Source organism: Rhizobium sp. BK379 (assembly GCF_014193955.1).
In the GTDB taxonomy this organism is placed as follows: domain Bacteria; phylum Pseudomonadota; class Alphaproteobacteria; order Rhizobiales; family Rhizobiaceae; genus Rhizobium.
Genome location: NZ_JACIAD010000009.1, coordinates 57,048 through 113,307 on the forward strand (window position 1 = coordinate 57,048; position 56,260 = coordinate 113,307).

The 56,260-nt window shown below is 60.3% G+C and carries 54 protein-coding genes, 2 tRNA genes and 1 riboswitch (1 of these 57 running past the window's edge); of the genes, 22 read left to right on the forward strand and 34 right to left on the reverse strand.

Features of this window, described 5'->3' with window-relative positions; genetic code table 11:
* Nucleotides 1-18: 18 nt before the first annotated feature.
* From nuoI to FHT93_RS30395, 14 genes are all read right to left on the reverse strand, one after another.
* Complete coding sequence (gene nuoI, locus FHT93_RS30330) at nt 19-510, reverse strand: NADH-quinone oxidoreductase subunit NuoI (RefSeq protein WP_037096244.1); 492 nt, start codon at nt 508-510, stop codon at nt 19-21.
* 36 nt (nt 511-546) lie between these two features.
* Nucleotides 547-1,593, reverse strand: a complete 1,047-nt coding sequence (nuoH, locus tag FHT93_RS30335; RefSeq protein WP_112544549.1) for an NADH-quinone oxidoreductase subunit NuoH — start codon at nt 1,591-1,593, stop codon at nt 547-549.
* A 12-nt stretch (nt 1,594-1,605) separates the two neighbouring features.
* Nucleotides 1,606-3,687, reverse strand: a complete 2,082-nt coding sequence (nuoG, locus tag FHT93_RS30340; protein ID WP_183850927.1) for an NADH-quinone oxidoreductase subunit NuoG — start codon at nt 3,685-3,687, stop codon at nt 1,606-1,608.
* 225 nt (nt 3,688-3,912) lie between these two features.
* Nucleotides 3,913-4,569 carry a 5' DNA nuclease gene (locus FHT93_RS30345; RefSeq protein WP_113014051.1) on the reverse strand — a complete coding sequence of 219 codons (657 nt, stop codon included), beginning with the start codon at nt 4,567-4,569 and terminating at the stop codon, nt 3,913-3,915.
* 4 nt (nt 4,570-4,573) lie between these two features.
* Nucleotides 4,574-5,878, reverse strand: a complete 1,305-nt coding sequence (nuoF, locus tag FHT93_RS30350) for an NADH-quinone oxidoreductase subunit NuoF (protein WP_183850929.1) — start codon at nt 5,876-5,878, stop codon at nt 4,574-4,576.
* A 12-nt stretch (nt 5,879-5,890) separates the two neighbouring features.
* The gene (locus FHT93_RS30355) at nt 5,891-7,036 is read right to left on the reverse strand and encodes an NADH-quinone oxidoreductase subunit E (protein WP_183850930.1); all 1,146 of its coding nucleotides are present in this window, start codon (nt 7,034-7,036) and stop codon (nt 5,891-5,893) included.
* Between the two features lie 16 nt (nt 7,037-7,052).
* Nucleotides 7,053-7,325 (reverse strand): hypothetical protein, encoded by a 273-nt coding sequence (locus tag FHT93_RS30360; RefSeq protein ID WP_112544554.1) that lies wholly within the window; start codon nt 7,323-7,325, stop codon nt 7,053-7,055.
* Nucleotides 7,325-8,515, reverse strand: coding sequence for an NADH-quinone oxidoreductase subunit D (locus FHT93_RS30365; protein WP_112544556.1), 1,191 nt, complete (start codon nt 8,513-8,515; stop codon nt 7,325-7,327). The genes FHT93_RS30360 and FHT93_RS30365 overlap by 1 nt, the downstream gene beginning before the upstream one ends.
* Nucleotides 8,516-8,581: 66 nt before the next feature.
* The gene (locus FHT93_RS30370; protein ID WP_112544558.1) at nt 8,582-9,184 is read right to left on the reverse strand and encodes an NADH-quinone oxidoreductase subunit C; all 603 of its coding nucleotides are present in this window, start codon (nt 9,182-9,184) and stop codon (nt 8,582-8,584) included.
* 18 nt (nt 9,185-9,202) lie between these two features.
* Nucleotides 9,203-9,787: an NADH-quinone oxidoreductase subunit B gene (locus FHT93_RS30375; protein ID WP_112544560.1), complete on the reverse strand. Its 585-nt coding sequence runs from the start codon at nt 9,785-9,787 to the stop codon at nt 9,203-9,205.
* Nucleotides 9,778-10,143 carry an NADH-quinone oxidoreductase subunit A gene (locus tag FHT93_RS30380; RefSeq protein ID WP_097611397.1) on the reverse strand — a complete coding sequence of 122 codons (366 nt, stop codon included), beginning with the start codon at nt 10,141-10,143 and terminating at the stop codon, nt 9,778-9,780. The genes FHT93_RS30375 and FHT93_RS30380 overlap by 10 nt, the downstream gene beginning before the upstream one ends.
* A gap of 248 nt (nt 10,144-10,391) precedes the next feature.
* Nucleotides 10,392-10,468: transfer RNA gene (locus tag FHT93_RS30385), tRNA-Asp, on the reverse strand.
* Between the two features lie 71 nt (nt 10,469-10,539).
* Nucleotides 10,540-10,616: transfer RNA gene (locus FHT93_RS30390), tRNA-Asp, on the reverse strand.
* Between the two features lie 358 nt (nt 10,617-10,974).
* Nucleotides 10,975-11,376, reverse strand: a complete 402-nt coding sequence (locus FHT93_RS30395) for a cupin domain-containing protein (RefSeq protein ID WP_113014047.1) — start codon at nt 11,374-11,376, stop codon at nt 10,975-10,977.
* A 149-nt stretch (nt 11,377-11,525) separates the two neighbouring features.
* On the opposite strand from FHT93_RS30395, the gene FHT93_RS30400 reads away from it, so the two are divergent.
* Nucleotides 11,526-12,512, forward strand: coding sequence for an aldo/keto reductase (locus FHT93_RS30400; protein ID WP_183850932.1), 987 nt, complete (start codon nt 11,526-11,528; stop codon nt 12,510-12,512).
* Nucleotides 12,513-12,583: 71 nt separating this feature from the next.
* Here FHT93_RS30400 and FHT93_RS30405 read toward each other — a convergent pair whose 3' ends face one another.
* Nucleotides 12,584-13,573: a zinc-dependent alcohol dehydrogenase family protein gene (locus FHT93_RS30405; RefSeq protein WP_113014043.1), complete on the reverse strand. Its 990-nt coding sequence runs from the start codon at nt 13,571-13,573 to the stop codon at nt 12,584-12,586.
* Nucleotides 13,574-13,677: 104 nt separating this feature from the next.
* Here FHT93_RS30405 and FHT93_RS30410 point away from each other — a divergent pair, with 104 nt between their 5' ends.
* A complete protein-coding gene (locus tag FHT93_RS30410; protein ID WP_113014041.1) occupies nt 13,678-14,577 on the forward strand; it encodes a LysR substrate-binding domain-containing protein in 900 nt (299 codons plus the stop codon).
* Between the two features lie 80 nt (nt 14,578-14,657).
* Here the strand turns inward: FHT93_RS30410 and FHT93_RS30415 are convergent, their stop codons facing one another.
* The 4 genes from FHT93_RS30415 to lon all read right to left on the reverse strand — a co-directional run bounded on the left by FHT93_RS30415 (nt 14,658) and on the right by lon (nt 21,118).
* The gene (locus tag FHT93_RS30415) at nt 14,658-16,859 is read right to left on the reverse strand and encodes an esterase-like activity of phytase family protein (protein WP_246781763.1); all 2,202 of its coding nucleotides are present in this window, start codon (nt 16,857-16,859) and stop codon (nt 14,658-14,660) included.
* A gap of 96 nt (nt 16,860-16,955) precedes the next feature.
* Entirely contained in the window at nt 16,956-17,864 is a 909-nt protein-coding gene (locus tag FHT93_RS30420; protein ID WP_183850935.1) for a DMT family transporter, read from the reverse strand.
* 80 nt (nt 17,865-17,944) lie between these two features.
* A riboswitch (FMN riboswitch) is annotated at nt 17,945-18,097 on the reverse strand.
* A 120-nt stretch (nt 18,098-18,217) separates the two neighbouring features.
* Nucleotides 18,218-18,493: an HU family DNA-binding protein gene (locus FHT93_RS30425; RefSeq protein WP_018114459.1), complete on the reverse strand. Its 276-nt coding sequence runs from the start codon at nt 18,491-18,493 to the stop codon at nt 18,218-18,220.
* Nucleotides 18,494-18,700: 207 nt separating this feature from the next.
* Nucleotides 18,701-21,118: an endopeptidase La gene (gene lon / locus FHT93_RS30430; RefSeq protein ID WP_018114460.1), complete on the reverse strand. Its 2,418-nt coding sequence runs from the start codon at nt 21,116-21,118 to the stop codon at nt 18,701-18,703.
* Between lon and FHT93_RS30435 the strand changes: the two genes are divergently transcribed.
* Nucleotides 21,087-21,455, forward strand: a complete 369-nt coding sequence (locus tag FHT93_RS30435) for a hypothetical protein (protein WP_162710086.1) — start codon at nt 21,087-21,089, stop codon at nt 21,453-21,455. The genes lon and FHT93_RS30435 overlap by 32 nt on opposite strands.
* A 65-nt stretch (nt 21,456-21,520) precedes the next feature.
* Here the strand turns inward: FHT93_RS30435 and clpX are convergent, their stop codons facing one another.
* Nucleotides 21,521-22,798: an ATP-dependent Clp protease ATP-binding subunit ClpX gene (gene clpX / locus FHT93_RS30440; RefSeq protein ID WP_018114461.1), complete on the reverse strand. Its 1,278-nt coding sequence runs from the start codon at nt 22,796-22,798 to the stop codon at nt 21,521-21,523.
* 305 nt (nt 22,799-23,103) lie between these two features.
* Complete coding sequence (clpP, locus tag FHT93_RS30445) at nt 23,104-23,733, reverse strand: ATP-dependent Clp endopeptidase proteolytic subunit ClpP (protein WP_029616352.1); 630 nt, start codon at nt 23,731-23,733, stop codon at nt 23,104-23,106.
* A gap of 382 nt (nt 23,734-24,115) precedes the next feature.
* Here clpP and FHT93_RS30450 point away from each other — a divergent pair, with 382 nt between their 5' ends.
* Together FHT93_RS30450 and FHT93_RS30455 are read left to right on the forward strand one after the other, a co-directional pair.
* Nucleotides 24,116-25,369, forward strand: coding sequence for a GGDEF domain-containing protein (locus FHT93_RS30450; protein ID WP_112968068.1), 1,254 nt, complete (start codon nt 24,116-24,118; stop codon nt 25,367-25,369).
* Between the two features lie 109 nt (nt 25,370-25,478).
* A complete protein-coding gene (locus FHT93_RS30455; protein WP_183850937.1) occupies nt 25,479-26,723 on the forward strand; it encodes a cytochrome P450 in 1,245 nt (414 codons plus the stop codon).
* An 84-nt stretch (nt 26,724-26,807) separates the two neighbouring features.
* On the opposite strand, the gene pstB is transcribed toward FHT93_RS30455, so the two are convergent.
* From pstB to FHT93_RS30495, 8 genes are all read right to left on the reverse strand, one after another.
* Nucleotides 26,808-27,620 (reverse strand): phosphate ABC transporter ATP-binding protein PstB, encoded by an 813-nt coding sequence (gene pstB / locus FHT93_RS30460; RefSeq protein WP_183850939.1) that lies wholly within the window; start codon nt 27,618-27,620, stop codon nt 26,808-26,810.
* Nucleotides 27,617-28,474, reverse strand: a complete 858-nt coding sequence (gene pstA / locus FHT93_RS30465) for a phosphate ABC transporter permease PstA (protein WP_018114589.1) — start codon at nt 28,472-28,474, stop codon at nt 27,617-27,619. The genes pstB and pstA overlap by 4 nt, the downstream gene beginning before the upstream one ends.
* A gap of 2 nt (nt 28,475-28,476) precedes the next feature.
* The gene (gene pstC, locus FHT93_RS30470) at nt 28,477-29,454 is read right to left on the reverse strand and encodes a phosphate ABC transporter permease subunit PstC (RefSeq protein ID WP_018114588.1); all 978 of its coding nucleotides are present in this window, start codon (nt 29,452-29,454) and stop codon (nt 28,477-28,479) included.
* Nucleotides 29,455-29,542: 88 nt separating this feature from the next.
* A complete protein-coding gene (gene pstS, locus FHT93_RS30475; RefSeq protein ID WP_018114587.1) occupies nt 29,543-30,565 on the reverse strand; it encodes a phosphate ABC transporter substrate-binding protein PstS in 1,023 nt (340 codons plus the stop codon).
* A gap of 359 nt (nt 30,566-30,924) precedes the next feature.
* Nucleotides 30,925-33,051 carry a bifunctional diguanylate cyclase/phosphodiesterase gene (locus FHT93_RS30480; protein WP_183850941.1) on the reverse strand — a complete coding sequence of 709 codons (2,127 nt, stop codon included), beginning with the start codon at nt 33,049-33,051 and terminating at the stop codon, nt 30,925-30,927.
* A 149-nt stretch (nt 33,052-33,200) separates the two neighbouring features.
* Nucleotides 33,201-33,545, reverse strand: coding sequence for a cupin domain-containing protein (locus FHT93_RS30485; protein ID WP_029869097.1), 345 nt, complete (start codon nt 33,543-33,545; stop codon nt 33,201-33,203).
* 621 nt (nt 33,546-34,166) lie between these two features.
* The gene (locus FHT93_RS30490; protein WP_018114584.1) at nt 34,167-35,450 is read right to left on the reverse strand and encodes an O-acetylhomoserine aminocarboxypropyltransferase; all 1,284 of its coding nucleotides are present in this window, start codon (nt 35,448-35,450) and stop codon (nt 34,167-34,169) included.
* Between the two features lie 117 nt (nt 35,451-35,567).
* Nucleotides 35,568-35,996, reverse strand: a complete 429-nt coding sequence (locus tag FHT93_RS30495) for a CoA-binding protein (RefSeq protein WP_018114583.1) — start codon at nt 35,994-35,996, stop codon at nt 35,568-35,570.
* Between the two features lie 105 nt (nt 35,997-36,101).
* On the opposite strand from FHT93_RS30495, the gene FHT93_RS30500 reads away from it, so the two are divergent.
* Nucleotides 36,102-36,425, forward strand: coding sequence for a hypothetical protein (locus FHT93_RS30500; RefSeq protein WP_183850943.1), 324 nt, complete (start codon nt 36,102-36,104; stop codon nt 36,423-36,425).
* Between the two features lie 481 nt (nt 36,426-36,906).
* Complete coding sequence (locus FHT93_RS30505; RefSeq protein WP_183850944.1) at nt 36,907-37,743, forward strand: EamA family transporter; 837 nt, start codon at nt 36,907-36,909, stop codon at nt 37,741-37,743.
* Here FHT93_RS30505 and FHT93_RS30510 read toward each other — a convergent pair whose 3' ends face one another.
* A complete protein-coding gene (locus tag FHT93_RS30510) occupies nt 37,744-38,577 on the reverse strand; it encodes an enoyl-CoA hydratase (protein ID WP_183850946.1) in 834 nt (277 codons plus the stop codon).
* Nucleotides 38,578-38,925: 348 nt separating this feature from the next.
* Here FHT93_RS30510 and rplM point away from each other — a divergent pair, with 348 nt between their 5' ends.
* A complete protein-coding gene (gene rplM, locus FHT93_RS30515; RefSeq protein WP_018114579.1) occupies nt 38,926-39,390 on the forward strand; it encodes a 50S ribosomal protein L13 in 465 nt (154 codons plus the stop codon).
* 3 nt (nt 39,391-39,393) lie between these two features.
* Nucleotides 39,394-39,867, forward strand: a complete 474-nt coding sequence (rpsI, locus tag FHT93_RS30520; protein WP_018114578.1) for a 30S ribosomal protein S9 — start codon at nt 39,394-39,396, stop codon at nt 39,865-39,867.
* 53 nt (nt 39,868-39,920) lie between these two features.
* Here the strand turns inward: rpsI and FHT93_RS30525 are convergent, their stop codons facing one another.
* Complete coding sequence (locus FHT93_RS30525; protein WP_018114577.1) at nt 39,921-40,298, reverse strand: VOC family protein; 378 nt, start codon at nt 40,296-40,298, stop codon at nt 39,921-39,923.
* A gap of 272 nt (nt 40,299-40,570) precedes the next feature.
* On the opposite strand from FHT93_RS30525, the gene cml reads away from it, so the two are divergent.
* The 9 genes from cml to ubiA all read left to right on the forward strand — a co-directional run bounded on the left by cml (nt 40,571) and on the right by ubiA (nt 49,417).
* Complete coding sequence (gene cml, locus FHT93_RS30530; protein WP_183851126.1) at nt 40,571-41,764, forward strand: CmlA/FloR family chloramphenicol efflux MFS transporter; 1,194 nt, start codon at nt 40,571-40,573, stop codon at nt 41,762-41,764.
* Between the two features lie 105 nt (nt 41,765-41,869).
* Nucleotides 41,870-42,238, forward strand: coding sequence for an antibiotic biosynthesis monooxygenase (locus tag FHT93_RS30535; RefSeq protein ID WP_112544587.1), 369 nt, complete (start codon nt 41,870-41,872; stop codon nt 42,236-42,238).
* Nucleotides 42,228-43,181, forward strand: coding sequence for an agmatinase (speB, locus tag FHT93_RS30540; protein ID WP_112544589.1), 954 nt, complete (start codon nt 42,228-42,230; stop codon nt 43,179-43,181). Before FHT93_RS30535 ends, speB begins: the two co-directional genes overlap by 11 nt.
* A gap of 80 nt (nt 43,182-43,261) precedes the next feature.
* Nucleotides 43,262-44,185, forward strand: a complete 924-nt coding sequence (gene argC / locus FHT93_RS30545; protein WP_183850960.1) for an N-acetyl-gamma-glutamyl-phosphate reductase — start codon at nt 43,262-43,264, stop codon at nt 44,183-44,185.
* 75 nt (nt 44,186-44,260) lie between these two features.
* Nucleotides 44,261-45,052: a sulfite exporter TauE/SafE family protein gene (locus FHT93_RS30550; protein WP_183850961.1), complete on the forward strand. Its 792-nt coding sequence runs from the start codon at nt 44,261-44,263 to the stop codon at nt 45,050-45,052.
* Between the two features lie 62 nt (nt 45,053-45,114).
* Nucleotides 45,115-45,879, forward strand: a complete 765-nt coding sequence (locus FHT93_RS30555; RefSeq protein WP_112544595.1) for a DUF4239 domain-containing protein — start codon at nt 45,115-45,117, stop codon at nt 45,877-45,879.
* Between the two features lie 223 nt (nt 45,880-46,102).
* A complete protein-coding gene (locus FHT93_RS30560; protein ID WP_183850963.1) occupies nt 46,103-47,923 on the forward strand; it encodes an ABC transporter ATP-binding protein in 1,821 nt (606 codons plus the stop codon).
* Between the two features lie 100 nt (nt 47,924-48,023).
* Complete coding sequence (locus FHT93_RS30565; RefSeq protein WP_113118057.1) at nt 48,024-48,377, forward strand: VOC family protein; 354 nt, start codon at nt 48,024-48,026, stop codon at nt 48,375-48,377.
* Between the two features lie 125 nt (nt 48,378-48,502).
* Complete coding sequence (gene ubiA, locus FHT93_RS30570; RefSeq protein ID WP_183850965.1) at nt 48,503-49,417, forward strand: 4-hydroxybenzoate octaprenyltransferase; 915 nt, start codon at nt 48,503-48,505, stop codon at nt 49,415-49,417.
* A gap of 10 nt (nt 49,418-49,427) precedes the next feature.
* Here the strand turns inward: ubiA and FHT93_RS30575 are convergent, their stop codons facing one another.
* Nucleotides 49,428-49,595 (reverse strand): hypothetical protein, encoded by a 168-nt coding sequence (locus FHT93_RS30575; RefSeq protein ID WP_183850967.1) that lies wholly within the window; start codon nt 49,593-49,595, stop codon nt 49,428-49,430.
* 282 nt (nt 49,596-49,877) lie between these two features.
* Here FHT93_RS30575 and FHT93_RS30580 point away from each other — a divergent pair, with 282 nt between their 5' ends.
* Both FHT93_RS30580 and FHT93_RS30585 read left to right on the forward strand, forming a co-directional pair.
* The gene (locus FHT93_RS30580) at nt 49,878-50,885 is read left to right on the forward strand and encodes a linear amide C-N hydrolase (protein WP_246781768.1); all 1,008 of its coding nucleotides are present in this window, start codon (nt 49,878-49,880) and stop codon (nt 50,883-50,885) included.
* Nucleotides 50,886-50,943: 58 nt separating this feature from the next.
* Complete coding sequence (locus FHT93_RS30585; RefSeq protein WP_246781764.1) at nt 50,944-51,741, forward strand: hypothetical protein; 798 nt, start codon at nt 50,944-50,946, stop codon at nt 51,739-51,741.
* Between the two features lie 15 nt (nt 51,742-51,756).
* Here the strand turns inward: FHT93_RS30585 and FHT93_RS30590 are convergent, their stop codons facing one another.
* Nucleotides 51,757-52,860: a COX15/CtaA family protein gene (locus FHT93_RS30590; RefSeq protein WP_183850971.1), complete on the reverse strand. Its 1,104-nt coding sequence runs from the start codon at nt 52,858-52,860 to the stop codon at nt 51,757-51,759.
* Nucleotides 52,861-52,975: 115 nt separating this feature from the next.
* Between FHT93_RS30590 and FHT93_RS30595 the strand changes: the two genes are divergently transcribed.
* Both FHT93_RS30595 and FHT93_RS30600 read left to right on the forward strand, forming a co-directional pair.
* Nucleotides 52,976-53,185 carry a DUF2842 domain-containing protein gene (locus tag FHT93_RS30595; RefSeq protein ID WP_029616260.1) on the forward strand — a complete coding sequence of 70 codons (210 nt, stop codon included), beginning with the start codon at nt 52,976-52,978 and terminating at the stop codon, nt 53,183-53,185.
* A gap of 121 nt (nt 53,186-53,306) precedes the next feature.
* Nucleotides 53,307-54,542 (forward strand): GNAT family N-acetyltransferase, encoded by a 1,236-nt coding sequence (locus tag FHT93_RS30600; RefSeq protein ID WP_183850973.1) that lies wholly within the window; start codon nt 53,307-53,309, stop codon nt 54,540-54,542.
* Nucleotides 54,543-54,545: 3 nt separating this feature from the next.
* Here the strand turns inward: FHT93_RS30600 and FHT93_RS30605 are convergent, their stop codons facing one another.
* Nucleotides 54,546-56,260, reverse strand: the 3' portion of a protein-coding gene (locus tag FHT93_RS30605) for a Wzz/FepE/Etk N-terminal domain-containing protein (protein WP_183850975.1). 466 nt of this gene lie beyond the right edge of the window; the window shows 1,715 of its 2,181 coding nt (coding positions 467-2,181); the start codon falls outside the window, past its right edge; the stop codon is at nt 54,546-54,548.

The window sequence follows — 56,260 nt, forward strand, 5'->3', positions numbered from 1 at the left end:
CGGCATTTCAAATTTCAATCAACGATAGGGCGCGTCGATCGCCATGTTGCGGGCGATTTCACGCTCCCACCGGTCGCCGTTTTCGAGAAGCCTCTGCTTGTCGAAGTAGAGCTCTTCGCGGGTCTCGGTGGCGAATTCGAAATTCGGGCCTTCGACGATCGCATCGACGGGGCAAGCCTCCTGGCAGAAGCCGCAATAGATGCACTTCACCATGTCGATGTCGTAGCGCACCGTACGGCGTGTGCCGTCATTGCGGCGCGGGCCGGCTTCGATGGTGATCGCCTGAGCGGGACAGATCGCTTCGCACAGCTTGCAGGCGATGCAGCGCTCTTCCCCGTTCGGGTAACGGCGCAGAGCATGTTCGCCGCGGAAGCGCGGGCTGACCGGACCCTTTTCGAAGGGATAGTTGATCGTCGCCTTCTGCTTGAAGAAGTAGCGCATCGACAGGAAGAAAGCGCCGACGAATTCCTTCAGGAAGAGCGAGTTGATGGAGGCGGACAGGCTTCCCATCTTATTCTCCAATTTTGCCTGAAACGAGGTTGGACATCAGCCTGCCCATCCCGTCAGTTTCAGCACGAATGCAACGATGATGACCATGGCGAGCGACAGCGGAAGGAAGACTTTCCAGCCGAGACGCATGAGCTGGTCGTAGCGGTAACGGGGCACGAAAGCCTTGACCATGGCGAACATGAAGAACACCAGGCACGCCTTCAGCATGAACCAGATGATGCCCGGCACCCAGTTGATGAGCCAGAAATCGACCGGCGGCAGCCAGCCCCCAAGGAAGAGGATGGTCGTCAGCGAGCACATCAGGACGACGGCCGCATATTCGCCGAGCATGAACATCATGTACGGAGCCGAGCCGTATTCGACCATGAAGCCGGCGACGAGTTCGGATTCTGCTTCCGGAAGGTCGAAGGGCGGGCGGTTCGTCTCGGCAAGTGCGGAGATGAAGAAGACGACGAACATCGGGAACAGCGCCAGCCAGTGCCAGTCGAGGAACGAGTTCGGCAGGCCGATCATGGTACCGAGACCGGTGCGCTGGGCATTGACGATGTCAGTCAGGTTCAGCGAACCGACGCAGAGAAGGACAGTGACGATGACGAAGCCGATCGAGACTTCGTAGGACACCATCTGCGCTGCGGAGCGCAGCGCACCGAGGAACGGGTACTTCGAGTTCGAAGCCCAGCCACCCATGATGATGCCGTACACTTCGAGCGAAGAGATCGCAAAGATATAGAGGATGCCGACATTGATGTTGGCAATGACCCAGCCATCTGCGAGCGGCACGACCGCCCAGGTCGACAGCGCCAGAAGCACGGTCACGAGCGGCGCAAGAAGGAAGACCGCCTTGTTGGCGCCGGCCGGAATGACCGGTTCCTTGAAGACGAACTTCAAGAGGTCGGCGAAGGACTGGAACAGACCGAAAGGACCGACGACGTTCGGGCCGCGGCGCAGCTGGACGGCAGCCCAGATCTTGCGGTCGGCAAGAAGGACGTAAGCGATGAAGACCAGCAGGCAGACGAGCAGCAGCAGTGACTGACCGATCATGATGATCGCCGGCCAGACATAGGTCGAGAAGAAAGAATCCATGAGTTCCTGCCCTTACTCTGCCGCGACTTTGAAATTGTTGCGGGCCAACGCCGAGCACTCGGCCATGACAGCCGAGGCGCGCGCTATCGGGTTCGTCAAATAGAAGTCTTTGACCGGCGACGCAAACCCGGATTTGTTCATCTTACCGGCTTTTTTCGCCAGTGCGGCAATTTGGGCGCTATCGCCTTCGGCGATCTCGTCGATGGCCGCAAAATGCGGGAATGCCGCATAGAGCTTGCTGCGCAATTCGCTGAGAGAATCAAACGGAAGCTTCTTGCCGAGCATGTCGGAAAGGGCACGAATGATCGCCCAGTCTTCGCGGGCGTCGCCCGGTGCGAAACCGGCGCGGTTGCCCATCTGGACGCGGCCTTCGGTGTTGACCCAGGTGCCGGACTTTTCTGTATAGGCGGCGGCCGGCAGGATGACGTCGGCGCCATGCGCACCGTTGTCGCCATGCGAGCCGATATAGACGGTGAACTTCGCAGCCTTCGCCGAGACATCAAATTCGTCGGCGCCGAGCAGGAAGAGCACGTCCATGGTCTTCAGCATCTCGGCGGCATTGACGCCCTTGGCACCCGGCACGAAGCCGAGATCGAGGCCGCCGACGCGCGATGCTGCGGTGTGCAGCACGGCAAAGCCGTTCCAGCCTTCGGCGATTGCGCCGACATTGACAGCGAGCTTGGCGGCGGTTGCGAGAACGCCAGCACCATCCGTGCGGGTCAGCGCACCCTGGCCGATGATAATCATCGGCTTGGAAGCCTTGGAGAGGACTTCGGCGAAGGCGTGGCCGCCGTCGAGAATGTCCTTCAGCGTATCGGGGCCCGCGCCGAGATAATCATACTTGTAACGCATCTCGCCGCCCTCACCGATCGCGCCGATCGGGAAACCGCCGCGACGGTAACGCTTGCGGATGCGGGCGTTGAGGATAGCCGCTTCGAAGCGCGGATTGGCGCCGATGATAAGCAGCGCGTCAGCCTGTTCGATGCCCGCGATGGTCGGGTTGAAAAGGTAGCTTGCGCGGCCGAGCGACGGATCAAGTGCCGCCCCATCCTGGCGACAGTCGAGGTTCTCGGAACCCAGCGACTTTACCAGTTCGGAGAGCGCATACATTTCTTCGACCGAGGCGAGATCGCCGGCAATCGCGCCGATCTTGTCGCCGGAGGTTGCCGAAACGGCCGACTTGATGGCGCCGAAGGCTTCGCCCCAGCTCGCCGGCTGCAGGCGACCGTCCTTGCGGACGTAGGGCCGGTCGAGGCGCTGCGTCTTCAGGCCGTCCCAGACATGACGGGTCTTGTCGGAGATCCACTCTTCATTCACCGCCTCATTGATTCGCGGCAGGATGCGCATTACTTCGCGGCCGCGGGTATCAACGCGGATCGCCGAGCCAACGGCGTCCATGACGTCGATCGATTCGGTCTTGTTCAGTTCCCACGGACGGGCCGTGAAGGCGAAGGGCTTGGAGGTCAGAGCGCCGACCGGGCAAAGATCAACGACGTTGCCCTGCAGCTCGGAGGTCATGGCCTGCTCGAGATAGGTGGTGATCTCGGCGTCCTCGCCGCGGCCGATCAGGCCAAGCTCGGAAATGCCGGCCACTTCCGTCGTGAAGCGGACGCAACGCGTGCAGTGAATGCAGCGGTTCATGACCGTCTTGACGAGCGGGCCAATGTACTTGTCTTCGACGGCGCGCTTGTCTTCCTGATAGCGCGAGGTGTCGATACCGAAGGCCATGGCCTGGTCCTGCAGGTCACATTCGCCGCCCTGGTCGCAGATCGGGCAATCGAGTGGATGATTGATCAGCAGGAATTCCATCACACCTTCACGGGCCTTCTTGACCATCGGCGTGTTGGTGAAGACTTCAGGCAGTTCGCCGTTCGGGCCGCCGCGGATATCGCGCACGCCCATGGCGCAGGAAGCCTGCGGCTTCGGCGGACCGCCCTTGACCTCGACGAGGCACATGCGGCAATTGCCGGCAACCGACAGACGCTCATGGAAGCAGAAGCGCGGAACTTCAGCGCCGGCTTCTTCGCACGCCTGAATCAGCGTGTAATGATCCGGAACTTCGATCTCGTTGCCGTCAATCTTCAGTTTTGCCATCGTCACTCAGTCCTGTTTCCCATTCGCCGGATACCGGCAAACAAACCTATTTTTGCAACATCCATATTGCCAAGGCAGACATTTCGTCCGTCCTGGCGCTGGTATTGCCCAAATTCTCTTTTCGCCGGCTCCGAGACCCGAAACCCGCCATCGGCAATGCGACCCGAGGCCCCTGCCCCGCCGATCGATATGCCATTCCGCCGGCCATTGCCCGGGGCCGGAAACCTACTTCTTCCTGCGGCCCCGTGTCGCCAGCACCTTGGCCTGGCCAACCCAGTCGTCACGCAGGATACGGCCGTCGACGCCGAGTTCGGCGTCCAGGCTCGCAACGTCCTGATCGTTCCATGCCGCGACATCGGCAAAGGTGCGGATGCCTCTCTTGTTCAGCACCTGCTCCAGTTTCGGGCCGATCCCGGCGATCAGTTTCAGATCGTCAGCCTTCCTGGACCTTGCGGCGGGCTTCGCCTTGGCAACCGTCGGCTTCGCCGCTTCCGTTGCCGGGGCCTTGCTGGAAACCACCGTCAGCTTCGGCTTTGCAGCCTTGCGAACCGGTGCAGCCGTTTCTGCCGGGCGAATATTTTCCGGACGGATATCCATCTCGGGTGTTTCTTCGTCCGGCGGCGTTTCATCGAGCGCTGCGGCCGCGAGGTTCGCCGTCTCAAGCGCGCCCTTCAGCGCACCGAAGAAAACGCCGGCCATCTGCGTGGAAATACCGAAGCCGATCGCCGTGGCAGCGGCAAATGCGGCAGCCGGATGCGCCATCAACGGATGAACGGGGAAAGCACGCGCATTTTCCAGCATGCCGGCAGCAAGACGGCCGAAGTCAGCCGCAAAATCGGCTGCCCCTTCATTCATCTTGCCGTCGGATGCCTCTGATGTCATGCGTTTACTCAGCCGCCTCCAGAACCGCACCGTGATCGAGAGCATTGGACGTATACTGGTCGATGCGGGCTTCGATTTCCGGACGGAAGTTACGGATCAGACCCTGCACCGGCCATGCGGCGGCGTCGCCGAGCGCGCAGATGGTGTGGCCTTCGATCTGCTTGGTGACCTGGAACAGCATGTCGATTTCGCGCTTCTGGGCGTTGCCACGCGCCATGCGCTCCATCACGCGCCACATCCAGCCCGTGCCTTCGCGGCACGGCGTGCACTGGCCGCAGCTCTCATGCTTGAAGAAGGCCGAGATACGGGCGATCGCCTTGATGACGTCGGTGGACTTGTCCATGACGATCGAGGCGGCCGTACCGAAGGAGGAACCGACGGCGCGCAGGCCGTCGAAGTCCATCGGGCAGTCGATAATGTCCTTGGCCGGAACGATCGGGCACGAAGCGCCGCCCGGGATGACGGCAAGCAGGTTGTCCCAGCCGCCGCGGATGCCGCCGGCATGCTTGTCGACCAGTTCGCGGAAGGTGATGCCCATGCTCTCCTCGACGGTGCACGGCTTGTTGACGTGACCGGAGAGCATGAAGAGCTTGGTGCCGACATTGTTGGGACGGCCGATCGCCGAGAACCAGCCGGCACCACGGCGCAGGATGGTCGGGGCGACGGCGATCGATTCGACGTTGTTGACCGTCGTCGGGCAGCCGTAGAGACCCATGTTTGCCGGGAATGGCGGCTTAAGACGCGGCTGGCCCTTCTTGCCTTCAAGGCTTTCGAGCAGCGCGGTTTCCTCACCGCAGATATAAGCACCAGCGCCATGATGGACATAGATGTCCATGTCCCAGCCGAGCTTGTTGTTCTTGCCGAGAAGGCCGGCATCGTAGCATTCGTCGATTGCCGCCTGCAGGGCTTCGCGCTCGCGGATATATTCGCCGCGAACATAGATATAGGCGGCATTGGCGCCCATGGCGAAGCTCGCGACCACACAGCCTTCGATCAGCGTATGCGGATCGTTGCGCATGATATCGCGGTCCTTGCAGGTGCCGGGCTCCGATTCGTCGGCATTGACGACGAGGTAATGCGGACGGCCGTCGCTCTGCTTCGGCATGAAGGACCACTTGAGTCCGGTCGGGAAGCCTGCGCCACCACGGCCGCGAAGGCCGGAAGCCTTCATCTCCTCGATGATCCAGTCGCGGCCCTTTTCGAGGATCTGCTTGGTGCCATCCCAATGGCCGCGGCTCATCGCGCCTTTCAGGGATTTGTCCTTGAGGCCGTAGATGTTGGTAAAGATGCGGTCTTTATCTTCTAACATGTCTCACACCTCTTACCGCGGCTTCTTGCCGAAGACCTTGATATATTCCGCTTCACCGCCCTTGGCGAGCGCCTTGGCCTGCTTGACCCAGTCGTCACGCTCGATGCGGCCGCGGAAATTCAGGAAACCATCGACCCATTCACGTTCTGCTTTCTTCCAGCCCGCGATCTGCGCGAAGGTGAAGATGCCGATTTCATGCAACGTTGCCTCGATCTTCGGACCGACGCCCGAGATCATCTTGAGATCGTCCGGCGCTGCCGGCTTTTCGATGCCGGCCGGACGATTCTTGTCGGTCAGCGAAGGCTTTACAACAGCTTCAGCAGCAGGTTTCAGCGCCGGCTCGGAAGCGGCTGTGCCGGAAAGCGGCTGAACTTCGGCAGCCTTGGCATTCTTGGCGGATGCCTTCGGTGCCGTTGCCGGCGTCTTCAGCGCCGCATTGGTCTCGGCATCGGTGCTCTTCGGACGCGCAGCCTCGGAGGGCGGAACGGTGGCGCCATCTGCCGGTGCGGTCGTTGCGGCCTTGTCAACCCAGGTGCGGGTGACGGTACCATCACTCAGCAGGGTCGTCGGGCCACCTTCGGGCGAGGACAGGTGACGGTCGATCTGCGGGCCAACCTTGACGCTCGCGCCATTGCCGGCCGCGAACGTATCAATGATCTCTTCGAGGCGCTCGGGCGTCAGGTCCTCATAGGTATCCTTGCCGATCATCACCATCGGTGCGTTGACGCAGGCCCCGAGACATTCGACCTCTTCCCACGAGAGCGTGCCTTCAGCATTGCGCTCGAACGGGTGCTGGTGGATCTTGCTGCGGCAGACGCCCATCAGCTTTTCCGAGCCGCGCAGCATGCAGGGCGTCGTGCCACAGACCTGCACGTGAGCACGCGTGCCGACCGGATGAAGCTGGAACTGGGTGTAGAAGGTCGCGACTTCGAGAACACGGATATAGGCCATGTCCAGCATGTCGGCGATCTTTTCGATCGCCGGGCGGGTGACCCAACCATCCTGTTCCTGTGCCCGCATCAACAGGGGAATGACCGCGGACTGCTGACGGCCTGCGGGATATTTCTGAATCGTCTTTTCCGCCCAGACCGCATTGTCATCGCTGAAAGCGAATGCGGACGGCTGGAATTGATCTTCGGCTAATCGACGAACGGACATTCTTCCTCACGCCTTGTCAGTTTAGCGTTCCACACCGCGAAGCAGTCAAAGACTGCATTTCACAGGCGTAGGCCGACTGGTCTTTTTGCATAAATACCACGAACTTGCCGCCGTTCGGCACGGCGGCCTTGATTTGATAGCCCTTGGACAAAAGCTCGCCCATGGACGACTGCTCTGCCGGCGACTGCGCCTCCTCATGGCCCAGCGGTGTGCCGAGCTTTCCGGCATCCTGCGCAAAGGCAGCGGAGGCCGAAAGAAGAAATGCTGCTGCGAGCGGCAGAGCCTGCATTAGCGGTCTACCTCACCGAACACGATGTCGAGCGAGCCGAGAACAGCCGCGACGTCGGCAAGCTGGTGGCCACGGCACATGAAGTCCATCGCCTGCAGATGCGCATAACCCGGGGCGCGGATCTTGCAGCGATAGGGCTTGTTGGTGCCGTCGGAGACGAGATAGACGCCGAATTCGCCCTTCGGCGCTTCGACGGCAGCGTAAACCTCGCCGGCCGGCACGTGATAGCCTTCGGTATAGAGCTTGAAGTGGTGGATGAGCGCTTCCATCGAACGCTTCATTTCGCCGCGCTTCGGCGGAACGACCTTGCCGTCGATCGAGGAGAAGGGTCCCGCCTTGGCATCACCGAGCAGGCGATTGACGCACTGCTTCATGATCTTCACCGATTCGCGCATCTCGATCATGCGGATCAGGTAACGATCGTAGTTGTCGCCGTTCTTGCCGACCGGGATGTCGAATTCGAGATCCGAATAGCATTCGTAGGGCTGCGCACGACGCAGATCCCAGGCAGCGCCCGAACCGCGCACCATGACGCCCGAGAAGCCCCAGGCCCAGCAATCTTCCAGCGAGACGACGCCGATATCGACGTTACGCTGCTTGAAGATGCGGTTGCCGGTGAGAAGATCGTCGATATCGTCGAGCTTGCCCGGGAACTCGTCGCACCACTTGCCGATATCCTGCACGAGCTGTTCCGGCAGGTCCTGGTGAACGCCGCCCGGACGGAAATAAGCGGCATGCATACGGGAGCCGCTGGCGCGCTCATAGAACACCATCAGCTTTTCGCGCTCTTCGAAACCCCAGAGCGGCGGCGTCAGCGCACCGACGTCCATGGCCTGAGTCGTAACGTTCAGGAGATGCGACAGGATACGGCCGATTTCCGAGTAGAGGACGCGGATGAGCTGGCCGCGAATCGGGATCTCGATGCCGAGCAGCCTTTCGACCGCCAGTGCATAGGCATGTTCCTGGTTCATCGGCGCCACGTAATCGAGGCGATCAAAGTAGGGAACGGCCTGCAGGTAGGTCTTGGTTTCGATCAGCTTTTCGGTGCCGCGATGGAGAAGACCGATATGCGGGTCGACGCGCTCCACAATTTCGCCGTCAAGCTCCAGGACAAGACGAAGCACGCCGTGCGCCGCCGGATGCTGCGGTCCGAAATTGATGTTGAAGTTGCGGACATTATGTTCTGTCATGGCGATCAGGCTCGCGTTCTCAGATAGTTGGTGAATGGCGGGAACAGGCCCACCAGCCGCCTTGAATTATTGCTTCGCTTTTTCATCGCCGGGCAGCACGTATTCGGTGCCTTCCCAGGGCGACAGAAAGTCAAAGTTTCGGAACTCCTGCTTCAGTTCCACCGGCTCGTAAACGACGCGCTTTGCCGCATCGTCGTAGCGAACTTCGACGAAACCTGTCGTCGGGAAGTCCTTGCGCAGCGGATGGCCTTCGAAACCGTAATCGGTCAGGATACGGCGCAGGTCCGGATGGCCGGTGAAGAGCACGCCGTACATGTCCCAGGTCTCGCGCTCGAACCAGTCGGCGCCCGGATAGACGGCGCAGGCGGACGGAACCGGCGTATCTTCGTCTGTTGCCACCTTCACGCGGATGCGCAGGTTCTTCTTCGGCGACAGAATATGATAGACGACATCGAAGCGCAGTTCGCGCTGCGGCCAGTCCACACCGCAGATGTCCGTCAGGTTGACGAAGCCGCACTTGGCATCGTCGCGCAGGAAGGTCAGCAGCGGAATCAGATTGTCGCCGGTCGTCGTCAGCGTCAGCTCACCATACTTGAGCTGCGAGGCGGCAATCAGGTTGCCGCGCGCTTCCGAAAGGTACGACGAAAGCTCAGTGAGGGCTTCGCTCATAATGTCCTGTCCTTGCCCTTAGCGTTCGATCGTGCCGGTGCGGCGGATCTTCTTCTGCAGCAGAAGCACGCCGTAAAGCAGCGCTTCGGCTGTGGGGGGACAGCCCGGCACATAGATGTCGATCGGCACGACGCGGTCGCAACCACGAACAACCGAATAGGAATAGTGATAGTAGCCGCCGCCGTTGGCGCAGGAGCCCATCGAGATGACGTAGCGCGGCTCAGGCATCTGGTCATAGACCTTGCGAAGCGCAGGCGCCATCTTGTTGGTCAGCGTGCCGGCAACGATCATGACGTCCGACTGGCGCGGCGAAGCACGCGGTGCAAAGCCGAAGCGCTCGACGTCGTAACGCGGCATGGAGAGCTGCATCATCTCGACGGCGCAGCAGGCGAGACCGAAGGTCATCCACATCAGCGAGCCGGTACGAGCCCAGTTGATCAGCTCGTCGGTCGACGTGACGAGGAAACCCTTGTCGGCGAGCTCATTGTTGATCTCGCCAAAAAACGCGTCGTTGCTGCCGATCGGCTTGCCGGTCGAGGGATCGATGATCCCCTTCGGCTGCGGCGCTACGAGCGTCTGATTGCCAGCGGGGGCTACTCCCATTCCAGGGCTCCCTTCTTCCATTCATAGATAAAGCCAATGGTCAGCACGAAGAGGAAGACCATCATGGACCAGAAGCCGAACCAGCCGATGGCACCGAAGGAAACGGCCCACGGGAAGAGGAAGGCGACTTCAAGATCGAAGATGATGAAGAGAATCGACACGAGGTAGAAGCGGATGTCGAACTTCATGCGAGCGTCATCGAATGCGTTGAAGCCGCATTCGTAGGCCGAAAGCTTTTCCGAATCGGGCGCCTTGAATGCAACGGCAAACGGCGCAATGAGCAGCGCCAGGCCGATAACGAGCGCGATACCGATGAAAATAGCGATCGGAATATAGGAACTGAGCAGTTCAGTCATCATGTTCATCCCTGCTTGCGGGCGGCGCCGGGCGGCGCAACTGGGCAAATGCCCGGCAAGCGAACGTGCGTTGCAACAAGCCGTGGTTAGCGCAGCCGGAGCCCCGGCGCAAGACTTTTACAGAAGCTATTCGAACAGCGTGAGACGGACATTATCAAGCAGATGCAACGATGTCGCGACAAATCCGCAAATGTCGCGGAAGGCCGCATGGCTGACCCTCGGAAACTGCATGGCTTTTTGAAGATAAATGGCGCGAGTGACGGGGCTCGAACCCGCGACCTCCGGCGTGACAGGCCGGCACTCTAACCGACTGAGCTACACCCGCGCATTGGACCTTTCGGACCGTGAGGATATCACGAACCGGACAGATAGCGTCAATTTGACGCCTGCTTGAAATGGCGCGAGTGACGGGGCTCGAACCCGCGACCTCCGGCGTGACAGGCCGGCACTCTAACCGACTGAGCTACACCCGCATTCTTTCAAGCAATCCGGTGCCTGAGCACCCTCTCCGAACGGGCTGGCCGTTGGGATGAGCGGCTAACTAAGGGGTTCGCCTTTTAGTGTCAAGCAGGTTTGGAGACAAAACCATGACAGTGCTGAAATTGTTTCGGAACCGCTTCGCCAATCTCCCGCAGAACCGGCAAATTCGCGTTCGTGACGCGGGCGCTCCCTGCCCCGCCTGCAGGCCATTGCATCGCCTTCGCGACCACTTACGCCTGTCGAGGAACTTTTCCACAGGCTGAGAAGCCTAGGCGTGTCGTGAGCTGTTGCCGGTCACAGGCGACGGCACCCGCCCAGTCTCCGAATCATGCTGCACGGCCACCACTACCCTCAGGCCTTGCCAGCATACTGCTCGTCACTGACCTGCTCCAGCCAGTCTGCCACGCTGCCGTTCAACGCTTCCTGGATGGCAATATGGCTCATGCCAGTCTCCGCACTGGCCCCATGCCAGTGCTTCTCGCCCGGCGCGAACCAGACCACATCGCCGGCACGGATTTCCCTGATGTCTCCACCCCAGGTCTGCGCAAGCCCCCTGCCTGACGTAACGATCAGCGTCTGCCCTAAGGGATGCGTGTGCCAGGTCGTGCGCGCGCCGGGTTCGAAGGTCACGTGCGTTGCCTGCACGCGGGCGGGATCCGGCGCATCGACAAGCGGATCCAGCCGTACGGAACCGGTAAAATAGTCGGCCCGGCCTTTGGTGGAGGGGCGTGCGCCCGCGGTCTTGATATCCATGTTCTTTCCGTTCTTCCGTCGTGCGCAGTTGAAGCCGTCGTGGGCAAGGGTATTTCATCGCAGCAGGCGATCCAAGCGGTATCGGCGATTGCCGCTCTATCCGGCAGCTGCTACTGCGAGGGCCTTTCATCACGAACGGAGGATTTTTCATGAAACATCATGCTTTCGGCCGCCTGCCCTTCACCGTTACCGATGTCGGCTTCGGCGCCTGGCAGATCGGCGGTTCCTGGGGCGATGTCAGCGAAGCGGACGGCCGCGCTGCGCTGAATACCGCACTCGATGCCGGCATGACATTCATCGATACCGCTGACGTCTACGGTGATGGCCGCTCCGAGAAGATCATCGCCGACGTGCTGAAGGCGCGTGGCGGCGAGCGCCCGATGGTTGCGACCAAGGCCGGCCGCCGTCTCAACCCGCATGTCGCTGAGGGCTACACCAAGGCCAATCTCGAAGGCTTCATCGACCGCAGCCTGAAGAATCTGCAGGTGGACAGCCTCGACCTCGTGCAGCTCCACTGCCCTCCGACGGAAGTGCTCTATCGCCCCGAGGTTTTCGCGGCCCTCGACGACCTGCAGAAGGCAGGCAAGATCAAGGGCTATGGCGTCAGCGTCGAAAAGGTCGAGGAAGCTTTGAAGGCGATCGAATATCCTGGCGTCGTCAGCATCCAGATCATCTACAATATCTTCCGCCAGCGTCCCGACCACCTGTTCTTCGGTGAGGCCCGCCGCAAGAACGTGGCAATCATCGCCCGTGTGCCGCTCGCAAGCGGCCTCCTCTCCGGCAAGATCACCCGCGACACCAAGTTCGCCAGCGACGATCACCGCAACTTCAACCGCAACGGCGAGGCCTTCGATGTCGGCGAAACCTTTGCGGGCGTGCCCTTCGAGGTCGGCCTGCAGGCGGTCGAAGAAGTGCGCAAGCTCGTTCCAGCAGGCGCCGGCATGGCAGCCTTTGCGCTGCGCTGGATCCTGATGACAGAGGCTGTCACCGTCGTCATTCCCGGCGCGCGCAATGCCGAGCAGGCCAGGGCGAACGCTGCCGCCGCCGATCTGGCGCCGTTGTCGGCTGATGTCATGGCCGCGACCCGGGAGATTTACGGGCGGCTGATCGCTCCGCATGTGCATCAGCGCTGGTAGGCCCTGCAGACCATCAATCCCGGCCAGCAACTTGCAGGCCGGGATTGAGACATGTTCCCAGCAGGACCGCATCAGACCGTCACGACGATCTTGCCGAACTGCTCATTCGTTTCCAGGAACCGATGCGCTTCGACGATCTGCTCGAAGGGGAACGTCTTTGCTATGAGAGGCTTCAGCGCGCCGGACGCGAGCCCATCGAAAATAAAGGTCTTTGCGGCCTGAAGCCGTATCGGATCGCGAATGATCTCATGGACGAGATAGCCGCGCAGCAGCAGGCATTTGCCGAGCACGGCAGGCAAAGGAAACGGTGTTGGCTGCGGGCTTAGTCCACCATATTCGATAAGAATGCCGCCCGAGGACATCGCCGCCGTCAACGGCTCGAAGATAGGTCCGGCCACGGCGTCGAGGACGACCCGAACACCTCCTTCTCCGGCGATCTCCCTTAGCCGCGCTTGCAATTCCTCCTCCTGCGAGGCGATCACATGCGCGGCACCGGCCTCCTCCAATGCCCGACGCTTTGAAGCGGTTCTCGTAATCGCAATCGGCGTGGCGCCGACCACGTTGGCGATCTGGATTGCGGCAAGACCTACGCTGCTCGATGCCGCGGTAATAGCGACGAACTCCCCCCTTGATAGCCGGGCGATATCGATGAGGGCACCGTAAGCAGTCAGATACGGCATCCAGAGAGCGGCAGCCTCTTCGCAGGAAAGTGTCGGCGGGTGCCTGACGACAGATGCGGCGGGAAATGTGACCAGTTCACCGTAAGCCGGCGAGCGCACCATCGAGATCGGCGGGATGATGCTGACAGCGTCGCCGGGCACTAAGCCGTCCACGCCCTCCCCTACCGCCTCGATGATGCCTGCCGCCTCGAGGCCAAGCCCCGACGGCAGCGGCGCGGTTTCGATATAGGTACCGGATCTCAGCAGGGCCTCAGCCCGGTTGATCCCAAGAGCCTTGACGCGGATCTGAACCTGCCCCGGTCCAGGGGCTGGAATATCCATATCCTCAATGCGGAGAACATCAGGACCACCAAATTCATGAAAGCGGATTATGCGTGCCATTTCCCATCAACTCCAAAACAATCGGACTGAATGATCTATGCCAATTGGATTGGGGAAGATAAATTGGGCTCTGGGAAAGACAGAAGAAACTACGAGTTTGCAATATGGATCGCCTTACCAGCATGACCGTCTTCGTAAAGGCCGTTGATCTGGGCTCGTTTGCGGCAGCGGCAGCAGCACTCGGCCTCTCCGGTCCGATGGTCGGCAAGCATATCCGCTTTCTTGAGGAGCGATTGGGAGTCAGCCTTATCACCCGGACAACGCGCCGCCAGAGCCTTACGGATTTTGGACGCGCCTATTACGAGCGCTGCCGGGTGATCCTTGCCGAGACCGAAGCCGCGGATGCGCTCGCGTTCGACCATCTTTCCGAACCGTGCGGAAAGCTGCGCGTCACCATGCCCGCGCATTTCGGCCGGCATTGCGTGCTTCCGGTTCTGCTCGAGCTTGCAAGGCGGTATCCGAGCCTCGAACTCGATCTATCGCTCAGCGACCCCATTACCGATCTCGCCGATGACGGCTACGATCTCGCGATCCGTACCGGGGAACTCGCTGACAGGTCAGGGATTATCGCGCGGCGGGTCGCGCGCCAGCGCATGGTGGTCTGCGCCTCGGCGAGCTATCTCGATGCTCATGGCAGACCGGAGACGGTCGAAGATATCGGCAAGCACGATGCAATCATCTACGCGCGCTCCGCGCGCTTCAGCCCATGGCTCTTCCCGGATGGAGACCAGGCTCCAATAGAAGTTCGGCCGAGCGGCCGATTGCGGCTCGATGACCTCGATGCAATTGCAGATGCGGCGACAGCCGGCATAGGGCTTGCCTGGCTACCCTATTGGCTCATCCGCGAGCGCGTGCAGGCCGGGACGCTCGAAGTGCTGCTGCCAGATCAGCCGGAATTTCTCTATGACTGCCATGCGCTGTGGCTGCAGACGCCGCACCTGCCGCTCAGGATCCGTCTTGCGGTCGACGCATTGGCCGCCGCACTGCCCAAATTCATGGCCTAACCCGGTCACGCCGTCAGCGTTGTCGGGCCAAGGAAAAAGGCCGGGCAAAGCCCGGCCTCTCCATTTCGCGGAATGTGAACTCAGTTCGTTGCGGACAGGTTGACCGGGAAGAACAGGGTTTCGCCCGAAGAATCGCTGACACCGTCATTGTCGGTCACCGCATAGGCCTTGCCCGACGCGTCGAAGGCGAAACCTTCCAGCTTGTCGAGAACGTAGCCGTTGGTGGCCGACTTCAGGTCGCCGATGAAGTCATGGGCTTCCGTCTTCTTGACGACAGGCAGTTCGCCGCCGAGCTTGCCCGGCTTCAGGTCGGAGATTGCGACCTTGTAGAGCTTCTTCAGCTTGGCCGCGTCACCGACGAGATTGTCACGCTCGATGATGTAGACGCTGTCTCCCTGAGCCGTGATTTCGGAAAGACCGACCCAGCCACTCTCGCTCTTGTCCAGCGGGTAGCGTACGCCGCCCCATTCCTTCTTCTTCGGGTTATAGGAAACGAGCTTCACAAAACCCTTCTCGTCATCGTTCCATTCGCGCTGAACGGCCATCCACAGCGTTGCGTCATCGCCGGTGCCGATGATCGTGATACCTTCGAAGCCATAGCGGATTTCGTTGGCGAGCAGTTCCTTCGGAAGGGCGATCTCGGCTTTGATGTCGCCCTTGGCGGTGACGTTATAGAGCGCGTGCGGCACCAGGCGCTCGGTATAACCTTCCGAAGCGAGCCAGAAAGAACCATCGGCAGCAACGGCGATGCCTTCGATGTCGAGTTTCTGGGCCGGAGCGCCGTCACGCTTGACGATGAGGGCATCGGTGATAACGGCCGGCTTCTTGGTGGCGTCGATCGTGTAAATCGTCGGCTGCGAACCGAGGACGCTGTCGCTGACGGCGTAGAGCATGCCCGGCTTGCCCGGAACGGCGGCGAGGCCCGAAAGCGCGGCAAAACCGATCGGATTGCCGTCCTTCTCTGCGGAGACGATATGCGGATAGGCCTTCTCGCCTTCGCCGCGCTCGTAGATCATGACGTGCGAACGCGCACCGCCGTCCTTGCCGAGGTCAAGCTCGTTGGCAGTAGCGAACAGGTTACGCTGGGGAATGGCGATTGCGCCTTCCGGAGAAATGCCCGACGGCAGGATCTGCAGCAGTTCCGGATCGGCACCCGTGTCCTTGTAGACACCGACGACGGAAGCGCGTTCGGCAAGAAGGAAGAACAGGTTGTCATCACCGAACTTGGCCGCTTCAAGACCTTCCGGCTCGACGCCCTTCGACGAAGAGCGGCTTTCCGGATAGTGGCCGAGAGCGGCAACGGCGCGTTCGAAAGAGGCGCCGGATTCGAAGAGAACCTTGCCGGTCTTGTCGAAGATGGTGAAGCCGCGCGAGCCGCCTTCGTAGTCGCCTTCGTTGGCAACGACGATACGGTTGTCGTCCAGCCACTTGACCGCGTCGGGCTCACGCGGGACGCCCTTCTTCTCGCCGGTGAATTTCAGGGCGCCGTCGCGCTTGGTGTCGATGCCGGTGAGGTCGACGCTGCCGGCGGTGAAATGCGTCTTCACCGTGCCGGTCGTACCGTCAAGGATAATGATCTCGTTATTTTCCTGCAGCGTCAGTGCGATCTCGTTCTGGCTGTTGAAGGCAACGAATTCAGGTTCCGGATCTTCAGGGGCGACACCAGCGAGGCCGGTGAGCGCAACGTGCTTGATCGTGCCGCAATCGACGGTGCCGTCGGTCTTGACCTGGAAGACGACGAGGTCGCCTGCCGGCATCTGCGGGATCTTGCCGTCGTTGACCTCTTCATCGCGTTCGTTTTCGATCGCGATTGTCCCGAGCGTCCTGTCCTTGTTGAGGGCGATCGAATCGGGCTGGCCGCCGAGGTCACAGGTCGCGTCGATCTTCTTCGAAGCGATATCGACAATTGCCAGACGGCCCGACGGCTTCTGCTTGCTTTCGCCGGTGTTGACGGCGACGAGCGCCTTGCCGGCTGCCGTCGTAACCGAGGTCGGCTCACCGTCCATCATCAGCGCGCCACCGGCCTTGGGTGCCTTGGCATCGATGATGTCGATGAAGCCGATCGCGCCGAGCGGGCTGTCGCTGTAGATCAGCGTGTTGCCATCCTGCGAAGCGGTGATGATTTCGGCCGAGGTGGCCGAAAGCTTGTCCTTGTCGGCCGGCAGATTTGTTGCGACCGGGAAAGAGGCGATGCGGTTGAAAACCGGTTCCGCTGCTGCCGGGACCGCAACGGATGCAAGAAGCACGGCAGCGAGCGCTGCCTTGCGCGAAGACGATGTCATTAAAAAATCCCCCAATGCCGAAAAATCGAACAGAGGGTTTTTGCGGGACTGCCATGACAGAGACATGACAGGCTGCGACATTTTGTACAGTTTGCGTCAGGCTGCCTGCCGCTCGCGACGCATCTCGCTACGCATGATGAAGAGCGAGGCGGCGAGAATGAGCGCGGCGCCCAGCCACAGATAACCAGCCGGCGCATAGCCGAAGAAAAGCCAGCCGGCGAGTACGTTCAGCGGCAGTTTCAGGTCATCGAAGGGCTGCACATAGGCGGCATCTGCGCTGGCGTAGGCGAGCGTCAGCAGATATTGCGCCACGACTGTCAGAAGGCCGGCCAGGAGGAAGAGCGCAAGCGTTGCGCCTGTCGGCACGGCGAGGCCCGACGCAAGTGCCAGGCTGCCATTGATCGGCGTGAGCAGCACCAGCAGCCAGACGGTAATCGTCTCCGGTTTCTCGATGCCCGTCAGGCTCTTTGTGATGAGCGACGAAGCACCCCAGAGAAGCGCCGAGAGGACAGGCAGGAGGGCGGCCCAGGTGAAGCTGTCCGACCATGGCTGGAGGATGATCATCGCGCCGACAAAGCCGACACCCGTTGCCATCCAGCGAGCAGGCCCGACGCGCTCACCGAGGAACAGGCGCGCGCCGAGAATGATGAAGAAGGGCGAGGTCATTACAAGCGCGATCGCCTGCCAGATCGGCACCGAGGCGAGACCGGAGACCCAGGCTTCGACGCCAAGCGCGGCAAAGGCAACGCGCACGACATGCCGCCAGGGATAGCTGGTGCGCATCGCCGATAGGCCGGCCTTGCGCAGGAAGGGCAAGGAGAAGAGAAAGGCGAAGCCATATTGCCAGAAGGCTGCAGAAGCCGCCGGGAAGGCAAGCGTCATGGTCAGCCATTGGGTGACGACATTGAGAAGCGAGAAGGCAACGCCTCCGGCTACCATGAAGGCAGCGCCGGCGAAGGCGCGGGAATGCCCGACGGCAAGGGAATTCTGATTCATGTCTTCCATCCAGTACAGGGACCAAACATAAATCAGGACGCATGAGGCGACGGCACGCAGACGCGACAGTCTCCTGCCCGCACGGCCACGCTCATTCTCTTTCATCCGGACTTTAACCGTCGGCTCCGGAATCGCACCGGATCTGCTGACCCTTCCTTGACCGAAGCTTCGAAAGGCGCTCGCGGGCTCGGGCCGAAACCCCTACCGCCGGTGGGGACTTTCACCCCGCCCTGAGAACACAGGTGTCGTAAGACAAAGCGCGGCGTGCGGCAAGCGCCGAAAACAAAAAGGGGTCCGGCAATACCGAACCCCTCAAAATCCTGCGCGGCCGTTCTCGTTTACGGCCGGCGGACTATCTCGTATCAGCCGTTGACGGCGTCCTTCAGGCCCTTGCCGGGCGTGAACTTCGGCACGTTGCGTGCCGGGATGTCGACTTCGGCGCCGGTCGAAGGGTTACGGCCCTTCGTGGCAGCGCGATGGGAAACGGTGAAGCTGCCGAAGCCAGCGAGGCGAACGTCGCCCTTGCTCTTCAGTTCAGCCTGTACAACGTCGAAAACTGCGTCGACGGCAGATGCTGCATCAGACTTCGTCAGTCCAGCCTTTTCGGCTACTGCGGACACGAGTTCATTCTTGTTCATGTTTCCACCCCTTTCTAAATGGTTTGAAACAACTCAATCTGTAAGCTAGGCGCAGAAATCGCTTTCATCAGGCCCGCCGAGAACCCAAAAACCCTGCAAATCAAGGAAAAGCAAGCGTCTACATGACGTTTTCACAAAAAAGGCCGGCGTTTCCGCCGGCCTTTTTCACGATTTGCAACAATTGGGCTTAAATGTGGCCGCCAAAGCTCAATGAGCGATGGCTGCACCTGCATCATCGAGCCCTTCGACAGTCGCGATGACGGGCGTTTCAACCGTGCCATCCCATTCGATCGGCTCGGGACGACGGACCAGCGCGTGCTTGATCACCTCGCCCATACGGGAGACCGGAATGATCTCCATGCTGTTCTTCACGTTGTCAGGAATTTCGGCCAAGTCCTTGGCGTTCTCTTCCGGAATCAGCACTTTCTTGATGCCGCCGCGCAGAGCCGCAAGCAGCTTTTCCTTCAGGCCACCGATCGGCAGGACGCGGCCGCGCAGGGTGATCTCACCCGTCATTGCCACATCCTTGTTGACCGGAATGCCCGTCATGATCGAGACGATCGCGGTTGCCATCGCGACACCGGCAGACGGACCATCCTTCGGCGTTGCACCTTCCGGCACGTGCACGTGGATGTCGCTCTTGTCGAAGCGCGGTGGTTCGATGCCGAAATCGACGGCGCGCGAGCGGACGTAGGACGCCGCTGCCGAAATCGATTCCTTCATGACTTCCTTCAGGTTGCCGGTGACGGTCATGCGGCCCTTACCGGGCATCATGACGCCTTCGATCGTCAGCAACTCACCGCCGACTTCCGTCCAGGCAAGACCCGTGACAACACCGACCTGATCTTCGCGTTCAGCTTCGCCGTGGCGGAAGCGCGGAACGCCGAGATAATCGTCGATATTCGCTGCCGTGACGTGAACCGACTTCGTCTTGCCCTTGATGATCTCGGTGACCGCCTTGCGGGCGAGTTTCATCAATTCGCGTTCGAAGTTACGCACGCCGGCTTCGCGGGTGTACTGCTGGCTGATCGCCATCAGGGCATCGTCGCTGACCGAGAATTCGTTCGGCTGCAGCGCATGTTCCTTGATGGCCTTCGGCAGCAGGTGCCGCTTGGCGATCTCGCGCTTTTCGTCTTCGGTATAGCCGGCGATACGGATGATCTCCATGCGGTCCATCAGCGGAGCCGGGATGTTCAGCGTATTTGCCGTCGTGATGAACATCACGTCCGACAGGTCGTATTCGACTTCCAGGTAGTGATCCATGAAGGTCGAGTTCTGCGCCGGGTCGAGCACTTCCAGCAGAGCCGAAGACGGATCACCGCGATAGTCCTGGCCGAGCTTGTCGATTTCGTCGAGCAGGAACAGCGGGTTGGACTTCTTCGCCTTCTTCATCGACTGGATGACCTTGCCGGGCATCGAGCCGATATAGGTGCGGCGGTGACCGCGGATTTCAGCTTCGTCACGAACGCCGCCAAGAGCCATACGGACATATTCACGGCCGGTTGCCTTGGCGATCGACTGGGCGAGCGAGGTCTTGCCGACGCCCGGAGGGCCGACGAGGCACAGGATCGGACCCTTGATCTTGGTGGCGCGGGCCTGAACAGCCAGATACTCGACGATGCGCTCCTTGACCTTCTCAAGACCGAAATGATCGGCTTCGAGGATCTTCTCGGCATTGTTGAGATCGGCCTTGATCTTAGACTTCTTGCCCCAGGGGATCCCGAGCAGCCAGTCCAGATAATTGCGCACGACGGTGGCTTCAGCCGACATCGGGCTCATCTGGCGCAGCTTCTTCAGTTCCGCATCGGCCTTTTCACGGGCTTCCTTGGACAGCTTCGTCTTGGCAATGCGCTCTTCCAGTTCGCTCATCTCGTCGCGGCCTTCCTCGCCGTCGCCGAGTTCCTTCTGGATCGCCTTCATCTGCTCATTCAGGTAGTATTCGCGCTGGGTCTTCTCCATCTGGCGCTTGACGCGCGAACGGATGCGCTTTTCGACCTGCAGGACCGAGATCTCGCCTTCCATGAAGCCGAGCGCCTTTTCGAGGCGGGCCTTGACGCTGGTGGTCTCCAGCATCTCCTGCTTCTCGGTGATCTTGATCGAGAGGTGCGAGGCGACCGTATCGGCGAGCTTTGAATAGTCGTCGATCTGGCTTGCCGCACCGACAACCTCAGGCGAAATCTTCTTGTTGAGCTTTACGTAGCTCTCGAATTCCGACACGACCGAACGCGACAGAGCTTCCAGCTCGACGGGATCGTCATGCGGCTCTTCGAGCACATGGCCGAGCGCTTCGTAGAAATCTTCGCGGCTCGTATAGGTATCGATCTCGGCGCGTGCGCGGCCTTCGACCAGAACCTTCACGGTGCCGTCGGGAAGCTTCAGGAGCTGCAGCACGTTGGCAACCGTACCGACGCGGTGGATCGCAGACGGATCCGGATCGTCATCGCTGGCGTTGATCTGGGTGACCAGCATGATCTGCTTGTCGGAACCCATGACCTCTTCGAGCGCGCGGATCGACTTTTCCCGCCCGACGAACAGCGGCACGATCATATGGGGGAAAACCACGATGTCGCGCAGGGGGAGAACAGGATAAGCGGTGCTGCTCGCTACAGACGTTTTCTTCGTCATTTTTATTCCTTTCCATCGTCCCGTTACCGGGCTCTTTGGCGCGGCCGCTTGGGACCGGCCGGCACTCTCACTTGCTGTTACAAGTGGAGGTTCTGACTACGCTTTTCAAGCCACGTTAACGCCCGCGTTCCACGGTTGTGACAGCTTTATTACATGGAACGCCAACACAATGAAGCGCCTATCTGGAGCGACGCTGACCATTTCCGAACGGCCTAAAATAACAACACCAGCAACACGCTACGGAATCACAGCATCATTGCCAAGGGTCATCCTTTGCGCAATATCGGCCAAGGCTGTTTTCAACCTTGCCCGCAACTATTATCAGCGCCTGGCATAGGTTTTCAAATAGAAAGGGGCCTGCACAAGGCAAGCCCCTTAAAATAGCGGTTTTTAACCCAAGCTTCAGGCCGAGACGTTTGCCTTCTCGTCCTGGCGGTCGGCGTAGATATACAGCGGACGGGCCGAGCCGCGGGCGACCTCTTCCGAGATGACGACCTCGCGCACGCCTTCCAGCGCCGGCAGTTCGAACATCGTATCGAGCAGGATCTTTTCCATGATCGAACGCAGGCCGCGAGCGCCGGTCTTGCGGATGATCGCCTTGCGGGCGATTTCACGCAATGCGTCCTCGTGGAAGGTGAGTTCGACATCTTCCATCTCGAACAGGCGCTGGTACTGCTTGATCAGCGCGTTCTTCGGCTCGGACAGGATCTGGATCAGCGCGTCCTCATCGAGGTCCTCAAGCGTTGCCAGAACCGGCAGACGGCCGATGAATTCCGGGATGAGGCCGAACTTGACCAGATCTTCCGGCTCCAGTTCGCGCAGCACTTCGCCGACGCGACGGTCGTCCGGTGCCTTGACAGTTGCACCAAAGCCGATCGAAGTCTTCTCGCCACGGGCAGAGATGATCTTGTCGAGACCGGCGAAAGCGCCGCCGCAGATGAACAGGATGTTCGTCGTGTCGACCTGCAGGAATTCCTGCTGAGGATGCTTACGGCCGCCCTGCGGCGGTACCGAGGCAACCGTGCCTTCCATGATCTTCAGAAGCGCCTGCTGCACACCCTCGCCCGATACGTCACGGGTGATCGAGGGGTTGTCGGACTTGCGGGAGATCTTGTCGACTTCGTCGATGTAGACGATACCGCGCTGGGCGCGCTCGACGTTATAGTCCGCAGCCTGCAGAAGCTTCAGGATGATGTTTTCGACGTCTTCGCCGACATAGCCGGCTTCCGTCAGCGTGGTCGCGTCGGCCATCGTGAAGGGAACGTCGATGATGCGGGCGAGCGTCTGGGCAAGATAGGTCTTGCCGCAGCCGGTCGGGCCGACCAGCATGATGTTCGACTTCGCCAGCTCGACATCGCCATTCTTCGAGGCGTGTGCGAGACGTTTGTAGTGGTTGTGAACGGCGACCGACAGGATCTTCTTCGCCTGACGCTGGCCGATGACATATTCGTCGAGGACCTTGATGATGTCCTGGGGCGTGGGAACGCCGTCACGGGACTTGACCATCGAGGACTTGTTCTCCTCGCGGATGATGTCCATGCACAATTCGACGCATTCATCGCAGATAAACACGGTCGGTCCGGCAATAAGCTTCCGGACTTCATGCTGGCTCTTTCCGCAGAAAGAACAATAGAGGGTGTTCTTACTGTCGCCGCCGTTGCTGCCGCTGACCTTGCTCATATCACTTTCCTTCCAGCACGCCGCATTTCGAACGCGAAATCGCGGTCCACTCAATCAGCTCCCTGACGGCGCTCCCTACCCGGAGTTTCTGCCGACAAGGGCTTCAGGGGGTACGAACCGGGCCCAATCAATCATGTCCGGGTACCGGCGGCAACGAATTCCCCTTCGAATGCCGAATGCTATGTCACAAAAATTCAACATAGCATTAATAGTTACTATTAGCGTCTCCGCCGCCAGATGAAACCCCTTGTTCAATCACAAATGGGATAGAACTGTGGCGGCGAAAATACCATCCCTATTAATTACTAGGCCTGATCGCCTTCCATTTCGATGCGCGAGGTCAGAACCTTGTCGATGACGCCCCAGGTCTGGGCCTCGTCAGCATCCATGAAATGGTCGCGATCGAGGGTCTTCTCGACCTCCTCATACGTCCGGCCCGTGTGCTTCACATAGACCTCGTTGAGGCGGCGCTTCATCTTGATGATGTCGCGGGCATGACGCTCGATATCCGATGCCTGACCCTGGAAACCACCCGAGGGCTGGTGAACCATGATGCGGGAATTCGGCGTCGCGAAACGCATGTCCTTGTGACCGGCAGCCAGAAGCAGCGAGCCCATGGAAGCGGCCTGGCCGACGCAGAGCGTCGATACGGCCGGCTTGATGAACTGCATCGTGTCATAGATCGCCATACCGGCAGTGACGACACCACCCGGCGAATTGATGTAGAGCGCGATTTCCTTCTTCGGATTTTCGGCCTCGAGGAAGAGAAGCTGGGCGCAGACGAGTGTCGCCATATGATCCTCGACAGGACCCGTCAGGAAGATGATGCGTTCCTTGAGCAGGCGGGAATAGATGTCGTAGGAGCGTTCACCGCGATTGGTCTGTTCCACAACCATCGGCACGAGTGCCATAGCGGTATCGACTGGGTTTCTCATGTGCGTCCTTTTAACGTCTTTCCGGCGAAGGCCGGGAATCAAAGAAAAATGCCTTATCCCTACATAGAGTGTCCCCGCCCCCCTCTTCAAGACACGCATAAGGATAACGTTAAGAAGGGCGCGCGAGATATGGCTTTGACATTTCCCTATCCGGTTTCTCCCAAACGCCTGTTAACGGCGAGGCCAGCCCTTTCGCTCTCACAGCTTTTCTCTATGACAGGATGAAGGAAGGCTTACCGCGCTCGAGGAAAGTCGCCGCCATTTACCGGGCGGAAAGCTTACCGGCAGATATCGGCCAGATTGCCGACTCTAGCCTCCCGTCATTAATCAAACAGCGAGCTTCTTCGGCAAGGATGCGGCCACTATTCAAGGGGTTGCTGCCGTGTTCAATGTCACTACAGGTCTGTCCATCTGGTGTTCCGAAGCCCTTACGCTGGCTCTGGTTCTGTTCGTGGCCTGGCGCCACAACCGGAAAAGCGCCGCCTACCTTTTTTGGGGGCTCGGCTTCCTGTTCAGCGGCATCGGTTTTGCACTCGTTGCAGCCCGCGGCGAAATCCCCAACCTGCTTTCCATCGAAATCGGCAATGCCATCGCCTTGCTCGGACAGAGCGCCTGGGTTGCCGGCTTCCTGGCCCTCGACCGCAAGAAAATGGAATGGTGGGCGCTGCTGCCGCCGGCAATCTGGCTCGCGGGCGTCTTCCTGCCCTGGATCAACGAAGATTATTCCAACCGGGTCATTCTTTACAATCTCGCTTCGGCGACCGGCGCCACTGCGCTCGGCATGGCGGTTGCCGCCGGTGATATCCGCCGTGAACGCACGCGCGTCTTCCTGATGGCCGTCTTCGTGCTGCAAGCCTTCCTCTGCTTCGGCGTGGCCATCGCAATGGCGCTGATCCTGCCTTCGGATGCTCAGGCAACGAATTTCAGCGGTGCGGCCGCCATGGCGAGCGCCTTCCTGCTCACCATCGCCTTTGCGCTTACCTGCCGCCTCATCATGGAACGGTCGGAACGCCATTTGCGCGTGCTGACGCTGACGGACGCGCTGACCGGCGTGCTGAACCGCCGCGGCCTGCTCGGCTATTTCGACAAGATCCAGGAAAAGGCACATGACGAGCAGCATCAGGTCGGTGTCATCCTTTTCGACCTCGACCATTTCAAGCGCGTCAACGACCGCTTCGGCCATCAATCCGGCGATGCCGTCCTGACCGCCTTTGCCCGCCTTGCCCGCCAGTATATCCCGAACAATATCTTCGGCCGCATGGGCGGCGAAGAATTCGCAGCCTTCGTAACCGTGCGCGACCAAACCGAGGCCGAAGCGCTGGCGGAATCGATCCGCGCCGAATTCTGCCGCTTACCCGTCAGCACGGGCGAGGCACTGATCCCGGCCACCGTCAGCGTCGGCATCGCACTTTCCTCGGCGATCGAGGCCAATATCGACCGGCTGGTCTCGGCTGCCGACCGAGCGCTCTATGCTGCAAAGGCCGCCGGCCGCAACTGCACGGTCGTCTTTGGCGAGGAAGAAACGGCAGCGCCCGCGCCAGGCGAGCCCAACTCCCATGCCGGCGAACTCGTGCCGACCGTCGACGATCAGGTGGAAGCGCTGCGCCGCATGGGCGTTCTCTCCCGCGCAGGCTAGAGCATTTGTTTTTACGCAATTCCGGGCGCAAAACCACTGCACTACATTACTGGAATAGCTCCAAGCGCCCATCTTTCCGAGGCACGGCAAATCCGCTAAGCCTCTGCTCATGATAATACCGCCCTTTCTCAAGATCGATCCCGCAACCCGCCATGTCTCGCTCGACGGCAGCGACCCGGCCTTCTACGGCAACCCGAACGCGGTCTATGCCGCGCTCCATGCCCATTGTCCCACCTTCTACTGGGAACAGCAGAAGCAGTGGTTCGTCACCGGCTATGATCATGTAAACGGGCTGCTGCGCGACCGCCGTTTCGGCCGGCAGATCCTGCATATTGCCAGCCGCGAGGAGCTCGGCCTTCCCGAGCCCGAACCGCATATCGCCGCCTTCGATCTCGCGGAGCGCTATTCTCTGCTGGAGCTGGAACCGCCGGAACACACGCGGCTGCGTACACTCGTCAACCGCGCCTTCGTCTCGCGCCATGTCGAGAAGATGAAGCCGGAGCTGGAAGAACTCGCCAACCGGCTGATCGACGGCTTTGCCGACAAGGGCGAGGTGGAGCTTCTTGCGACCTTTGCCGATATCATCCCGGTGACGATGATCGCCCGCATGATCGGCATTCCCGAAGACATGGGGCCGCAGCTCCTCAAGTGGTCGCATTCCTATGTGCGCATGTACATGTTCGGGCGCACCCGCGCGGACGAAGATGCCGCCGAGCAAGCAGCACGGGAATTTTCCGACTATGTGAAGATCGTCATTGCCGAGCGCCGGGCCGAACCGCGCGACGACCTGCTGACACATATGATCCATACCGAGCACAAGGGCCAGTACCTGACGGAAGACGAACTCGTTTCGACGACCATCGTGCTGCTCAACGCCGGCCATGAGGCAACGGTCCATCAGATCGGCAATTCGGTGCGCGTCATTCTGGACAGCGACTACGATCCGGCCGAGCTTTTCCGTGATGAAACCGCCACCGAGCGTACCGTCGAGGAATCGCTGCGCATTGGCGCGCCGGTCCACATCTTCCAGCGATGGGCGCTGGAACCCGCCGAGATCGACGGCATAGAGTTCAAGCGCGGCGACAAGGTGAGCATGATCCTGGCCGCCGCCAATCTCGATCCGGCGAAATTCAGCGATCCCCTCGCCTTCAAGCCCGACCGCAACGAGGCGCCCAATCTTTCTTTCGGCGCCGGCATCCACTTCTGCATCGGCGCGCCGCTGGCGCGGCTGGAGCTCAATGTCGTGCTGCCGATCCTGTTCAAGCGCCTGCCGGGGCTCAAGCTTGCGAAGACGCCCGTCGTCAAGGACGTCTATCATTTCCACGGCCTCGACCGCCTGGATCTCGCCTGGTAAGCCATTTTTCCGATATCACGAAAGAAACGGCCGGCATGCTCATCGCATGCCGGCCGTTTTCGTTTCCGCAGAGGGAATGTCGTATCAGCCATAGCGGCCGGTGATATAATCTTCCGTACGCTTGATCTTCGGCGACTGGAAGATCTGCGTGGTCGGGCCATATTCGATCAGCTCGCCGAGATACATGAAGGCGGTGTTGTCGGAGATGCGGCTTGCCTGCTGCATGTTGTGGGTAACGATGACGATCGTGAATTCGCCCTTCAACTGCGCGACCAGCTCTTCCACCTTGGCAGTCGAGATCGGGTCAAGGGCCGAGGTCGGCTCGTCGAGCAGCAGAACTTCCGGACGCAGTGCTACCCCGCGGGCAATGCAAAGACGCTGCTGCTGGCCGCCGGAAAGGCCGAGACCGCTGCCCTTCAGCTTGTCCTTCACCTCATCCCAGAGGGCGGCCTGACGCAACGCCTGTTCGACGCGGACATCCATGTCGGCCTTGTTGAGGCGCTCGTGATGGCGAATGCCATAGGCGATGTTGTCATAGATCGACATCGGGAACGGCACAGGCTTCTGGAAGACCATGCCGACGCGGGCGCGCAGCTCGTTCATCGAGAAGCTCGGGTCGAGGATGTTCTTGCCATCGAGCTTGATCGAGCCGGTGGCGCGCATCTTCGGATACAGCATGTAGATACGGTTCAGGATGCGCAGCAGCGTGGACTTGCCGCATCCCGACGGACCGATCAGGGCCGAAACCTGGCGCTCAGGGAAGCTCAGGCTCACATCCTTGATGGCGTGGGCATCGCCGTAATAGAAATTGACTTTCTCGAGAGCGATCTTGTCTTTGGCCATCGGCTTTTCCGACTTGCTGGCGGCGTCGAAAGTGTCTTGGGACTGAAGCATCATTTCCCACCTTTTCGGTTCAGGACGGAGCGCGATACGACGCTCAGGATTAGAACGACGGCCGTCATCACGAAGGCACCGGCCCACGCAAGATTCTGCCATTGCTCATAGGGGCTCATGGCGAACTGGAAGATTACGACGGGGATGTTCGCCATCGGCTGCGACATATCGAGGCTCCAGTACTGATTGTTCAGAGCCGTGAACAGCAACGGCGCGGTCTCACCGGAAATGCGGGCGATCGCCAGAAGGATACCGGTGAGGATGCCGGTCGACGCGGCGCGATAGAGGACGTTGACCGTGACCTTCCAGCGCGGGATGCCGAGCGACAGGGCTGCCTCGCGCATCACGTCAGGAACCAGCCGCAGCATCTCGTCGGTCGTGCGCACCACGACCGGCAGAAAGATGAAAGCCAGCGCGATGCCGCCGGCAAAGCCGGAGAAACGTGCCGTTGGGCGGACAACCAGCTCATAGACGAACAGGCCGATGATGATCGAGGGCGCCGAGAGCAGGATGTCGTTGACGAAGCGAATGACCTCGCCGAGCTTCTTGCCGCGGGCGAATTCCGACAGGTAGGTGCCGGCGAGCACACCAATCGGAGTGCCGATGACAACAGCAAGCACGACCATCAGCAGGCTGCCCATGAAGGCGTTGGCGAGACCGCCGCCATCTTCACCAGGCGGCGGCGTCATTTCCGTCAAAAGCGTGGGGCTCAGGGCGGACAGGCCGTGGATCAGCGTTGTCCAAAGGATCCAGACGAGGAAGACGAGGCCAAGCACGGTGGCGATGCCGCAGAGCGTCAGAGCGATGGCGCTGCTGAGCTGGCGCCGACGGTAGAGCGAACCGGAATAGGTAGCCATGATTACTCTCCCCTCTGCTTTGCCATACGCACCAGCATCAGCTTGGCAGCAGCCAGGACAATGAAGGTGACAACGAAGAGGATCAGGCCGAGTGCGGCGAGTGACGACCGGTAGAGGTCATCCGACGCCTCTGCAAATTCGTTGGCAAGCGTTGCGGCAATCGAGGTGCCAGGCTCCATCAGCGACACCGCGATATTGTGAGTGTTGCCGAGAACGAAAGTGACCGCCATGGTCTCGCCGAGCGCACGGCCGAGGCCGAGGAATATGCCGCCGACAACGGCTGTGCGGGTATGCGGGATGACGATGTCGCGCACCACTTCCCACTTAGTCGAGCCCAGCGCATAGGCCGATTCCTTCAGCTGTGCGGGGACGACGAGGAAGACGTCGCGCATGACGGAGGAGATGAAGGGGATGATCATGATCGCCAGCACGATGCCCGAGGTCAGCATGCCGATACCGAGCGGAGCCCCCGAAAACAGCGCGCCGATCAGCGGGATCGGGCCGAGCCAGTCGATCAGCACCGGCTGGATGTAATCCGACATGAAGGGCGCGAAGGTGAAGAGACCCCACATGCCGTAGATGATCGAGGGGATGCCGGCGAGAAGCTCGACAGCGCCGCCGATCGGGCCGCGAACGGAGCGTGGCGCAACTTCGGTGATGAACACCGCAATACCGAGACTGACGGGAACACCTATGATCATGGCGAGTGCCGAGGTCACCAGCGTGCCGTAGATCGGCACGAGACCCGCGAACCGCTCGGCAACCGGGTCCCATTCAGTGCCGGTCAGAAAGCCGAAGCCGAACGTGCGGAAGGCGAGAAGCCCGCCCATGGCCATGGAGACCGCCGCTGCCAGCAGGGCGAAGAGAACAAACAGGCCGCAGCCCAAAACTATCCAAAAGAAAATACGATCGCCTGCGGCGCCGTCGCGGCGCTTCACGCCCGCGATGTCGGCGGGCAGCGATGCCAATGCTTCGCTCATATCCGTACGCTCTGCTGCTTTGAGGGGGTGTCAAAGGCATTTGGGGCGGAAAGCAAAGCTTCCCGCCCCAACCGCAGTTTCGTCAGGATCAGCTCTTGAAAGAGGCCGTCCAGTAGTCTTCGATCTGCTTCACGAGCGTGTCCGGAAGCGGAACGTAGTCGAGCGAGGACGCTTCCTTCTGGCCCTTTTCGAGAGCCCACTTGAAGAAGGAGAAAGCAGCCTTGGAGCGCTCGGCGTCCTTCGGCTCCTTGTACATGATGGCCCAGGTGGTTGCCGTGATCGGCCAAGCCTTTTCGCCCGGAGCGTTGGTCATGATCAGGTAGAAGTCCTGGGCCTTGCCCCATTCTGCGCTTGCAGCGGCGGCCGAGAAGCTCTCGGCATTCGGCTTCGGATACTGGCCGGCAGCGTTCTGAACGAGAACGAAGGGCAACTTGTTCTGCAGAGCATAGGCGTATTCGACGTAGCCGATGGAGTCCTTGACGCGGGTGACGTATGCGGCAACGCCTTCGTTGCCCTTGCCGCCGATACCGACCGGCCAGTTGACCGCGGTGCCTTCACCAACCTTCGACTTCCAGTCCGGGTTTACCTTCGAGAAGAAGTTCGTCCAGTTGAAGGACGTGCCCGAGCCGTCCGAACGGTGAACAACAGCGATCTGGCTGTCGGGCAGCTTCAGGCCCGGGTTCAGGTCGGCGATTGCCTTGTCGTTCCACTTGGTGACGTTGCCGAGGTAGATGTCGGCGAGAACCTTGCCCGAAAGCTTCAATTCGCCTGATTTGATGCCCTTGACGTTGATGACGGGAACGATACCGCCGACAACCAGCGGGAACTGGCCGAAGCCGCCAGCGGTCAGGTCTTCCGGCTTGAGCGGAGCATCGGAAGCGCCGAAGTCAACCGTGGCAGCCTTGATCTGGGCAATACCGCCGCCCGAACCGATCGACTGGTAGTTCAGCTTGTCGCCGGTTTCCTTGTTGTAGTCCGCGGACCACTTCGAAAGGACCGGATAGACGAAGGTGGAGCCAGCGCCGGTAATGTCAGCGGCGGAGGCCGAGACTGCCAGAGCGGCAACCAGGCCAGCGCCGAGGCAGGCCGAAAGAAGTTTCTTGGTGAGCATTTGCAACTCTTCCCTGATGGAACTAGAGGACGACGAGGTCCGGCGCCATGGAGGGGGTGTCCATTGTCGAGAGCGCTGAATTTCCTCGTCACGGGAAGGCGGGCTAGGCGTCTATTATTACAGTTTGATGACAGCCGGAGGCAGGCGCCGCGACATGCAAAGCTGTGCATAAGCCGCTGAAGGCACTGACTTTCAGAATGAATCGCGCGTTAACAGGGCCTTACCGAAGGAGGTGCGGCCCTATTGCCGCAGGGCTGCGGTCGATTGCCGCAGCAATGCCTGAAAATGTCGCTTTCAGACGTCGAAATGTTTCAGGGACCAGACGACAGCAAGGGTGTGCTAGCGCGATCTGCCTGGCATCACGCTGCATGCTCCCGGAGCTTGCTGGATATGTCGAGTGCCGACATCGGTTTTCCGATCAGATAGCCTTGCAATTGATCGCAGCCCGCCTCCCGCAGGATCTCAGCCTGGTGCGCATTTTCGATGCCTTCCGCGGTGACAGGAATCTGTAGCGCGGTCGCCAGGGAGATGGTTGCCCGAAGTACATCGGCACCATTCGAGCTTTGGTCGAGGGCGGATACGAGCGAACGGTCGATCTTCATTCGATCAAACCCGAACTGCCGCAACGCGCCGATGCTCGCATAGCCGCAGCCAAAGTCATCAAGCGCGAATTTTATGCCAACCTGTTTGAGATGATCTATCGACCGGCGGGCCTGGTCCGGATTTGTCATGAGAACGCCTTCGGTGATCTCCAATGTCAGGCGCTTCGGATCGAAATCGAGGCCCTGCAGGAGCGAGATCACTTCGGCGGCGAATTCCGGATTGCAGAGCTGAACCGGTGAAACGTTGACCGACAATGCCAGGCCTGGCCAGTTCTTGGCATGCTCGATCGATGTTTTCAGCATAAGGGCGCCAAGCGCATCGATGAGGCCGCACCTTTCGGCGAGCGGAATGAAAATCTCCGGGCTTATGTTTCCTGTCGGAGTTCGCCAACGCGCCAGTGCTTCAAGGCCCGTGACAGCGCCTGTCGCAGCAGAGACGAGAGGCTGGAAAAACGCCTCGATCACACCATCGCTGATGGCGCTCTTCAACAGAGCTTCCATTTCGGCGACCTTCTGGCGCTCCCGATCGAGCTCCGGGTCGTATTCGATCGCTCGGCCCCTGCCATTTTCCTTGGCGCGGTAAAGCGCCATATCCGCCCTGCGGAGAAGCTCCAAGGGCGGTAGGTCTCCGTCAAGCGCGGCAGCGCCGATGCTTGCGCCAACTTCGATCGTCCGCCCATCGATTTTAAAGGGCTCGGCGAACAGCGCCAGAATAGTCGCTTCTATCTCTCCAGGCGCGGCAGACCCAATCTGCACCAGCGCAAACTCGTCGCCTCCCAACCGGGCTGCAGCGACGACTTCAGGGTGGCAGGCGACCAGGGCGTTCGAAACGATCCGGATAAGGTCATCGCCGACCGCATGCCCCCATGCGTCGTTGATAGCCTTGAACCCATCGAGATCGACCAGATAGAGCCGGGGCTGCGCAAGATCAGTGCCCTGCACTTCTTCCAGCAGTGAGAGAAGCCCTTGCCTGTTCAACAGGCCGCTCAGGCTATCGTGGTTCGCTTCGAAAATCGCTGCTTGTGCCAATTGGCGCAGGCGCCGCGCCTCGGAAGCGCCCACCAGAAGAACACCCCCCAGGAACATCACAAGGATAATGATGGCGGCCGATATGTAAGGATAGACCTGGTGAAACACGGCGCTGCCGGGCGCTTTGCTCGGCCAAACAAGATGACCGATGACACCGCCCTGCATGTCCGTGATGGGGGTGTTCAGCAGGCCCGGCTCCGGCGCGGTCGCAAGGTGCAATCCGTCGAGTTCGTGTTCGTCCGAAAGAATGTCCAGAACTTCCGGCGTGAGATCCTTGTAGAGGCTCAGCACACTCAGCTTCGGAAGTTCGCCTTCTGCGGTGAAAGGCTGGATTGCCTGCGATACGACTAGCGCGATGCCCGTTTCGGTCCGGATGAAATTGACCACCGGCGCCTGTCCGGCATCGGCAGCCTTGTTGATCTGCTGGAAAAAGCCCTCGCCGAAAAAGGCGCTCGGCTGGAAAGGCTTACCTTTGGCATATGCGGAGACGATCGAAGATTGATCGGGGCCGATTACGACCGCGCCGTCATAGAGCGGGTAATCCGCGGTAGTTTTACCCCAGTTTTCATAGGCCCAGTCTGCCGCGCCTGGAGACGAGATCGCCTTATAGGCATCATCCCATACGGCGTTGTCCGTGGTTGTCGCACTCAAGCGATTGACAAGAGCTGCGATCGCCGCGCTGGCGGCGCGCGTGGCCCTCGCATCGTCGATCTCGTTTGCAGATCGTGTCATCGCGACGACGACATGGGCCATGAGGCCTGTCAGCGCGAGAGCGACGACAAGGAAGCATACGGTTGTCGCAATGATGGAAGACGTCTGAGACCGACCGCGTCTACGCGCAAGATTCGACGACATGCAAATCCCGAAAAGATGAATTGCAAGGGCATGTCTTTGGTGACGGCAGAAGACATCATGTCCGCAATGCGCTGCAGATGAGCTTTAGCACTTGATGATGTAGGCACTCTTAATAAGAAGGATCAAAAACCTTCTACCCGACCCGGCGCTCAGACCTTGATCACATAATCCTTACGAGTCGTTTCAACGACTTCCCAGGTTCCTTTAAAGCCCGGCCTCAGGATAAGGCGGTCGCCGGCCCTGAGATGGACCGGCTCGCCGCCATCCTCGGTCACGACCGAATAGCCGGAAAGCAGGCTGAAATATTCCCACTCCTCGTAGACGATCCGCCACTTGCCGGGTGTTGCCTCCCAGATGCCGGCGTAGAGGCCGCCCTCGGCCTCCTCGAGATTCCAGGTGCGAAATTGCGGATTACCCGAAATGATGCGTTCGGCCGCGGGAGCGCCGACTTCCGGTTCGACGCCGCCGATATCGAAGGAGATCGCGTTTGCCATGGTCAGCCTTTCCTTCAGTGTCCTTCGCGGCAAGGATTAAGCACAAAAAGAGCACATCGGCAGAGCCAAAACTCGCCGCCCATCGCCCCGACTCTATTCGAATCGCACGCTGATCCTATGGCTGTATCCCAGCAAACGCAGGTCGCAAAATTACAAACCTTGCTGCGGAGGACACTCCGTGTTCTTCGCCTGGCGGGTCGCCCAGCCGCAGTATTAGCACAAATTGATATATGTCCGGGAGCGTTGCTCTATGTGAAAATGCGTCCCCTAATCCCACAAGGGAGGCATCCATGAAGCCTTTTTGTGTCGCACTGACGATTTGCCTGTTGTTCGGGACGTCGGCAAGTCACTACGTCTCCCTTCCAGGTTATGCGTTCAGGACAGACCCGACTTGCCACCGCACCGTCTCTAAACTCCAGTTCGACAGGAAATGCGATTGGCCGAGAGTCGGAATAAAAGACTTTTCGCAGCCGAACCAGTTTGGCCTGGGGCTCTGAATGGTCCGAGATTTTCGTCCGATCGGACGAAAGCCGCGTCCGAGTCTATTCCACCCGGACGCTGATCCCATGGTTGTATCCCGACAAACGTAGTCTGCAAAAATACAAGCGTTGCGAGGGACGCTCAGATCTTCGACAGCGACTGCTCGAGGTCGGCGATGATGTCCTTCACGTCCTCGATGCCAACGGAGAGGCGCACCACGTCCGGTCCGGCGCCTGCGGCGACCCTCTGCTCGTCGGTCAGCTGCCGGTGCGTGGTGGAGGCCGGATGGATCACGAGGGAACGCGTATCGCCGATATTGGCGAGATGCGAGAAGAGTTCCAACCCCTCGACCAGCGCCTTGCCAGCCTCGTAGCCGCCCTTGACGCCGAAGGTGAAGACCGAGCCGGCGCCCTTGGGTGAATAGCGCTGCTGCAGGGCGTGGTTCGGGTCATCTTCGAGGCCGGAATAATTCACCCAGGCGATCTTGGAATGCGCCTTCAGCCATTTGGCAACATCAATCGCATTGTCGCTATGACGCTGCATGCGCAGCGGCAGCGTCTCGATGCCGGTCAGGATCAGGAAAGCGTTGAAAGGCGAGATGGCCGGGCCGAGGTCGCGCAGGCCGAGCACACGGCAGGCGATCGCGAAGGCAAAATTGCCGAAAGTCTGGTGCAGCACGACGCCGTTATATTCCGGCCGCGGGCTGGAGAGCATCGGGTAATTGCCGGTCTTCGACCAGTCGAAGGTGCCGCCATCGACGATGATGCCGCCCATGGAATTGCCATGGCCGCCGAGGAACTTGGTCAGGGAATGCACGACAATATCCGCACCGTGCTCGATGGGCCGGATGAGATAGGGTGTCGCCATGGTGTTGTCGACGATCAGCGGCAGGTCGTGACGATGGGCGATTTCGGCGATCGCGGCAATATCGACGAAGGTGCCGCCCGGATTGGCAAGGCTTTCAATGAAGATCGCCCGCGTCTTGTCGTCGATCCTGCTCTCGAAATCACTGGGATTCTCAGGGTCGGCCCAGCGTACCTGCCAGCCGAAATTCTCGAAGGCATGGCCGAACTGATTGATCGATCCGCCATAGAGGCGGCGGGCGGCGACGAAATTTTCGCCGGGGCGCATCAGCGTGTGGAAAACGACCATCTGCGCTGCATGACCGGAGGCAACTGCGAGCGCTGCCGTGCCGCCTTCAAGGGCTGCGACGCGTTCTTCCAGGACCGCCTGCGTCGGGTTCATGATGCGGGTGTAGATATTGCCGAATTGCTGCAGGCCGAAAAGGGCTGCGGCGTGGTCGGAATCGTTGAAGACGAAGGCCGTGGTCTGGTAGATCGGTGTAATCCGCGCGCCGGTCGCCGGATCGGGTTGCGCGCCCGCATGGATCGCCAGCGTGTTGAATCCCGGATCGTTTTTGGCCATGTCGTCCTCCCGTACAATTGTTGACGGGCGCGATCATAGCCGCTCGAACATGAAAGTTAACCGCGATCTTTTTCAACCGCGGCGCGTTCCGGAGAAAATCCGTTCTGCCTGACAGCGTCAGCCGAAAAGACGCGGATACTCGATTGCCGGGCAGCGGTTCATGACGACCTTGATACCACCGGCTTCGGCCTTTGCGGCGGCTGCATCGTCGCTCACGCCAAGCTGTGCCCACACGACCTGCGGGCGGGGATCAAGTGCCAATGCCTCGTCCACCACCCCGTCAAGATATTCGGATGCGCGGAAGACCTCGACCATGTCGACCGGTTCGGGGATGTCGGCAAGACGTGCGTAAACGGTCTGCCCGTGGATCTGCTTGCCCGCCTGCCCCGGATTAACGGGAATAACCTTGTAGCCGCGCGACAAGAGATAGCCCATGACACCATTGCTCGGCCGGGCCGGATTGGGCGAAGCTCCCGTCAGCGCGATGGTTTTGACGGATTTCAGAATACCGGAGAGATAGTCGTCGGCGTAGGCATCATGGTTCATATCTGCTGTCTCCTGGAACTGGATCTCACAGTCGCGATTCATTGAAACCGGCGGCCCGTTTGCGCGTATATATAGGTGCCGGAAATCTAAGGGAGAAATTGTGCCATGAAAAAAATCGCCGTTACCCTCGCGCTTGTGCTCGCCGCCTCGCCGGCGCTTGCGATCTCGCGCTACAATCCGCTCACCATGAGCTGCCAGAGCGTGCGCGCAGCGATCCATAATCAAGGCGCAGTCATCTTTCGCTACACTTCACCCCGCGGCCTTCCTCTCTACGACCGCTATGTCCGAAACAGCAATTACTGTGATGCGACCGACTATGCGGAATGGACGAGCATTCCCTCAAAGGACAACCCCAAGTGCCGGGTGCTGAACTGCCAGAACATAGACAACCTGGACGGGATGTTCTTCATTCCACACTATAATCTCTAAGCGAGCGTTCATTCGGAATTTTGAATATTATCGATCCTTTCGCATCTGCGAAAGGACTCGTCGTTCAATCTGTAGATACAAAATATCTCAAGAAACTCGCTTTGATTGTAAATTTATAACCATTTCAAAGTTATAGAATAATGTCTACATTTCAGCAGCATAGGATTGTCGACATTCTCTCGCCATGGCTGAACTTCACCTTTCATACATAATTTGATCACGATATGTTCATGTGTCCATTAGTAACATCTCATAGTTGTGTGAGATAAGCGGAATTGAACGTATTTCGAGCGCACGCAGAAATTGCCACATCAATGGGCAATTGTTCGCTTCATCGATCCATGCTATTGAATTTGGACCGTGTGGAGTACACCTTGCAGATCAAATCGCGCAAACACAGGTTGTTATTTCAAGGCGGGCTCAAACGGGAAAGCTGTGATGGTTTCCCATATTTTGCTGCAGTGCTCCCGGATCATTCACCTTGCCCCTCGACGTTATTCTTCTTGTCCTTTTCGGTGCGCTTCTGCACGCGACATGGAATGCCATCATCAAAGCCGGCAAGGACAAGTCACTTGATGCTGCGCTGATCTCTGCAGGCGGCGCTGTTGCCTCGCTGCCATTCCTGCCGTTGCTTCCCCTGCCGCAGCCCCAGGCCTGGCCGTTCATCGGCGCTTCCGCGATCCTGCAATTTGCCTATTTCCAGCTGGTGGCCGCCGCCTACAGGGCGGGCGATATCGGCCTCGTCTATCCGCTGATGCGCGGCGCAGCGCCCCTGCTCATCGTCGCCACCAGCGGCTTCATCCTCGGAGAGCATCTGACGGGTGGAGCGCTTGCCGGAACCATGACGATCTGCGCCGGCATCCTCACCCTCGCCTTCGAAGCCCGCCACGGCAGCCGTCACGCGATTATGCTGGCGCTGATCAACGCCTGCGTCATCGCCACCTATACCTATGTGGACGGCATCGGCGCCCGGCTTTCCGGCAATGCGATTTCCTACACGCTGTGGATGTCGCTTCTGCCGCCGGTTCTCCTCTTTGCCTGGGCGATTTCGCAGCGCGGCCTCGTAACTGTCGCCACTCACGTCAGGCGAAACTGGTGGCGCGGGCTGATCGGCGGCACGGGCTCGATCGCCTCCTATGGCCTGGCACTCTGGGCAATGACGAAGGCCCCGGTCGCGACGGTGGCGGCGCTGCGGGAAACCGCCATCCTGTTCGCACTTGTCATCTCGGTTCTGGTGCTGAAGGAAAAGGCCAGCGTCTGGCGCTACCTCGCCGGCATCATCATCGCGCTCGGCGGTCTGATCCTGAAGCTCGCCTGATCATTCGCCCTTCCATTCGGGCGTGCGCTTTGCAAGAAAGGCACCGATGCCTTCCTGCGCATCGCCGGTCAGCATGCTGTCGACCATCACGCTTGCGGTGTAGTCGTAGGCTTCCGCGATGGGCATTTCGAGCTGTCTGTAAAAGGCTTCCTTGCCGATCCTCAACGCCTCCGGCGACTTCGAGGCAATGACGGATGCGTATTTGCTGACCACCTGGGTGAGGTACTGCTTCGGTACAATGCGGTTGACCAGACCGAAATCCTTTGCCGTCGAGGCGTCGATCGTCTCGCCCGTCAGCAGCATCTCCATCGCCTGCTTGCGGTGGGCGGCGCGCGAAACGGCGACAGCCGGCGTCGAGCAGAAAAGCCCGATATTGACGCCCGGCGTGCAGAAGGTGGACGTATCCGTGCAGATCGCAAGATCGCAGCTTGCGACGAGCTGGCAGCCTGCTGCCGTCGCGAGCCCATCGATCTCGGCGATGACCGGCTTCGGCAAACGACTGATCTCGAGCATCAGATCGGCGGCTAGTGCAAAGGTTTCTTCGAAGAAGGCGACCCCATCGTCCTCGTCGGCGCGGTGCGCAGTCAATTCCTTCAGGTCATGACCGGCGGAAAAGACATTTCCGTTCGAGGCGATGACGACGATGCGTACGTCCTGGTCATCTGCCGCACCCTGCAGCTCGCCCATCAGCGTTTCCATGACTGATATAGAGAGAGCATTGGCCGGTGGATTGTTGAGCGTCAGGCGCAATATGCCGCCGGAAAGCTGGCGAAGCACGAGGGCGCCCTCGCCCGAATTGTTGTTGTCCTTGCGGAAGGATACGATCTCGGCCATGGCATGTTCCTGTGCTGTCTGTATCCGTCCTTGTGCCACAAGGGTGGGGCGATTTCGAGCCGAATACGACAGTGCGGGACTTTGCGGATGCGAAACTTCCTGTTTTCGGGCGCACTAAAGTGAGGTATCACTATACCTCATGTTTAACCCGTTGTTTTTTCTATACTATTTTTCCAGTCGCCAGAATGGCTTGTATTGACCGGCTTATCGATTGCCGCTATAAGCCGCGCCGGAAATGCAGCCTTTGCGGGCTGCTTTCTTTTTTGGTCTGTCTTACGACCGACCAACCAAGCAACAAGAAACGCCCCATCGCCTTCGGGCACGGGGATCCAAGAGAGAGTAACAACTATGGCAACCTTCTCCCAGAAGCCTGCAGAGGTGGAGAAGAAGTGGGTCGTCATCGACGCCGAAGGGCTCGTCGTTGGCCGTCTCGCTTCCGTTATCGCTATGCGTCTGCGTGGCAAGCACAAGGCAACTTTCACGCCTCACGTTGACGACGGCGACAATGTTATCGTCATCAACGCTGACAAGGTCGTTTTCACCGGCAAGAAGTATTCCGACAAGGTTTACTACTGGCACACCGGTTATGCCGGCGGCATCAAGGAGCGTACTGCTCGCCAGATCATCGAAGGCCGCTTCCCGGAGCGCGTCCTCGAGAAGGCTGTTGAGCGCATGGTTCCCCGCGGCCCGCTCGGCCGTCGCCAGATGAAGAACCTGCGTGTATACGCCGGCCCGAACCATCCCCACGAAGCACAGCAGCCGTCCGTCCTCGACGTCGCCTCGCTGAACAAGAAGAACGTAAGGAGCGCCTGATAAATGGCTGACCTTTCCTCCCTGAAGGATCTCGGCACGTCGACTGAAGTAGCAGCTGCTGCTCCGGCTCACGTCCGCAAGGTCGACTCGCTTGGCCGTTCCTACGCGACCGGTAAGCGCAAGAACGCCGTTGCCCGCGTATGGGTCAAGCCGGGCTCCGGCAAGATCATCGTCAACGGCAAGGAATTCGCGGAATATTTCGCACGTCCGGTTCTGCAGATGATCCTGCGCCAGCCGATCGTTGCTGCTGCCCGTGACGGCCAGTTCGACATCATTGCAACCGTCGCAGGCGGCGGTCTCTCCGGCCAGGCCGGTGCTGTTCGCCACGGTCTGTCCAAGGCCCTCACCTACTTCGAACCGGGCCTGCGCTCGGTCCTGAAGAAGGGTGGCTTCCTGACCCGCGACAGCCGCGTCGTCGAACGTAAGAAGTACGGTAAGGCCAAGGCCCGCCGTTCGTTCCAGTTCTCGAAGCGCTAATCGCTTTCGGACATGCTTTCATGGAAAGGCCGGGTTTTCGCCCGGCCTTTTCTTTATTCCGGCTTGTTGAAGAAGGCTTCCAGCCGATATCCATCAGGATCGATGATGAAGGCGGCATAATAGAACTGGCTATAGTCCAGGCGGATGCCCGGTGCGCCATTGTCCTCGCCACCATTGGCAAGTGCTGCGGCATAGAAGGCGTTGACGGCCTCCTCACTCGTGGCGACGAAGCAGAAATGCAGCCCCGAGCCGCGATCGGCCGGCACCGGGCGCTCCACTTCACTCACCCAGAAGGCAGGCCTCTCGGTGCCGTATCCCATCGTTCCGTCGAAATTCGACAGCCGTTCATAGCCGAGCGCCGCCAGTGCCGCATCGTAAAACTGGCGCGATCTATCGAGGCTTTTTACCCCGATTGAAATGTGGTCGAACATTGCTCGTGGCTCCTTCCTGGTTTAGTCGGCGCAGCTTCTTGGAAGCGGTTTGCGAAGTCAACGCGCCACTCGCCTATTGTCGCCGGTACTGCCGGCTGTTAAAGCGACGTCAGATTTCAGACCGGACAAGACAGGACCTGACATGGGAGCCACCCCGTCCGCAGACAGATGGGCCGCAGCAACCTTTTGAAGTTGTTGCGGCATCTGTCCAATCAATCCAGACTGCGATGAGAAGGCAGATCGCCGCCGGATGAACTCATTCGAGCGGATGAATAGCTATGCCTTCCCAAAACAGGAACTGGACTTGCTCCCTGCCGGCAGCGCTGCTGCTTCTGGCGCCCTTCGATATCCTGGCCTCGCTTGCCATGGACATCTACCTCCCCGTCGTTCCGACGATGCCCGAAGCACTCGGCACATCGGCGACAGTCGTTCAACTGACCCTCAGTCTCTACATGCTCATTCTCGGCGCCGGACAAATGCTCTTCGGACCCCTGTCGGACCGGATCGGCCGGCGTCCGGTGCTGCTTGGCGGCGCGCTGCTGTTTGCGATCTCTTCGCTGTTGCTCGCAGCCACTTCGTCGGCCGCACTGTTCGTCGTGCTGCGCCTGCTTCAGGCCGCCGGCGCGTCGGCGGCGCTTGTAGCGACCTTCGCAACAGTGCGCGATGTCTACGCAGCGAGGCCGGAAGGCGCCATCATCTACAGCCTGCTTGGCGCGATCCTCTCCTTCGTGCCGGCGCTCGGACCGATCGCCGGCGCCGTGATTGCCGACCATGCCGGCTGGCGCGCCATCTTCCTGTTGCTCGGGGGACTGATGCTTGCGTCGGTCCTCAACGCTCTGAGAGGTTGGCACGAAACAAGGCCTGCGGCATCAGCCGCGACAACGATCAGCATGCGTTCAATCCTGACGAATGCGCATTTCTGGACCTACACGACAGGCTTCAGCGCGGCGATGGGCGCCTTCTTCGTGTTCTTTTCCATCGCACCTCGGGTGTTGATCGATCATGCCGGCTTTTCGGGTCTCGCCTTCAGCCTTTCCTTCGCCACGGCGGCAGCGGTGATGATCCTATCCGCACGCTTTGCCGGCCGCTTCGTCGCGCGATGGGGAATGGCCGGCAGCCTTGCCCGCGGCATGGGCCTGCTTCTTGTCGGCGCATTGCTCCTCGGCCTCGGCGAGGTGCTGCTTGCCCCCTCGTTCGCCAGCTTCGTCCTGCCGATGTGGGTGATCGCCGTCGGCATCGTGCTGACGACCGCGGTTACGGCAAACGGGGCGCTGGCGGCCTTTGGCCAAACAGCAGGAACGGCGGTTGCACTCTACTTCTGTGTCGAGAGCCTGATCGTCGGCTGCATCGGCACGCTCTTTGTGCTGCTGTTGGACGGCAATACGGCATGGCCACTCGCCGGCTATTGCACGGTGTTGGGTATTATCACCCTGTTTGCACTGTGGCGCATCCGCGCTCGCAGCTGATGCCAAAGGGCGGCGGAAAAGATCCGCCGCCTGGCTTGAAATGTGATTCCTTGAAATCTGGAGGAAGCTCGCCTACCCCTTCCTTCAGAGACAAGGAATCCGATCATGCCCTCTGCCAAACCCTCACCCTTCGCCACCACGCCCGAACCGCCCTATTACGTCGTGACCTTCTCGTCCGTTCGCACCGAGGGCGACAATGGCTATGGCGCCATGGCAGACCGGATGGCAGAGCTCGCGCTGCAGCAGCCGGGCTGTCTTGGGGCCGAAAGCGCGCGGGATGCCGATGGCTTCGGCATAACCAATTCCTACTGGGCCGACGAGGAAAGCCTGAAGGCCTGGAAGCAGGTCGCAAACCATCTCGCCGCCCAGCGCCTCGGCCGTGAGCGCTGGTACAAGCAATATAAGGTTCGCATTGCGCGGGTAGAACGCGCCTATGACTTTACCGCAGAGGAGCAAGCTTCCCATGGCGAATAAGACCATCGACCATGCCTTCACGGCGCAGAGCCTGACATCGGCCGCCTCCGATCCGACCTTTGCCGGCGCGCTCTCCTTCATGCGCCGCCGTTTCACCAAGGATCTGACAGGAGCTGATGCCGTCGTCTGGGGCATTCCCTTCGATGCCGCGACCTCCAACCGGCCGGGCACGCGTTTCGGGCCGCAGGCGATCCGCCGTGCGTCGGCGATCTTCGACAACGATCCGCAATATCCGTTTCAGCGCGACCTCTTCGCCGAGATGGCCGTCATCGACTACGGCGACTGCCTGCTCGACTACGGCAATCATCAGGATACGCCTGCAGCCATAGAGCGGCAAGCGAGCGCCATTCTCGACAGCGGCGCCTTCCTGCTCACCCTCGGCGGCGATCATTACGTCACCTGGCCGCTGCTGAAGGCGCATGTCGATCGCCACGGCCCGCTGGCGCTCGTGCAGTTCGACGCGCATCAGGACACGTGGCTGGACGACGAGCGCCGTATCGATCACGGCTCCTTCGTGGCCCGTGCAGTCCGCGCCGGCCTCATCGATCCTGACCGCTCGATCCAGATCGGCATCCGTACGCATGCGCCAGAGGATTTCGGCATCCACCTGGTCTACGGCCATCAGGTCGAAGAGATGAGCGCATCGGATATCGCTTCGACGATCATCTCGCATACGAAGGGCTCGCCTGCCTATCTGACCTTCGATATCGACTGCCTGGACCCGGCCTTTGCACCCGGCACCGGCACGCCGGTTGCCGGCGGTCCTTCCAGTGCAAAGATCCTTTCTGTGCTGCAGCGGCTGAAACAGCTCGATATCCGCGGTGCCGACGTCGTCGAAGTCTCTCCGCCCTATGACCATGCCGACATCACCGCCATTGCGGGGGCGACGGTCGCAATGTATATGCTGGGCCTCCACGCCGAACGGCGCGCGACGGCAGGATGACTGCTGTTATCAAATTGATTCAACTTCATGGCAAACTGATTCCGGAAACAATCCGAACTCACTGAAAGTGCAGGATAATCATGGCAGCAAAGATCTTCATCGATGGCGAAGCTGGAACGACGGGTCTGCAGATCCGCGAGCGTCTGGCGGAGCGCCGCGATCTTGAGCTGCTGTCGATCCCGGCCGAAAGCCGCAAGGACAAGGCGGTGCGCGCCGCGCTGCTCAACGAGGCCGATATTGCCATCCTCTGCCTGCCTGACGATGCCGCCAAGGAAAGCGTCAGTCTGATCGAGAACGATCGCACAAAGGTGATCGACGCCTCGACGGCGCATCGCGTCGCCGAAGGCTGGGCCTATGGCTTTCCGGAAATGAGCAAGGAGCAGGCGGGCGTCATCGCCTCGGCCAAGCGCGTCGCCAATCCCGGTTGCTGGCCGCAGGGGCCGATCGCCACGCTGCGCCCGCTGATCGAAGCCGGGCTCGTGCCTGCCGACTTCCCGGTCACGGTCAACGGCATTTCCGGTTATACCGGCGGCGGCCGTACGATGATCGAGGATTACGTCGCCAAGGGCGAAGATGCGCCCGAATACATGCCCTATGGCCTGAGCTTCAAGCACAAGCACCTTCCGGAGCTGCAGCGCTATGCCAAACTCGGACGCGTGCCGTTCTTCCAGCCGGTTGTCGGCAATTTCGCGCAGGGCATGGTGGTCACCGTTCCGCTACAGCTGTCGCATCTGCCCAAGGTGCCGAAGGGTGGTGAGCTGCATGCAGCGATCGCCGACTATTATGCCGGCATCGGGGGCTTCGTGGAGGTTGCCCCCTTGGAGACGTCAGAGCGCACCCCGGAACTCAACCCGGAAATCTACAACAACACCAACCGCATGCGCCTGCACGTCTTTGCCAATGACGATCTTGCGCAGGCGCTGCTCGTCGCGGTCTATGACAATCTCGGCAAGGGCGCTTCGGGCGCCGCAGTGCAGAACATGGACCTGATGCTGGGCGCCTGATATCGGGCATATCAGGCAGTTGCGTTAGACAGGGCCTCCTGCCCTGTCTCTCCCCCGAAATACGGAGCCTCATCGATGACGCTGGAAGCGCTGATGGCTGGCCTGCGCGCCTGGTTTGACGCCGCGCTGCCCGACCATGGCATCCCCGGGTTGATCATCTTCGCATTCGTTGCCGGCCTTGCGCGCGGGTTTTCCGGTTTCGGCGCCGCACTCATCTTCATTCCGCTTGCCGGTGCCGTCATCGGGCCCAAGCTCACCTCCCCTGTGCTGCTCGTCATCGACGGGCTTGCGACGCTTGGCATGATCCCGGGCGCATGGCGCGGCGCGGACAGGCGCGAGGTCTTCACGATGGCAGCAGGCGCCGCTCTCGGTGTTCCCACGGGAACGGCAGTTTTGGCGCTCATGGACCCGCTTTTGCTGCGCTGGATCATCTCGGCGATCGCCATCTGCCTGCTCGCGCTGCTTGTCTCCGGCTGGCGCTATCATGGCAAGCCGATCGCTCCGCTCAGCGCAGCAATCGGCCTTGTTGCCGGTCTCTTCAGCGGCGCGGCACAGCTCGGCGGCCCGCCTGTCGTCGCCTACTGGCTTGGTGGTAAAAGCAACTTCACGCGTGTGCGCTCAAACGTCATCCTCTACTTTTCGATCTCCACGGTCTTCAGCTTCGTCAGCTATTATTTCGGCGGGCTGTTCGTCTCCACGGTTTTTGCGCTTACGATCGTCACGCTGCCTGCCTATGCCGCCGGCCTCTGGGGCGGTTCGAAGCTGTTCGGGTTCGCCAAGGAGAGCACCTTCCGCGTGACCTGCTACATTCTGATCGCAGCCTCGGCGATCGGCGGCATGCCTGTGTTCGACAGTCTGCTTCGGTAGCCCCCGACATGATTGCCCGTCTGATATGAAAGCCTTACACTCTCCCATATGAGGGGAGCTAAATGGCGTCGGTTCTGATCGGCATTGCCATCATTGGAGGCACGACCGCAACGGTGCTTGCGGCCTATTACATCATGCATCTGGTTATGGGCGGTGACCCAGGCGGACGGGACAGGGAACTGGCCAGTTCGGTCATCACCCGCATCGCCAGCTTGCATGCACTCATCCTCGCCCTCGTTTTTGCGCAGGAAATGATCGAATACCAGGCCCTGCGAACAGAAAGTACGGTGGAAAGCAACGCGGTCGGCGATGTCTTCTATGATGCCGAGCGTTTTGGGCCGGAGGCGCAGGGACCAATCCAGAAGGCGCTGAAGGATTATGTCCGCATCGTCATCGAGCAGGAATGGCGTGAACTCGGGCGCACCGGCGAACTCTCTTCGGCCGCCTGGGACCAATGGAACAACGCTTATCTGAGGATTCTCGAACTGGTACCTGCCAATGCCAAGCAGGAGAGCCTGCGCAGCCACATGCTCGCGGAAATACATATGATCTCGGAATCCCGCGACCGAAGGGAAAACAGCGGCACCGACTCCATCAGCCTGATCTTCTGGTTTGCCGCGGTTTCGGGCGTGATCTTCACCGCGATCGGCTACTACCCCTACGCGCCCGATGGCCGCAACCTGCTGCTGCTATCGATCTTCGGCATCTTTACCGGCATCATCCTTTTCTTCATATACGCCTTCTCCAATCCGTACAGCCCACCCGCGACGCTGTTTCCAACGGCTTTCGAGCGCTTGCAGGAGGAAATCAGCGGGCCCGATCCGTGAGCGGAAATGGCCCGAAGATCTGGCCCAAGCCTGCCGCTGTCACGCGTCAGAACAAAAAGACTGTCGCCTTTCGCAGCGTTTTGCGGTAAAAGCGGCACGCTGTCAGCAAGGCCGTGCCGCTTGAAAGGCGCACAGCCCCTGGTTTCACGCCGATGGGAGGCACTGATGAAAACGATCCTGAGCAACCAGAAAAACAAGATCAACACTCAGGATATCCGTCTTCATGTCCAGTTTGCTTTCACGCGCGAGGAAAAACCCGCGGCGTCATAACCACAACCTCTCATCAGCATCGCAAACCCACAACGGGCGCCAGTTGCGCCTGCGCAAATTCCTGTCCTATTTCCGGCCGCATCTTCCGCTGCTCATGGCCGATATTGCCTGTGCCGTCGTGGTTGCTGCTGCCGCAGTAGCCTTGCCGCTCTGCGCCAATATCGTCATGAGCCATCTCATCGTGCTCACCGATACCGCTTCGGCCTATTGGCAGATCCTCGGCATGGGTGGCGTCATGCTGGCCATCGTCGCGATCGAGACAGGCGCGATCTTCTTCGTCGACTATCGCGGCCACATGATGGGTGCGCATATCGAGGCGAATATCCGGCAGGAACTATTCGACCACTGCCAGAAACTATCCTTCGGCTTCTACGACCGGCACCGCACCGGCCAATTGATGAGCCGCATCGTCGGCGACTCCTTCTGGTTGGGTGAGCTCTTTCATCACGGGCCGGAAGACCTGCTGATCGCCTTCCTGAAATATAGCGGGGCCATGACGGTCCTGTTCTTCATCGATCCGCAGCTTGCCTTTTTGATCCTTCTGCTGACGCCATTTGCAGTGGCCTATGCGCTGCACTTCAACAGGCGCATGAACCGCGCTCTCGAAGCGAGCAAGCAGGAGATCGCCGCCGTCAACGAAAGGGTCGAGGATGCACTGGCCGGCATCCGCGTCGTCCAGTCCTTCGCCAATGAGGACCTGGAACGGAGACGCTTTGCCGTCCTGAACCGGCGCTTCCTCGAAAGCCGCGCCGATGGCTACCGCAGCGAAGCCTGGTTTTCCGCCGGCGCCGAGACCTTCGCCCAGATCATCACGCTTCTGGTCGTCATCCTCGGCGGATTGCGCATCCTTGCGGCGGAACTCACCATTGCCGATCTCCTCACCTTCCTGCTCTGCGTCGGCGTCCTCGTCGATCCGGTCAAGCGGATGGCCAACCTCGCCCGGCTCTGGCAGGAGGGTTACACCGGCTTCGTGCGGGCGATGGAGATCCTGGAGATCGATCCAGACGTGGTGGATCGTCCTTCGGCGCGCGCGTTGCATACGCCGAAGGGAGAGATCAGGCTGTCGAATGTCGATTTCAGCTATGATGACGGGGCGCAGGTGCTTAGCAACCTGTCGCTGACCATCCGGCCGGGCGAATTCGTTGCGCTCGTCGGCCCGTCCGGTGTGGGGAAAAGCACGCTCTGCGCGCTGCTTCCCCGCTTTTATGATGTCACCGACGGCTCGATCGAAATCGACGGCACCGATATTCGCGATGTGACGCTCGCCTCACTGCGCCGGCACCTCGGCGTGGTGCAGCAGGATGTCTATCTCTTCGCCGGAACTGTGGCGGACAACCTCCGCTACGGTCGCCCGGATGCCACAGACGAAGAGGTGGAAGCTGCGGCCCGCGCGGCTCACGCACATGAATTCATCATGGCGTTGCCGCAGGGCTATCAGACCGATATCGGCCAGCGCGGCGTAAAGCTGTCTGGCGGGCAGCGCCAGCGGCTGACCATCGCTCGCGCCTTCCTCAAGAACCCTGCCATCCTCATCTTCGACGAGGCGACGAGCGCGCTCGACAATGAAAGCGAGCGCGCTGTCCAACAGGCGTTCCTGACGCTCGCCAAAGGGCGCACCACACTCGTGATCGCCCATCGGCTTTCGACGATCCGCCATGCCGACCGTATCCTGGTGCTTACCGGCGACGGTATCGCCGAAGAAGGCAATCATGACAGACTGATGGAGAGCGGCGGCATTTATGCCAATCTCTATGGGCTGCAGGCGAGCATTTGAGGCCTCTGAATATGACATGCGGAATGGTTCGGCGGATAGGCCCGAACTGTTCCGCAGATCGACCAGGTGCTATTTCTCTTCACGCAGAGGGAGGAACAACATGACAGTGCTGCGCATCGTTCCGAATATCGCCGCCGCTTCCATCGAAGAAGTGCGCAACTTTTATTCCGAGCTGTTCGATCTCGACGTCGTGATGGATCATGGCTGGATCGTCACCCTTGCGTCTGAGAGGCGCGCAATCACCCAGATCGGCATCGCGACGGAGGGTGGATCGGGAACCGCAGTGCCCGACATTTCGATCGAGGTCGATGATCTTGACGAAGTCCATCGGCGCGCGGTCACAGGCGGGCATCAGATCGTCTACGGGCCGGCCGACGAGCCCTGGGGCGTACGGCGCTTCTATATTCGCGACCCCAGCGGCAAGCTTTTGAATATCCTTTCTCACGCAGGCTGAATGGGTCGGTCTGACGCAGGGCCGATCATTGCAACGCCTGCGAAAACCTCTAGTCTGCAAAGGCCAGTCCAAGGCAGGAAATACCTGCTTTCATTGAGAATTTTCGAAAATAACCGGATCACGCCATGAACACGTCAAACCGCCCGGACTTGAGTGATATTCATCAGGGCGACTGGGTGGACCGGCTGTTGCCGGGCACATGGCGACCTTACACGAGGCTCGCGCGGCTCGATCGCCCGGTTGGAATCTGGCTGACGCTGTTTCCATGCTGGGCGGCTCTGTTTCAGGCTGCTCATGGCCTGCCCGATGTCCGGCAGCTTGCCGTCTTCACGCTCGGCGCCCTGCTGATGCGAAGCGCCGGCTCCACGATCAACGATATCGCCGACCGGAAATTTGACGGCCATGTCGAACGCACCCGTTTCCGGCCTCTGGCAAGCGGGCAGATCGGCATCGGTCAGGCAGTGACCTTTCTCGCTATCGAACTTGCCCTGGCTGCGTCCCTCCTGTTGTTCCTGACGCCCTATACGCGGCTCGTTGCCCTTTGCGTTCTGCCGTTGGTGTTCGTCTATCCGTTCTGCAAACGCTTTACCCATTGGCCGCAGGCAGTGCTCGGCGCAGCCTTCAACTGGGGCATGCTCATGGCCTGGGCGGAAATTGCCGGCGCGATTCCCGCCGGCGCCGTCCTCATGTGGGCGGGAGCCATCGCCTGGCAGATCGGCTACGACACCGTTTATGCCTATGTCGATGTGAAAGACGATACACGGCTCGGATTGAAATCGACGGCGATCCTGTTCGGCGAGCGCGGCAAGCGCATTATCGGTCTTTTCTATGTATCGACGATTGCTGCCTGGTCGGTCGGTGGCTGGTTATCCGGCATGTCCCTGCCCTACGCATTTGGAATGCTCGTCATAGCCGCACACCTTGCGTGGCAAGTCCGGCGGATCGACCTTGCCCGCCCCGATGTGAACTACCGCTTGTTCCTTGCGAATATTCTGACCGGGCTATTGCTGGCAGCTTCATCCCTTATCGGAACCTGGTGAACCTGGCGGCTCAATAAGAGCAGGGACGATTATCGCTGGGACGGAAACCACCGGCGCAAGCCGGGTTGAAGGATGTATCCTCGCCGTAGTCGTATTGCGCCGTCGATGTGCAGCCCGAGGCGATCGCAGAAAGCGTGATCAGCGCGCCTGCCATTATGAATGTGCGAAATCGGTTCATTCGAGCCCCCTACGTAGATCATACTTTGGCCGGCCTTCAGCTTAGCACGTCATGGCCTTGATCTCGTTCACTCTTCCGCGAGGCTGTCTGCCTGAGGGCATACGTTCTGAACGCCGATTCCCAAGTTGAGATAAGCGCGGGAAGCGTGCATATTCAAAACGCAACGTGCGATAGAGGCGCCAATGGCGCCTGTTGTTTGAATGATCCAGCCGGGGACTTGCGATCATGCAATCGAATATTCTGGGACGTTTTGCAGCAATTGCGCTTATTGGCATTCAGGTGATGACGCCCTACCAGGCGAATGCCTGCACCCGCATGGTCTACCTCGGGGAAGGCGGCAATGTCATTACCGCCCGGTCGATGGACTGGAAATACGATATCGGCACAAACCTCTACATCCTGCCGCGCGGCATATCCCGCAGCGGAGAGGCCGGGCCGAATTCCATCAGCTGGACGGCGAAATACGGGTCGGTGGTGGCGACCGGCTATGACGTATCGACTACAGACGGGGCGAATGAGGCCGGTCTCGTCGCCAATCTTCTCTGGCTGACGGAATCCGAATATCCGAAATTCGACGCCGGCAGCAAACCGGGCCTGACGATTGCGGCCTGGGCGCAATATGCGCTCGACAATTTCGCGACGGTGAGTGAGGCGGTCGCAGCACTGGAGAAAGAGCCCTTCACGATCGTGACCGATAATGTGCCGGGGCAAAACAGGCTGACAACCCTGCATCTGTCGCTCTCTGATTCCAGCGGTGACAGCGCCATTGTGGAATATGTACACGGAAAACAGATCATCCATCACGGCCGCCAGTACCAGGTGATGACCAACTCCCCTACCTACGACGAGCAACTGGCGCTCAACACCTACTGGGAGGGTATCGGCGGCACGGTCTTCCTTCCGGGAACCAGCCGCGCGGCGGACCGCTTTGCCCGCGCCTCCTTCCTGATCAAGGCCATCCCCCAGAGCGGCGAACCCGACCGCACGCTGGCGAGCGTTTTCGGTGTCATCAGGAACGTCTCTGTTCCGCTCGGCATATCGGCGCAGGATCAGCCGGAATTGTCGTCGACGCGGTGGCGCACCGTCTTCGACCACAAGAGGGATCTCTATTTCTTCGAGTCCGCGATGACGCCGAATACGTTCTGGGTCGACCTGAAGAAGATCGATTTCTCCAAGGAAACTGGCAAGGTGAAGAGGCTCGATCTCGGTGCCGATCAGGCACATACTTTTGCGGGGGACGCGACAGCCGATTTCAAGGACGCCGAGCCCTTTCCTTTCCAAGGTCTCTGATGGCGCCCGCCTGAGGGCGGATGAATAGCGATCTCCGACTGCGTGAGAGGGCTGGTGGATGATCAGACGGATGATAATTGCCGGCGTGCTGGTTTCGGGGGCAGCGGCGGACGCATGTGCGCAGGACGCTTCCGAGCCGCCGGTACCCGTCGAGAGCAATACGCCCGGATGGGCGCTGCAAGTGACACCCTATCTCTGGGCAGCGGGAATTGACGGCGATATCTCTCCCTTCCGGCGTGCGCCGACCCTCTCGGTCGAAAAGTCCTTCTCCGACATCATGGAGGACCTGAATTTCGGAGGCTTTCTCGATGTCTGGGGCCGGTACGACCGCTTCGTGCTATCCGGCGATCTCATGTACGTCGATACGACCGACAGCCACGCGATCGGAGCACTGCCCGTCGTCGGTGCAACGCCGGGACTGACCGCCGATGTCGATACGGTGGAATTCCAGGCAACGATCAAGGGCGGCTACCGCGTTTATGACGGGCAGGACGTGACCTTCGACGTGCTTGCCGGGGTGCGGATATGGCACATTTCGAATGACCTGACCGTGAATTACGGCGCCTTCCGGCGCAGCTATGGCGAGGATTTCGGCTGGGTCGATCCGGTCATCGGCTTCCGCACCTTCTTCACCATCACGCCGAAACTTTCCATTCAGGCTCAGGCCGATTTCGGCGGCTTCGGCGCCGGATCAGACAGTACATGGCAGGCGCTCGCCACGGTCAATTACCTCTTCACCGATCGCCTGTCAGTTTCAGCGGGGTACAAGATCCTCGATGTGGACTACGAGTCCGACGGCCACGTGTTCGACACCACGCTGAAAGGCCCGGTGCTCGGCATGACTTACAGATTCTAGCTGACGATCGTCGGCTCAGTCGCGCTCGGCGATCACAGTGGGGCGGGGATATTCGCCGTAATAGCCGCGCCAGTTGGCGACGGCAAAACCGAAGACCACGAGGGCGCCTGCCTGATGTAGCAGGCCCCAGTGCAGCGGCACTTCCAGCAGCAGTGTGGTGACACCGATCGCGGCCTGGATCGTGATTAGCGAAAAGAGCACCACGGCACGGCGCGCATGGGTGGTCCAGGATGCCGCGCGCAGGACAATCACCATATTGATGAGAGCGATCGCAAAGAGCGTGTAGGCGCCGAGACGGTGAATGAACTGGACGGTCTTCGGGTTCTCGAAGAGGTTGATCCAGAAAGGCTGCTGGATGAAGAGATCGCCAGGCACCACGGCGCCGTCCATCAGCGGCCAGGTATTGTAGGTAAAGCCGGCATCGAGGCCGGCGACCAGCGCGCCGAGATAGATCTGGAAGAGCGAGAATATGGCAATCGCCGCCGCCCAGCGGTGGGAATTCGTCGTCGGAGCCGGATCGCTGGAATGCGGCGAGAGCCCGCGCATGATCCACATGCAGGAGGCGAAGATCAGGCAGGCCATGACCAGGTGAGTGGCCAGCCGGTACTGGCTGACGTCCGTGCGCACCGAGAGGCCGGACGAGACCATCCACCAGCCGATGAAACCTTGCAGGCCGCCCAGCGCGAGGATGCCGGCAAGCGGCCAGCGCAGGCGCTTTTCGATGCGGCCGGTCGCCCAGAAGAAGATCAGAGGCAGCGCGAAGATGACGCCGATGCCGCGCGCGATCAGCCGGTGCGCCCATTCCCACCAGAAGATGCTCTTGAACTGGTCGACCGTCATGTCGCTGTTGAGCTGCTGGAACTCGGGAATGCGCTGGTAGAGCTTGAATTCCTCTTCCCACTCGGCAGCGTTCAGCGGCGGGATGACGCCGTGAATCGGCTTCCATTCGGTGATGGACAGGCCGGAATTGGTGAGCCGCGTCGCACCGCCCACGAGCACTAGACAGAAGAGCGCCAAGAGCACGAAGCCCAGCCAGATGCGCACGGCGCGGCGGTTATTGTCCTGCCTGCGCACTTCAGTGCGGATCGCCTGCTCCGGGCTCAGGTTCGCGACGGCCATGATCTCTCCTTTTATCCGGCAGTTGATTTGCCCCACCGGCTGATGCAAAACAAGCCCCGAACCTTTGCGGCATGCCGTCGCGCCGGCTCAATCCCATCCGTTCGAAAGTTATACGATGCCCATCCGCCTTCGCAAATTCATCGGCACGATCCTGATCATCATCCTCGTGCTTTTCTATGCGATTGTGGCGAATACGATCGCGGTGGCGACGCTCGGCAACGCGCCCTGGTGGGGACATCTGCTTTACTTCGCGCTCACCGGCCTGCTCTGGGTGCTGCCGGCCATGGTCATCATCAAGTGGATGGCAGGACCGAAGCAGCAATAACCGATTAACGGCAGAATAACCCTGATCTGCGGAAAAGCCCGGGCGCGGGCCTCGGTTAAACCAATTATACGTCTTGGCGCCCTAGCTTGCCCTCCAGCAACTTATTGACTGGAGAAGACCCGTGCAGACCCAGAGGCACGACGTTCCCGAGCAACCGTTCGACGCTGCAGCGCAGGCCGAAGCCGGCATTTCCCGGCTGCGGCAGCTGAGCATGAAACTCGCCATGGCCGAACTCGAGATCGAGCTTTTCGATACGATGGAGCCGCTTGAGGCGGAATGGCGCAGACTGGAACGCGATGATCTTTCCTCGCTGCATCAGAGCTATGACTGGTGCAGCTCCTGGGTGGCAGCCTTCCGCCGGCCGCTCGCTATCCTGCGCGGCAAGTGCGGCACCCATACCGCCTTCATCCTGCCGGTAGAGATCGTCAGCTCCCGCGGCATGCGGATCGCCAAATTCATCGGCGCCGACCACAGCAACATCAACACCGGCCTCGTCTCCGACGCCTTTGCCGAAGACAGCGACTTGCTTGACAGTCACCAGCTCGCCGCTCGCCTTCGCATGGCACTCGCCGGCAAGGCCGACCTGCTACTTTTGCAGAATATCCCGCTGGAATGGCGCAGCCGCCGCAGCATGCTCGCCCGCCTGCCCATGGTGCAGAACCAGAATCACGCCTACCAGCTTCCGCTCCTCGATACGTTCGAAAAAACGCTGCAGCAGCTAAACGCGAAAAGCAGGCGCAAGAAATTCCGCGCGCAAAGCCGGCGGCTGGAAGCAATCGGCGGCTTCGACTACATCGCGCCGGAAGCGTCCTCGGAGCAACACGAACTGCTCGACATGTTCTTCCGCCTGAAAAGCGCGCGCTTCGCCTCGCTCGGCCTGCCCGACGTGTTTGCCGATGCGCCGACCAAAGCCTTCCTGCACGGCCTCATCGACAAGCGGAATGGAGACGACTTCGGCCTAGAGATGCGCGCTCTACGCCTGAAGGGCGACTATGAGGGACGTATTGCCGCCCTGTCAGGGATTTCCCGCAAGGGCGACCACGTCATCTGCCAGTTCGGCGCGATCGACGAGGATCTGATTGCTGATGCAAGCCCCGGCGAATTCCTCTTCTGGCAAATGATTTCAAGCCTGCACGGCAAGGGAGTCGCGCTCTTCGATTTCGGCCTCGGTGATCAGACCTACAAGCGCTCCTGGGCGCCGATCGAAACCGACCATCACGATGTGGTCCTGCCGATCTCCGGCATCGGTGTCGCTGCCGGCATCGCGCATCGGGCGATCACCCGTGGCAAGGCCTTCATCAAGGCCCGCCCCGGTCTCTATAAATTCGCCCAGAACATCCGGGCCAAGTTTGGCTGAAGATCAGGCGGCGTGGCGCGCGGGGCTGCGCATGGCAGCCTCCTCGCCGCCCGACATCAGGACGACGCGCTCGTAACCGGCGCTCTGGAAATCCTGCATGAGGCCGACGAAAGCAGCCTCATCGATTTCGGGCAGCGACAGGATAATCTCGATTTCCTTGCTGCGCGTCAGCCGCGAAACCCCGGCGACATCAGCCGCGCCGCATTCGACAATGACGATATCATAGGCCGATGTCAGCGCATCGAGCAGCAGCGACAGCCTGTCGACGCCCCGCATGGCGCGGCGCACATCGCTCACACCCTGCGGGATCAGATGCGCGTCCGACATACGGTCGCCATGGATCGTCTCGCCGAAGGCAGCCTCACCGCAGAGAAGATCGGTAACGCCCAGCGCTTCGGGATTTTCCGCCATCAGTTCGCTCGGATAGCCGCTGCCGGTCATGTCGACCAGGATCACGCGGCGTCCGGTATCGGCGAGCACACGCGCCAGGGCGACGGTTGCCGCCGAGCCATTGTCACCACTCGGAGATATGGAGACGGCCAGCGGGGCGCGGCAGTCGGTCAGATAGCTCGCGACGGACGAAACGGAGAATTCGTTGTCGTCAGCAGGCGCTTCCTTTACGGGCTCCGCTTCCGGCTCCTCTTCGTCATCCATGGCCGCCGTCAGCATGCTCGGCCTGACGAGCTTCGGGGCGGGAGCAGGCGCTGCCTCGCCCTGCCCTTCCTCCTCGACCCTCTCAGCGATATTCGTGGCCTCGACGTCGGTGGCCCCGACATTGGTGGCCTCGACAGGGCGCAGTGCACGACCGCTGAAGAGTTCGGAGAGCATGATGACGATTGCACTCATGATGAGCGTTGCGACAGCGGCGACCACGACGATCGGCACCACTTTCGGGAAATAAGGATCGACCTGTTCGATCGCCTTGGAAACAATGCGCGCATCTGCGGGGCTGGAATTGCGGTCGGCACGGGAAGCAGCCTCGCGGTAACGAACGAGGTAGGTTTCGAGAAGCTGGCGCTGGGCATTCGCCTCCCGCTCCAGTGCGTTGAGACCCACGGCATCCTCGCCCGCCCTGGCACTGTTGGCCTGCAGCGTATCGGATTGCTGCTCCAGCTCCTTGGCACGCAGATCGGCCACCTTGGTTTCGTTCTCGATGCTGGCGAGGATCTTCTGCGTTTCCTGCCGGATCTGCGTCCGTATATCGGCAAGCTGGGCGCGCAGGCTCTTCAGCCGCGGATGGTTGTTGAGCAGGCTCGTCTGCAAATCGGAAATCTGCGACTGCAGCCCGGATTCGGTCGCCTTCAGCCGCTGGATCGACTGCGATGACATGATGTCACTTAGCGTATCGGAGGCCTCGCCCGAAGACAGCGCGTTGCGCACGGCCTGCGCCCTCGCCTCTGCATTCGCCTTGTCGGTGCGCACGCGGGTCAGCTCGATGGAGATATCGTTGAGCTGCTGTGCAGTAAAGGTCGTGGTGCCGTTGGTCTGCAGCAGACCATGGGTGGTGCGGTAATCGGCGACCTTCTTCTCGGCCTCGCCCACCTTCTGGCGCAGGTTGTCGATCTCCGGCTCGAGCCAGCGCGTGGCCTCCGTGTTGGAAGCGAGCTTGGCACCGCTCTGGATTGCCAGGTAGACCTGCGCCATGGCGTTCGGAATGCTGGCGGCGAGCTTCGGATCCTTGGAGGTGAAAGTGATGCCGATGACGCGCGAGCCTGGCA

Excerpts from the sequence above, each read along its gene's own strand:
- nuoI (WP_037096244.1), bottom strand. The coding sequence starts at position 510 with ATGGGAAGCCTGTCCGCCTCCATCAACTCGCTCTTCCTGAAGGAATTC.
- nuoH (WP_112544549.1), bottom strand. The coding sequence starts at position 1,593 with ATGGATTCTTTCTTCTCGACCTATGTCTGGCCGGCGATCATCATGATC.
- nuoG (WP_183850927.1), bottom strand. The coding sequence starts at position 3,687 with ATGGCAAAACTGAAGATTGACGGCAACGAGATCGAAGTTCCGGATCAT.
- FHT93_RS30345 (WP_113014051.1), bottom strand. The coding sequence starts at position 4,569 with ATGACATCAGAGGCATCCGACGGCAAGATGAATGAAGGGGCAGCCGAT.
- nuoF (WP_183850929.1), bottom strand. The coding sequence starts at position 5,878 with ATGTTAGAAGATAAAGACCGCATCTTTACCAACATCTACGGCCTCAAG.
- FHT93_RS30355 (WP_183850930.1), bottom strand. The coding sequence starts at position 7,036 with ATGTCCGTTCGTCGATTAGCCGAAGATCAATTCCAGCCGTCCGCATTC.
- FHT93_RS30360 (WP_112544554.1), bottom strand. The coding sequence starts at position 7,325 with ATGCAGGCTCTGCCGCTCGCAGCAGCATTTCTTCTTTCGGCCTCCGCT.
- FHT93_RS30365 (WP_112544556.1), bottom strand. The coding sequence starts at position 8,515 with ATGACAGAACATAATGTCCGCAACTTCAACATCAATTTCGGACCGCAG.
- FHT93_RS30370 (WP_112544558.1), bottom strand. The coding sequence starts at position 9,184 with ATGAGCGAAGCCCTCACTGAGCTTTCGTCGTACCTTTCGGAAGCGCGC.
- FHT93_RS30375 (WP_112544560.1), bottom strand. The coding sequence starts at position 9,787 with ATGGGAGTAGCCCCCGCTGGCAATCAGACGCTCGTAGCGCCGCAGCCG.
- FHT93_RS30380 (WP_097611397.1), bottom strand. The coding sequence starts at position 10,143 with ATGACTGAACTGCTCAGTTCCTATATTCCGATCGCTATTTTCATCGGT.
- FHT93_RS30395 (WP_113014047.1), bottom strand. The coding sequence starts at position 11,376 with ATGGATATCAAGACCGCGGGCGCACGCCCCTCCACCAAAGGCCGGGCC.
- FHT93_RS30400 (WP_183850932.1), top strand. The coding sequence starts at position 11,526 with ATGAAACATCATGCTTTCGGCCGCCTGCCCTTCACCGTTACCGATGTC.
- FHT93_RS30405 (WP_113014043.1), bottom strand. The coding sequence starts at position 13,573 with ATGGCACGCATAATCCGCTTTCATGAATTTGGTGGTCCTGATGTTCTC.
- FHT93_RS30410 (WP_113014041.1), top strand. The coding sequence starts at position 13,678 with ATGGATCGCCTTACCAGCATGACCGTCTTCGTAAAGGCCGTTGATCTG.
- FHT93_RS30415 (WP_246781763.1), bottom strand. The coding sequence starts at position 16,859 with ATGACATCGTCTTCGCGCAAGGCAGCGCTCGCTGCCGTGCTTCTTGCA.
- FHT93_RS30420 (WP_183850935.1), bottom strand. The coding sequence starts at position 17,864 with ATGGAAGACATGAATCAGAATTCCCTTGCCGTCGGGCATTCCCGCGCC.
- FHT93_RS30425 (WP_018114459.1), bottom strand. The coding sequence starts at position 18,493 with ATGAACAAGAATGAACTCGTGTCCGCAGTAGCCGAAAAGGCTGGACTG.
- lon (WP_018114460.1), bottom strand. The coding sequence starts at position 21,118 with ATGACGAAGAAAACGTCTGTAGCGAGCAGCACCGCTTATCCTGTTCTC.
- clpX (WP_018114461.1), bottom strand. The coding sequence starts at position 22,798 with ATGAGCAAGGTCAGCGGCAGCAACGGCGGCGACAGTAAGAACACCCTC.
- clpP (WP_029616352.1), bottom strand. The coding sequence starts at position 23,733 with ATGAGAAACCCAGTCGATACCGCTATGGCACTCGTGCCGATGGTTGTG.
- FHT93_RS30455 (WP_183850937.1), top strand. The coding sequence starts at position 25,479 with ATGATAATACCGCCCTTTCTCAAGATCGATCCCGCAACCCGCCATGTC.
- pstB (WP_183850939.1), bottom strand. The coding sequence starts at position 27,620 with ATGATGCTTCAGTCCCAAGACACTTTCGACGCCGCCAGCAAGTCGGAA.
- pstA (WP_018114589.1), bottom strand. The coding sequence starts at position 28,474 with ATGGCTACCTATTCCGGTTCGCTCTACCGTCGGCGCCAGCTCAGCAGC.
- pstC (WP_018114588.1), bottom strand. The coding sequence starts at position 29,454 with ATGAGCGAAGCATTGGCATCGCTGCCCGCCGACATCGCGGGCGTGAAG.
- pstS (WP_018114587.1), bottom strand. The coding sequence starts at position 30,565 with ATGCTCACCAAGAAACTTCTTTCGGCCTGCCTCGGCGCTGGCCTGGTT.
- FHT93_RS30480 (WP_183850941.1), bottom strand. The coding sequence starts at position 33,051 with ATGTCGTCGAATCTTGCGCGTAGACGCGGTCGGTCTCAGACGTCTTCC.
- FHT93_RS30485 (WP_029869097.1), bottom strand. The coding sequence starts at position 33,545 with ATGGCAAACGCGATCTCCTTCGATATCGGCGGCGTCGAACCGGAAGTC.
- FHT93_RS30490 (WP_018114584.1), bottom strand. The coding sequence starts at position 35,450 with ATGGCCAAAAACGATCCGGGATTCAACACGCTGGCGATCCATGCGGGC.
- FHT93_RS30495 (WP_018114583.1), bottom strand. The coding sequence starts at position 35,996 with ATGAACCATGATGCCTACGCCGACGACTATCTCTCCGGTATTCTGAAA.
- FHT93_RS30500 (WP_183850943.1), top strand. The coding sequence starts at position 36,102 with ATGAAAAAAATCGCCGTTACCCTCGCGCTTGTGCTCGCCGCCTCGCCG.
- FHT93_RS30510 (WP_183850946.1), bottom strand. The coding sequence starts at position 38,577 with ATGGCCGAGATCGTATCCTTCCGCAAGGACAACAACAATTCGGGCGAG.
- rplM (WP_018114579.1), top strand. The coding sequence starts at position 38,926 with ATGGCAACCTTCTCCCAGAAGCCTGCAGAGGTGGAGAAGAAGTGGGTC.
- rpsI (WP_018114578.1), top strand. The coding sequence starts at position 39,394 with ATGGCTGACCTTTCCTCCCTGAAGGATCTCGGCACGTCGACTGAAGTA.
- FHT93_RS30525 (WP_018114577.1), bottom strand. The coding sequence starts at position 40,298 with ATGTTCGACCACATTTCAATCGGGGTAAAAAGCCTCGATAGATCGCGC.
- FHT93_RS30535 (WP_112544587.1), top strand. The coding sequence starts at position 41,870 with ATGCCCTCTGCCAAACCCTCACCCTTCGCCACCACGCCCGAACCGCCC.
- speB (WP_112544589.1), top strand. The coding sequence starts at position 42,228 with ATGGCGAATAAGACCATCGACCATGCCTTCACGGCGCAGAGCCTGACA.
- argC (WP_183850960.1), top strand. The coding sequence starts at position 43,262 with ATGGCAGCAAAGATCTTCATCGATGGCGAAGCTGGAACGACGGGTCTG.
- FHT93_RS30550 (WP_183850961.1), top strand. The coding sequence starts at position 44,261 with ATGACGCTGGAAGCGCTGATGGCTGGCCTGCGCGCCTGGTTTGACGCC.
- FHT93_RS30555 (WP_112544595.1), top strand. The coding sequence starts at position 45,115 with ATGGCGTCGGTTCTGATCGGCATTGCCATCATTGGAGGCACGACCGCA.
- FHT93_RS30560 (WP_183850963.1), top strand. The coding sequence starts at position 46,103 with ATGTCCAGTTTGCTTTCACGCGCGAGGAAAAACCCGCGGCGTCATAAC.
- FHT93_RS30565 (WP_113118057.1), top strand. The coding sequence starts at position 48,024 with ATGACAGTGCTGCGCATCGTTCCGAATATCGCCGCCGCTTCCATCGAA.
- ubiA (WP_183850965.1), top strand. The coding sequence starts at position 48,503 with ATGAACACGTCAAACCGCCCGGACTTGAGTGATATTCATCAGGGCGAC.
- FHT93_RS30575 (WP_183850967.1), bottom strand. The coding sequence starts at position 49,595 with ATGAACCGATTTCGCACATTCATAATGGCAGGCGCGCTGATCACGCTT.
- FHT93_RS30580 (WP_246781768.1), top strand. The coding sequence starts at position 49,878 with ATGACGCCCTACCAGGCGAATGCCTGCACCCGCATGGTCTACCTCGGG.
- FHT93_RS30585 (WP_246781764.1), top strand. The coding sequence starts at position 50,944 with ATGATCAGACGGATGATAATTGCCGGCGTGCTGGTTTCGGGGGCAGCG.
- FHT93_RS30590 (WP_183850971.1), bottom strand. The coding sequence starts at position 52,860 with ATGGCCGTCGCGAACCTGAGCCCGGAGCAGGCGATCCGCACTGAAGTG.
- FHT93_RS30595 (WP_029616260.1), top strand. The coding sequence starts at position 52,976 with ATGCCCATCCGCCTTCGCAAATTCATCGGCACGATCCTGATCATCATC.